53 protein-coding genes (2 of these 53 cut by a window edge) are annotated in these 56219 nt (G+C 68.7%); 40 read left to right on the top strand and 13 right to left on the bottom strand.

Annotated features, from left to right (window positions below; genetic code table 11):
* Positions 1-975: the 5' portion of a helix-turn-helix domain-containing protein gene (locus tag CRT60_RS02675; RefSeq protein ID WP_244592228.1), read on the bottom strand. The gene continues 12 nt to the left of window position 1, outside the view; only the first 975 of its 987 coding nucleotides appear in the window; it begins with the start codon at positions 973-975; the stop codon falls past the left edge of the window.
* A 131-nt stretch (positions 976-1106) separates the two neighbouring features.
* Here CRT60_RS02675 and CRT60_RS02670 point away from each other — a divergent pair, with 131 nt between their 5' ends.
* Entirely contained in the window at positions 1107-1607 is a 501-nt protein-coding gene (locus CRT60_RS02670) for an Lrp/AsnC family transcriptional regulator (RefSeq protein WP_244592227.1), read from the top strand.
* A 612-nt stretch (positions 1608-2219) separates the two neighbouring features.
* Here the strand turns inward: CRT60_RS02670 and CRT60_RS02665 are convergent.
* Positions 2220-2483 (bottom strand): cupin domain-containing protein, encoded by a 264-nt coding sequence (locus CRT60_RS02665; protein ID WP_204561620.1) that lies wholly within the window; start codon positions 2481-2483, stop codon positions 2220-2222.
* Positions 2484-2795: 312 nt separating this feature from the next.
* On the opposite strand from CRT60_RS02665, the gene parS reads away from it, so the two are divergent.
* A complete protein-coding gene (parS, locus tag CRT60_RS02660; protein WP_098734912.1) occupies positions 2796-3275 on the top strand; it encodes a type II RES/Xre toxin-antitoxin system antitoxin in 480 nt (159 codons plus the stop codon).
* Entirely contained in the window at positions 3272-3775 is a 504-nt protein-coding gene (locus CRT60_RS02655) for an RES family NAD+ phosphorylase (protein WP_098734911.1), read from the top strand. The genes parS and CRT60_RS02655 overlap by 4 nt, the downstream gene beginning before the upstream one ends.
* 11 nt (positions 3776-3786) lie before the next feature.
* Here CRT60_RS02655 and CRT60_RS02650 read toward each other — a convergent pair whose 3' ends face one another.
* From CRT60_RS02650 to CRT60_RS02635, 4 genes are read right to left on the bottom strand one after another with little or no spacing between them, the layout of a single operon-like run.
* Complete coding sequence (locus CRT60_RS02650) at positions 3787-5157, bottom strand: FAD/NAD(P)-dependent oxidoreductase (RefSeq protein ID WP_098734910.1); 1371 nt, start codon at positions 5155-5157, stop codon at positions 3787-3789.
* Positions 5154-5462: a (2Fe-2S)-binding protein gene (locus CRT60_RS02645; protein ID WP_098734909.1), complete on the bottom strand. Its 309-nt coding sequence runs from the start codon at positions 5460-5462 to the stop codon at positions 5154-5156. The genes CRT60_RS02650 and CRT60_RS02645 overlap by 4 nt, the downstream gene beginning before the upstream one ends.
* A complete protein-coding gene (locus CRT60_RS02640; RefSeq protein ID WP_098734908.1) occupies positions 5459-7447 on the bottom strand; it encodes a hydantoinase B/oxoprolinase family protein in 1989 nt (662 codons plus the stop codon). The genes CRT60_RS02645 and CRT60_RS02640 overlap by 4 nt, the downstream gene beginning before the upstream one ends.
* Before the next feature lie 5 nt (positions 7448-7452).
* Entirely contained in the window at positions 7453-9513 is a 2061-nt protein-coding gene (locus tag CRT60_RS02635; protein ID WP_098734907.1) for a hydantoinase/oxoprolinase family protein, read from the bottom strand.
* Positions 9514-9761: 248 nt separating this feature from the next.
* On the opposite strand from CRT60_RS02635, the gene CRT60_RS02630 reads away from it, so the two are divergent.
* Entirely contained in the window at positions 9762-10910 is a 1149-nt protein-coding gene (locus tag CRT60_RS02630; RefSeq protein ID WP_098734906.1) for an NAD(P)/FAD-dependent oxidoreductase, read from the top strand.
* Between the two features lie 22 nt (positions 10911-10932).
* On the opposite strand, the gene CRT60_RS02625 is transcribed toward CRT60_RS02630, so the two are convergent.
* Positions 10933-11811: a DMT family transporter gene (locus CRT60_RS02625; protein WP_244592226.1), complete on the bottom strand. Its 879-nt coding sequence runs from the start codon at positions 11809-11811 to the stop codon at positions 10933-10935.
* 151 nt (positions 11812-11962) lie between these two features.
* Positions 11963-12898 carry a GNAT family N-acetyltransferase gene (locus tag CRT60_RS02620; protein WP_244592225.1) on the bottom strand — a complete coding sequence of 312 codons (936 nt, stop codon included), beginning with the start codon at positions 12896-12898 and terminating at the stop codon, positions 11963-11965.
* Positions 12899-13205: 307 nt separating this feature from the next.
* Here CRT60_RS02620 and argE point away from each other — a divergent pair, with 307 nt between their 5' ends.
* The 7 genes from argE to CRT60_RS02585 all read left to right on the top strand — a co-directional run bounded on the left by argE (position 13206) and on the right by CRT60_RS02585 (position 21210).
* Positions 13206-14330: an acetylornithine deacetylase gene (argE, locus tag CRT60_RS02615; protein WP_098734904.1), complete on the top strand. Its 1125-nt coding sequence runs from the start codon at positions 13206-13208 to the stop codon at positions 14328-14330.
* 19 nt (positions 14331-14349) lie between these two features.
* Positions 14350-15273 (top strand): 2-hydroxyacid dehydrogenase, encoded by a 924-nt coding sequence (locus CRT60_RS02610; RefSeq protein WP_098734903.1) that lies wholly within the window; start codon positions 14350-14352, stop codon positions 15271-15273.
* Positions 15274-15330: 57 nt separating this feature from the next.
* Positions 15331-15702, top strand: a complete 372-nt coding sequence (locus tag CRT60_RS02605; RefSeq protein ID WP_098734902.1) for a cupin domain-containing protein — start codon at positions 15331-15333, stop codon at positions 15700-15702.
* 10 nt (positions 15703-15712) lie between these two features.
* A complete protein-coding gene (locus tag CRT60_RS02600) occupies positions 15713-17185 on the top strand; it encodes an aldehyde dehydrogenase family protein (RefSeq protein ID WP_098734901.1) in 1473 nt (490 codons plus the stop codon).
* A 27-nt stretch (positions 17186-17212) separates the two neighbouring features.
* Positions 17213-18256, top strand: coding sequence for a tartrate dehydrogenase (locus CRT60_RS02595; protein WP_098734900.1), 1044 nt, complete (start codon positions 17213-17215; stop codon positions 18254-18256).
* Between the two features lie 42 nt (positions 18257-18298).
* Positions 18299-19756, top strand: a complete 1458-nt coding sequence (locus tag CRT60_RS02590) for an NAD-dependent succinate-semialdehyde dehydrogenase (protein ID WP_098734899.1) — start codon at positions 18299-18301, stop codon at positions 19754-19756.
* A gap of 170 nt (positions 19757-19926) precedes the next feature.
* Complete coding sequence (locus CRT60_RS02585) at positions 19927-21210, top strand: ATP-binding protein (protein ID WP_204561618.1); 1284 nt, start codon at positions 19927-19929, stop codon at positions 21208-21210.
* Between the two features lie 38 nt (positions 21211-21248).
* Here CRT60_RS02585 and CRT60_RS02580 read toward each other — a convergent pair whose 3' ends face one another.
* Both CRT60_RS02580 and CRT60_RS02575 read right to left on the bottom strand, forming a co-directional pair.
* The gene (locus CRT60_RS02580) at positions 21249-22523 is read right to left on the bottom strand and encodes an NAD(P)/FAD-dependent oxidoreductase (protein WP_098734897.1); all 1275 of its coding nucleotides are present in this window, start codon (positions 22521-22523) and stop codon (positions 21249-21251) included.
* 47 nt (positions 22524-22570) lie between these two features.
* Positions 22571-23239 (bottom strand): haloacid dehalogenase type II, encoded by a 669-nt coding sequence (locus CRT60_RS02575; protein WP_098734896.1) that lies wholly within the window; start codon positions 23237-23239, stop codon positions 22571-22573.
* Between the two features lie 373 nt (positions 23240-23612).
* On the opposite strand from CRT60_RS02575, the gene CRT60_RS02570 reads away from it, so the two are divergent.
* The 8 genes from CRT60_RS02570 (at position 23613) to CRT60_RS02535 (ending at position 32428) form a co-directional block, all read left to right on the top strand.
* Positions 23613-24482: a GNAT family N-acetyltransferase gene (locus CRT60_RS02570; protein ID WP_098734895.1), complete on the top strand. Its 870-nt coding sequence runs from the start codon at positions 23613-23615 to the stop codon at positions 24480-24482.
* Positions 24483-24495: 13 nt separating this feature from the next.
* Entirely contained in the window at positions 24496-25872 is a 1377-nt protein-coding gene (locus CRT60_RS02565) for an aspartate aminotransferase family protein (protein ID WP_098734894.1), read from the top strand.
* Positions 25873-26123: 251 nt separating this feature from the next.
* Complete coding sequence (locus tag CRT60_RS02560; RefSeq protein ID WP_098734893.1) at positions 26124-26858, top strand: HAD-IA family hydrolase; 735 nt, start codon at positions 26124-26126, stop codon at positions 26856-26858.
* Between the two features lie 66 nt (positions 26859-26924).
* Positions 26925-28532, top strand: coding sequence for an ABC transporter substrate-binding protein (locus tag CRT60_RS02555; protein ID WP_098734892.1), 1608 nt, complete (start codon positions 26925-26927; stop codon positions 28530-28532).
* A gap of 106 nt (positions 28533-28638) precedes the next feature.
* Complete coding sequence (locus CRT60_RS02550) at positions 28639-29589, top strand: ABC transporter permease (RefSeq protein ID WP_098734891.1); 951 nt, start codon at positions 28639-28641, stop codon at positions 29587-29589.
* A complete protein-coding gene (locus CRT60_RS02545; protein ID WP_098734890.1) occupies positions 29586-30440 on the top strand; it encodes an ABC transporter permease in 855 nt (284 codons plus the stop codon). The genes CRT60_RS02550 and CRT60_RS02545 overlap by 4 nt, the downstream gene beginning before the upstream one ends.
* Positions 30440-32089: an ABC transporter ATP-binding protein gene (locus CRT60_RS02540; RefSeq protein ID WP_098734889.1), complete on the top strand. Its 1650-nt coding sequence runs from the start codon at positions 30440-30442 to the stop codon at positions 32087-32089. Before CRT60_RS02545 ends, CRT60_RS02540 begins: the two co-directional genes overlap by 1 nt.
* Positions 32090-32224: 135 nt before the next feature.
* Positions 32225-32428 (top strand): hypothetical protein, encoded by a 204-nt coding sequence (locus CRT60_RS02535; protein ID WP_098734888.1) that lies wholly within the window; start codon positions 32225-32227, stop codon positions 32426-32428.
* Positions 32429-32487: 59 nt separating this feature from the next.
* Here the strand turns inward: CRT60_RS02535 and CRT60_RS02530 are convergent, their stop codons facing one another.
* The 3 genes from CRT60_RS02530 to CRT60_RS02520 form a co-directional block, all read right to left on the bottom strand.
* Entirely contained in the window at positions 32488-33867 is a 1380-nt protein-coding gene (locus tag CRT60_RS02530) for an aspartate aminotransferase family protein (protein ID WP_098734887.1), read from the bottom strand.
* 41 nt (positions 33868-33908) lie between these two features.
* Positions 33909-35402, bottom strand: a complete 1494-nt coding sequence (locus tag CRT60_RS02525; protein ID WP_098735117.1) for an NAD-dependent succinate-semialdehyde dehydrogenase — start codon at positions 35400-35402, stop codon at positions 33909-33911.
* Between the two features lie 140 nt (positions 35403-35542).
* Positions 35543-36049: an Lrp/AsnC family transcriptional regulator gene (locus CRT60_RS02520; RefSeq protein WP_098734886.1), complete on the bottom strand. Its 507-nt coding sequence runs from the start codon at positions 36047-36049 to the stop codon at positions 35543-35545.
* 90 nt (positions 36050-36139) lie between these two features.
* On the opposite strand from CRT60_RS02520, the gene ehuR reads away from it, so the two are divergent.
* From ehuR to CRT60_RS02415, 21 genes are all read left to right on the top strand, one after another.
* A complete protein-coding gene (ehuR, locus tag CRT60_RS02515) occupies positions 36140-37525 on the top strand; it encodes a MocR-like ectoine utilization transcription factor EhuR (RefSeq protein ID WP_098734885.1) in 1386 nt (461 codons plus the stop codon).
* Positions 37526-37647: 122 nt separating this feature from the next.
* Positions 37648-38433: an ectoine/hydroxyectoine ABC transporter ATP-binding protein EhuA gene (ehuA, locus tag CRT60_RS02510; protein ID WP_098734884.1), complete on the top strand. Its 786-nt coding sequence runs from the start codon at positions 37648-37650 to the stop codon at positions 38431-38433.
* Between the two features lie 74 nt (positions 38434-38507).
* Positions 38508-39167 carry an ectoine/hydroxyectoine ABC transporter permease subunit EhuC gene (ehuC, locus tag CRT60_RS02505; RefSeq protein ID WP_098734883.1) on the top strand — a complete coding sequence of 220 codons (660 nt, stop codon included), beginning with the start codon at positions 38508-38510 and terminating at the stop codon, positions 39165-39167.
* Between the two features lie 11 nt (positions 39168-39178).
* A complete protein-coding gene (gene ehuD / locus CRT60_RS02500; RefSeq protein ID WP_098734882.1) occupies positions 39179-39835 on the top strand; it encodes an ectoine/hydroxyectoine ABC transporter permease subunit EhuD in 657 nt (218 codons plus the stop codon).
* A 56-nt stretch (positions 39836-39891) separates the two neighbouring features.
* Positions 39892-40677: an ectoine utilization protein EutA gene (gene eutA, locus CRT60_RS02495; protein ID WP_098734881.1), complete on the top strand. Its 786-nt coding sequence runs from the start codon at positions 39892-39894 to the stop codon at positions 40675-40677.
* On the top strand, positions 40674-41660 hold the full coding sequence (gene eutB / locus CRT60_RS02490; protein ID WP_098734880.1) for a hydroxyectoine utilization dehydratase EutB: 987 nt from the start codon (positions 40674-40676) through the stop codon (positions 41658-41660). Before eutA ends, eutB begins: the two co-directional genes overlap by 4 nt.
* Positions 41648-42640 (top strand): ectoine utilization protein EutC, encoded by a 993-nt coding sequence (eutC, locus tag CRT60_RS02485; protein WP_098734879.1) that lies wholly within the window; start codon positions 41648-41650, stop codon positions 42638-42640. The genes eutB and eutC overlap by 13 nt, the downstream gene beginning before the upstream one ends.
* Before the next feature lie 44 nt (positions 42641-42684).
* Positions 42685-43884, top strand: a complete 1200-nt coding sequence (gene doeA, locus CRT60_RS02480) for an ectoine hydrolase DoeA (RefSeq protein ID WP_098734878.1) — start codon at positions 42685-42687, stop codon at positions 43882-43884.
* A gap of 2 nt (positions 43885-43886) precedes the next feature.
* Complete coding sequence (gene doeB / locus CRT60_RS02475; protein ID WP_098734877.1) at positions 43887-44906, top strand: N(2)-acetyl-L-2,4-diaminobutanoate deacetylase DoeB; 1020 nt, start codon at positions 43887-43889, stop codon at positions 44904-44906.
* Positions 44907-45043: 137 nt separating this feature from the next.
* Positions 45044-45889, top strand: coding sequence for an ectoine/hydroxyectoine ABC transporter substrate-binding protein EhuB (gene ehuB, locus CRT60_RS02470; RefSeq protein WP_098734876.1), 846 nt, complete (start codon positions 45044-45046; stop codon positions 45887-45889).
* 316 nt (positions 45890-46205) lie between these two features.
* A complete protein-coding gene (locus CRT60_RS02465) occupies positions 46206-47153 on the top strand; it encodes a flavin reductase family protein (RefSeq protein WP_098734875.1) in 948 nt (315 codons plus the stop codon).
* Between the two features lie 36 nt (positions 47154-47189).
* On the top strand, positions 47190-48701 hold the full coding sequence (locus CRT60_RS02460) for an aldehyde dehydrogenase (RefSeq protein ID WP_098734874.1): 1512 nt from the start codon (positions 47190-47192) through the stop codon (positions 48699-48701).
* 45 nt (positions 48702-48746) lie between these two features.
* Entirely contained in the window at positions 48747-49862 is a 1116-nt protein-coding gene (locus tag CRT60_RS02455) for an LLM class flavin-dependent oxidoreductase (RefSeq protein WP_098734873.1), read from the top strand.
* Positions 49863-49864: 2 nt separating this feature from the next.
* Positions 49865-50692, top strand: coding sequence for an alpha/beta fold hydrolase (locus CRT60_RS02450; RefSeq protein WP_098734872.1), 828 nt, complete (start codon positions 49865-49867; stop codon positions 50690-50692).
* Positions 50685-51083: a carboxymuconolactone decarboxylase family protein gene (locus CRT60_RS02445; RefSeq protein ID WP_098734871.1), complete on the top strand. Its 399-nt coding sequence runs from the start codon at positions 50685-50687 to the stop codon at positions 51081-51083. Before CRT60_RS02450 ends, CRT60_RS02445 begins: the two co-directional genes overlap by 8 nt.
* Positions 51080-51394 (top strand): NIPSNAP family protein, encoded by a 315-nt coding sequence (locus CRT60_RS02440; protein WP_098734870.1) that lies wholly within the window; start codon positions 51080-51082, stop codon positions 51392-51394. The genes CRT60_RS02445 and CRT60_RS02440 overlap by 4 nt, the downstream gene beginning before the upstream one ends.
* Before the next feature lie 157 nt (positions 51395-51551).
* Positions 51552-52748: a quaternary amine ABC transporter ATP-binding protein gene (locus CRT60_RS02435; protein ID WP_098734869.1), complete on the top strand. Its 1197-nt coding sequence runs from the start codon at positions 51552-51554 to the stop codon at positions 52746-52748.
* The gene (locus CRT60_RS02430; protein ID WP_098734868.1) at positions 52741-53703 is read left to right on the top strand and encodes an ABC transporter permease; all 963 of its coding nucleotides are present in this window, start codon (positions 52741-52743) and stop codon (positions 53701-53703) included. Before CRT60_RS02435 ends, CRT60_RS02430 begins: the two co-directional genes overlap by 8 nt.
* An 82-nt stretch (positions 53704-53785) precedes the next feature.
* Positions 53786-54823, top strand: coding sequence for a glycine betaine/L-proline ABC transporter substrate-binding protein ProX (gene proX / locus CRT60_RS02425; protein ID WP_098734867.1), 1038 nt, complete (start codon positions 53786-53788; stop codon positions 54821-54823).
* A gap of 98 nt (positions 54824-54921) precedes the next feature.
* Positions 54922-55518, top strand: coding sequence for an amino acid synthesis family protein (locus CRT60_RS02420; protein WP_244592223.1), 597 nt, complete (start codon positions 54922-54924; stop codon positions 55516-55518).
* A gap of 11 nt (positions 55519-55529) precedes the next feature.
* Positions 55530-56219: the 5' portion of a 2-hydroxyacid dehydrogenase gene (locus CRT60_RS02415; protein ID WP_098734866.1), read on the top strand. The gene runs 237 nt beyond the window's last position; only the first 690 of its 927 coding nucleotides appear in the window; the start codon lies at positions 55530-55532; the stop codon falls past the right edge of the window.

Genomic DNA, 56219 nt, shown 5'->3' with positions numbered 1-56219 from the left:
GCCTTCGGCCCGGTCCTGCAAATACCGGCGCGGAGGCTGCCCCATGTGTTTCCTGAACATGGCGGTGAAGGCGCTTGGAGAATCGTACCCCAGTTCCTGGGAGATCGCCTGCACGGTGGCGCCCATCGACATCCGTTGAACGGCGATCACGATGTGGAGCTGCTGGCGCCACCGGCCGAACGACATTCCCGTCTGTTTCTGGATCAGCCGGGCCAGCGTGCGCTCGCTCATGGCGACCGTCGCCGCCCAGTCCCGGATGGTCCTGCGGTCGTCCGGCGCCTCCAGCAACTGGGCGGCGATGCGCTGGATCCTGGGATGGTTGGAAACCGGGAAGTGGAGCGGCTCCGCCTTCATCTGTGCAAGCTCGTCCAGGATGACCTGGACCAGGCGGCTCGTCGGACCCTCCAGGGGATAGAGCGGCGGCAGGTTGGCCAGGTGAAAGATCATCTCGCGCAGCATCGGGCTGATCGAAAATGTCGCGCAGGACTCCGGCAGGGGTGAAATCCCCGGTTTGATGAAGACGCAGTATGACCGGCCCTTGTCCGACATGGAAATGCTGTGGGGAATCTCTCCCGGAATCCACACCGCTCCATTGGATGGGACGATCCGCAGCCCGTCGAGCGTCCGGCACATGACCGAGCCTTCCGCCGCCACCACCAGCTGGCCTTTCCGGTGCCGGTGGATCGGCAGCTCGTCGTCATCCACATTGCGCCGGACAAGGAAGGAGACCAGCGGCCGGGCAAACTCGTCGGGATCCTCAGGGGTGAAGCTGATGCGCAGGCCGGTCGGATCCCACGCCATCGGAAGAGCATCGCCGGCCACCGGGGCTTCCGGCCACTTCGCACCAATCCGCGCACTCTTCGGCAATGTTGCGGCCTCCGTGCTGTTCGAAGCGGACCTCGGTCCGAGTTTGACAGTTTCGCGACATAAAATGGCAATCCTGTAGATTCTGCCATTGGTTGGGCTCGGATACACTCTGCCGTATGCACAGTCGAATGGCGGAAGGGAATGCGCGCTGCACTCAAATAGGTTTGTTCCGCGGAATTTCCTGCCGTTCTTCGCTTCGGTTCCAGGACAGGACGTCAAGACTACAACAGGGAGTCATCATGATGAACACGTTGACGCTCGACCGAACGGACATCAAGATCCTCAACGAGCTGCAAAAGGACGCAAACCTGACGAACGTCGAGCTTGCCGGCAGGATCAATCTCTCTCCCTCGCCCTGCCTCACACGGGTGAAGAAGCTGGAGCAGACCGGCATCATCGACCGGCGGGTCACCCTTCTGAATCCCAAGGTGATGGGGCTGGAAATCAATGCCTATATCCAGGTCAAGCTCGACAAGCAGCCGCAATCGGCCCTGGAGAATTTCCGCGATGCCGTCGAGCGGATTCCGGAGGTGATGGAATGCAACTGGATGACGGGCGACTGCGATTTCCTTCTGCGCGTGATCGTCCGGGATGTCGAGGAGCTGGAACACCTGATCGCCAGCAAACTGTCGAAGATAGAGTTCGTCTCCACCATCAGGTCCAATCTGGTGCTGAAGCAGATCACCTATAAGACCGAACTGCCGATCAGCACATCGCATGCCATAGTCATTCGCTTCTGACACAGGTCGCCTCGAAAGTGTTGCGGCGAGGCGGTGGCCGGGGTCGGCGGCGACAGCGTCCGGCTTCGTGCGCATGCCGTCGACTGGGTGGCATTGAACCCGGGGGTCGAGTAGCAACGGTACGGGAAACCTAGGTAAGCCCCCATGACTGTCTCGGTAGGGTCTACAGCGACCCTATAGGGCGTCTCGGAAAGCCGAATGATACCCTGTCGAGGCGCGAAAAGTGTCTCATCGCCTCGCCTTGCTGGGGTTTACCCCAGCAAGGCACTGAATGCGGATCATGCGATCCAAGTTACTTTGATTTGGGTTTGAAGGAAAAAATCGTCATTTCGCCTCTATAACCTATACTATACTAAACCAATTTAAGTTTTCATGCAAACCGAGAAGCCGGTATCATCGCGATCACTCAACCGTTGCTAGGAGGCCGCGATGTTCAATATGACCTTTATCAAAAAAATTTTCAGAAGGAAGCTGGTGGTGATTGTGGTTATCGATCGTCTCTGACCGCTAGGTAAGGAGCGGCGAGAGATGCCGCTCCTTACCTAAGTTTTCCGTTCCTTTGCTACTCGTCCCCCAACCCGGCCCGCCCTGCCCCTGCCAGGGCCGGACCGCTCAGCCGTCGAGGTCGGTTCGGTCGCCCCGTGTCGTCGGGGACGACACGACGAGAAAATGCACGTCCGCGCCGCTGTCGTTCCGGGCCTGATGGCGGCTTCCCGGCGGAATCTCGATCCCGGACAGCGCCGTGATCAGGTGGCGGGTTCCTTCCAGCTCCATCGTCAGTTCACCGGAGAGCACATAGAAGAACTGGCGCGCCTTGCCATGGACATGCCTGCGCTCCGCCGTGCCGGCCGGCATCCGCTCCTGAATGACCATCATGTCCGGAGACGGGGAAAGGACCCATCCGTCGCAGCGGTCCCCCCAATTGTAATGGTCCGCGTTCTCAACGCTGCGCTTCACGGTCGCCTCCGGCCAACATCGGTTTTCCTCACTCTTCGGCTCGTGCCTGGGCATCTGGCAGACCGGATCGGCGCCCGCCGCGAAGCCCCGTCCAGGGTTTTGGAACACAACGGCTCCATCCTGGGAAGTCCATTTCCGGATCCGGACCGCGCGCTTCCGTCACCGGGGGAGGCCGCTTGAATCCCTTCGCGTCACGTGTCACATTTGGGACGACACGTGACGGAGGATGCCATGAGCACGGCCGGATCTCTCCTGGGACGGGGTGAGACGGGACCCTATCAGCGGGTCACCGACCTGCTCGGCGGTCCGCGGGTGTTCAAGCGCCCGGTGGTGACGCAGCTGGATGCCCACAACGCCATCAAGACCGGCCTGCCGGGCGGCGCGCTCTACCATCTCGTGACCCACCTGCGGGTCCTCAAGCCGGCGAGCATCGAGTCCGCCGTGGGAATGAGCGTGCGCACCTACCAGCGCCGCAAGGGGGCGCCGGACAAGCCGCTCAGCCCCGAGCAGGGCGGCCGGACCTGGAAACTGGCCGAGATCCTGGCCCAGGCCTCCGAGGTCTTCGGCTCGCAGGAGGAGGCCGAGCAGTGGCTGGAGCGTCCGGCCATCGGGCTGGACGGCAACCGTCCGCTGGATCTGCTGGACACCCCCGCCGGGGTCGAAATGGTCGAGGATTACCTGGGGCGGATGGCTTCCGGGGTCTACACGTGACACCCTTGCCGGCGGCGCTGGGCGGCACCGGGCTGGTCGCGTGGCGTCTCGACCCGGAGCCCTTCCGCACGAGCTGGGACAGCGGCGAAGGGGCCTACCGCTTCGGCGGGCGCTGGAACAGCAAGGGGGTCCGCGCCGTCTACTGCTCTCTCGACCCGGCAACCGCGATCCTGGAGGTCGCAGTGCACAAGGGTTTCAAGGCGTTGGACACGGTGCCGCATGTGCTGACGGCGCTGACCGTCACGGACCCCGCCGCCGTCCATGTGGTCACCCCGGCCGATGTGCCCAACCCCAACTGGCTCCGTCCCGGCATCCCCAGCGTCGGCCAGCAGCAGTTCGGCGATGCCCTGCTGAGCGGGCACAAATTCATCCTGATCCCGAGTGCTGTCTCCCCGCACAGCTGGAACCTTCTGTTCGCCGCGTCTGCGGCGGCGGGAGCGTACGGGATGCGCTCGCAGGAACGGTTTGCCCTGGACACGCGGCTGCACCCGCCGCCCTGATCAACCGCCGCTCACTCCTCCTCCAGCAGCGCGCGGACCGGCGCCGGCCGGACGGGGGCTTGCGCACGCAGGCGGCCCACCTCTCCGGCATGCGCAAGCCCGCCGGAGGAGGCGATCAGGTCGGCCGCGGCCAGCTGGCAATAGCGGCCCTGGCAGCGCCCCATCCCGGCACGGCCCAGCGACTTCACCCGGTTGGCCTCCGCCCCGCCATAGGCCGCCGTCTCACGCACCGAACCGGCGGTGATCCCCTCGCAGCGGCACAGCACGGTGTCGTCGGGGATTGCCCGCACCCGATCCGCCGGCCAGGGGAAGGCGCGGGCGATGCCGCGGGCGAAGCGCTCCAGCCGGGCGAGGCGCTTCAGGTCGGCCGCGATGTCCGGAACAGGCAACCCCAGATCGGACAGGCAGGCCGCCGCGGCGAGACGGCCGGCGACCTCCGCCCCGTCGGCCCCCAGCAGGCGCAAGCCGTCGCCGGCCAGATAGACGCCATCCCCGGCCCGGCCCATGCGGTCGGTGCCGGGCAGCCACTGCGCCCAGGTCGCGTCATAGGCGAACCGGCAGCCGGCAAGATCGGCAAGCTGGGTTTCCGCCTTCAGATGCCAGCCCAGACCGGCGGCATCGCAGACCGTCCGCCGGGAGCGTCCGCCGGCATCCGTCCAGCGGACCGCCGCCACCCCGCTATCCGTCGCCTCGATCCCCTCCAGAACGACGCCGGCATGGTAGAGCCGCCCGAGCCGCGCCCGCATCGCCAGCCCTTGCAGAGCGAAGGACGGGCGGACGGCGAGGTCGGGGACGGCAGCGATCTGACCGCGCAGGCCGGCGGTGTCGAGGACCGCGGCGACCTCCGCCCCCGCCTTCAGCAGTTGGGTCGCCAGCAGGGTCAGCAGCGGCCCCGACCCGGCCAGCACGATCCGCCGCCCCATCGCCACGCCCTGGGCCTTCAGCGCGATCTGCATCGCGCCCAGGCTGTAGACTCCGGGAGCCTGCCAGCCCGGCACCGGCGCCAGACGGTCGGTCGCCCCGGTCGCCAGGATCAGCCGGTCGTAGCCGATCCGGCGGCTTCCGCCGTCGCTGACCGCATGCAGCACACCGCCGGCAAGCGCGACGACGGAATGGCGCGGCAGATGGACGATGCGGCCCGCCGCCGCCAGCCCGTCGAAGGCGGCGTGCAGCGCCACCGCCTTGCCGGCCTGCGAGCCATAGAGCGCCTCGGGCGGACGGGTGAAGCCGTCGGGCGGGCGGCGGTAGATCTGCCCGCCGGCCCGCGCGCCTTCGTCGATCACCGTCGGGCGCAGACCGGCCGCCGCCAGCGTTTCCGCCGCCCGAATCCCGGCCGGCCCGGCCCCGACGATCACGACGCGCGGCTGATTCGGTTCCGTCATGGCCAATCCTCCCGCGTCCGGGTCAGCAGCCGCATGCCCTCGGCCACCGGCGTGGAGCAGGCGCGGATGCGTGCCCCCTGCTCCTGCCAGATCCAGCAATCCTGGCAGGCCCCCATCAGGCAGAAGCCGGCGCGCCGCTCCGGCCCGAACTCCGCCTGCCGCAGCGTCGGGGCGTTGGTGAGGATCGCCGTCAGCACCGTATCGCCGGCAAGCGCCACACGCTCCACGCCATCCAGCAGGAAGCGGACCGGGGCGCGCCCCGTCTCGGCCAGCCTGACCAGCCTGCCCCCCGCCGCCCCGCTCATTCCGCCGCCTCGCGGACCAGGGCCTTCGAGGGAGGCATTTCGGGGAAGCGGGCATAGACCTCGGCCAGCGCCGCCTCCACCCCGCCGGCACCATCGCGGCCGGCCATGCGGCTGAAAATCTCCGTCTTGGCGAAGAAGCGCCAGTGGATCGGCAGGCCGGCGAGGGTGCGCGTCAGGAACTCGTAGGCGTCCGGCGTCCATTGCCGCTCGTAGCCCTCGCGCTCCGGTCCGAAATGGAAATGCCCGGCGGGAGCCGGCCGGTTCGCCCGCAGCCGGTCGGTGGCTTGCGTGTCGAGCACGCCGTCGCGGATGACGACGCCATACTCCCGCTCCGCCGCCTCCACCGAGACATAGCCGCGCGCCACGTCCTGAACCACCCGCCAGGACTCGCGCGTGAACGGGTCGCCCCGGCCGCCGCCGCCGGCCGAACGGATGTCCAGCACGTCGCCCGGTTGCAGCACCGCCGTGTCGATATTGCCCAGCCGCCGTTCGCCCGGCGTGCCGGGATTGACCACCATGTCCGACAGCCCGGCCGCCCGGCCGCCCAGCACGCCCCAGGGGCGGAAGAATCCGCGATCACGGTTGCGCGCGGTGATCCGGGTGTCGGGGGAGAAGACGCGGAAGGCCATGTGGGTGGCCAGCCCGCCGCGCCAGCGCCCGGCCCCGCCGCTGTCGGCCGCCAGCCCGTAGCGGACGAACTCCACCGGGGTTTCCATCTCGGTGATCTCGATGGGCGTGTTCTTCAGATAGGCGGCGTCGGCCCCCGACCCGTTGGTGCCGTCGCGGTGCGGCATGCCGCCGCCGCCGCCGACCACCGGGTTCACCGCGGCGATGATGCGGCTGCCGGTCCGCTCGTCGGTGGTCATCACGTTGACGATGCAGTTGTTGCCGGCCGGGGCCGCCGGAAGCCGCTCCGGCACCGCCTGGGAGAAGGCGCCGAAGATCACCGAGCGCAGCCGCGCGCAGGTCAGCGACCGCATCCCCACCGCCGCCGGGAAGGTCGGGTTCAGGACCGTCCCTTCCGGGGTGATGCAGGTGAAGGGCCGGGTCAGACCGGTGTTCAGCAGGATTTTCGGATCGAGGGTGTAGAGGACGTAATAGACGCCGACCAGCAGGATGGTGTGGCGGGGATCGCCGCCCGACGGCACGTTGAGCGAGGATGCCAGCTGCGGGTCCGAACCGGTGAAGTCGAGCACCGCCTCGTCGCCCCTGATCGTCAGGGTCAGCTTCAGGCGGCAGGGGTTGGCGGTGACGGAATCCTCGTCGGCATAGTCGGCGAACTCCCACCGCCCGTCGGGCATCGCCCGCAGGATGTCGCGCGCCTGCGCCTCGGCATGGTCGAGCAGCGCATCGACGCCGTCGAGGAAGGCGGTCTTGCCGAACTTCTCCACCATGGCGAGGATCTTGCGCTCGCCCGTGTTGAGCGCGCCGACCAGCGCCTTGATGTCGCCGATGTTCAGGTCGGGCTTGCGGACATTGGTGGTCATGATCCGCAGGATCTGCTCGTCGAACACCCCTTCGCGGACCAGCTTCATCGGCGGGAAGCGGATGCCTTCCTGGTGGATTTCGGTCAGCGCCCGCGACAGCGAGGCCGGGACGGCGCCGCCCATGTCGGTGTTGTGGATGTGCCCGCCGGTCCAGGCGATGATCTCATCCTCATGGAAGACCGGCTTCCACAAATGGGTGTCGGGGGCGTGGGTCGCCACGAAACCGGAATAGGGATCGTTGGTGAAGGCGACGTCGCCGGGCCGGTAGTCCTCGATCATGTCGATGGCACGGCCATAGGTCAGGCCTGGATACCAGGTCGCCCCCAGCTCCATCGGCACGCCGAAGGTCTCGCCCCGGCGGTTCAGCAGCATGACGGTGAAATCCTCCGTCTCCTTGACGAAGGCGGAGTGGGCGGTGCGCTGGAGCGTGTGGGCCATGTTCTCGGCCGCCGACCGCGCGTGGTTCGCCAGCACCTGAAGCTTCATCCGATCGAACACAGGCGTCACTCCGCAAAGGTCAGGTGGAGGTTGAGATGCGCATCGACACGGGCCGAGGTGCCGGCCGGGATGGCGAAGGTGGTGTCCTCCTGGGCGACGATGGCCGGTCCCTCGAAGCGTGCGCCGGCCTGCAAGTCCGCACGGCGGTACAGCCCGACCGGGGTCACGGCGCCGCCGGTGAAGACCGGCACGCTGCGTTCCGCCGAGGCGGAGTGCGGTTCCTCCGGCGCCGTCGGGAAATGCAGGGCCGGGCCGTTGCCGATGGCGGACAGGCGCAGGTTGACGATCTCGATCCGCCCGTCGGGGTCGTGGAAATCGTAAAGCCGGGTATGCGCCGCATGGAAGGCGTCGGCGATGGCGCCAGGATCGTTGCCATCCAGCCATTCGGGAGTCAGAGCCGTCTCGATCTCGTAGCTCTGGCCGGCATAGCGCATGTCGGCGACGACCCTCAGCTCGGCGGCACCGGTATGGCCTTGCGCCGCCAACCAGTCGCGCCCTTCCCTGCCCATCGCGGCGAAGGCCTCGCGCAGCGCCGGCATCAGGCCGGGGGAAAGGTCGGCGAACAGGGTGCGGACGAAATCGCCGCGCAGGTCGGCGACCAGACCGCCCAGCGCCGACACCACGCCCGGCCAGCGCGGGGCGACAACGCGCGGCATCCCCAGCTCGCGCGCCAGGAACACGCCCAGCATCGGACCGCCGCCACCGAAGGGCATCAGCGCGAAGTCCCGCACATCGACGCCGGCCCGCGCGGCCATCTTCTCGACCTCCGCGAACATTTCCGACACCGCGACGTCGAGGATCGCCTGGGCGGTCGCCTCCACCGAGCGGAACAGCTCATCGGCCAGCCGCTTGACGGCGGCACGGGCGAGGCCGGCGTCCATCCGCAGCTGCCCATAGGCCATCTGGCTGTGGCCGAGCCAGCCGCAGACCACCATCGCGTCGGTCACCGTCGCCCAGTCGCCGCCACGGCCATAGCAGGCCGGACCCGGCGTCGATCCCGCGGATTCCGGCCCGACGCGCAGCACGCCCTGCCCGTCGACGCTGGCAATCGACCCGCCGCCGATGCCGATGGAGCTGACCGAGACCGACGGGATGTGCAGCGGGAACTCGCCGATCATCTCGCCGACGCCGAACTGGGCCTGCCCGTCGATGATGAGCGCGAAATCGGCCGAGGTGCCGCCGATGTCGAGCGTCAGGATGCGCGGCTCGCCCGCCTGCCGGGCCAGCCATGCCGCCCCGTTCACACCGGAGGCGGCACCGGACAGCAGCATGTGGACGCAGGCCCGCTTGCCCTCCGCCGCGTTCATCACGCCGCCGTTGGACTTGGTCAGCAGCGGGCGGGCGGGCACCCCGCGCCCGGCCAGCCGCCCTTCCAGCGCCGAGAGGTAGCCGGAAATCCGGGGATGGACATAGGCGTTCAGGACCGCGGTCGTCGTCCGCTCATACTCGCGGATCACCGGCCAGACCTCGGCGGAGGTGAAGACGAACAGCTCCGGCGCCAGCCGGGCGACCTCCTCCTTCACCGCGGTTTCGTGGGCGTCGTCGCGCCAGGAATGGAGGAAGGAGACGACGATTCCCATCGCCCCCTTGGCCTTGACGGCGGCGACGGCATCGGCGACGACCGCCATGTCCGGGGCCTGCCGTTCCGTCCCGTCGGAGCGCAGCCGGGCGGGAATGCCGAAGACCATGTCGCGGGCGATCAGCTGGTCGGGGCGCGAGCAGAACAGGGAATAGGTGTCCGGCATGCGCAGCCGGGCGAGTTCGATCACATCCTCGAACCCGGCATTGGTCAGCAGCGCCAGCGGCGCGCCCTTGCGCTGGATCACCGTGTTCATGCCCACCGTCGTGCCGTGCACGAAGCGGGTGACGGCGCGCGGGTCCAGCCCCTCGCGCTCCGTCAGCAGGGTCAGGCCGGTCATCAGCTCCGCGCCGGGATCGTCCGGCGTCGTCAGCACCTTCAGCGACGCCACCCGCCCCGACCGGGTGTCCAGCGCGCAGAAATCGATGAATGTCCCGCCGATGTCGACGCCGACCTTCCAATCGGCCTCACCCAAGCCTCCGTCCATCTCCGCTCCTTCCGGCAAATCAGTCTGTTTCCGATCCGGACGGAAAGCTGACATGGCGGGCCGGGGACGATCCAAGAGCCATTGAGCGCAAACACATAAGGCGGGCTTATGCACCGCGCCGCATAAGGCGGCGCTCCCATAGCCCGGCCTTATGGGATCCTGCCGAACCCGTCTTTGACCCGCCCGCCGGTCGTGGGCAGCCTGACCGATGGGGCGGAGCCATGTCCGCCCGCATGTGGGAGAGGTCGATGAGGGTTATCGTGCTGGGCGGCGGGTTGATCGGATCGGCCGCCGCCTTTTTCCTGGCCCGGCGCGGCCTGTCCGTCACGCTGCTGGAGCGCAACCGCGTCGGCACCGGCGCCACGGTGGCGTCCTTCGGCAACATCCGCCGCACCGGGCGCTATCTGCCGCAGCTGCCGCTCGCCCACCGCTCGCGGGCGCTGTGGGGCGAGGCGGAACGGCTGCTGGGGCGGGATGTCGAGTTCCGCGCCACCGGCCATCTGCGGCTGGTGTTCGACGAGGACGGTCTGGCCGACATGCGCCGCTACATCGCCGACGCGCGGCCCTGGGGGCTGGAACTGGACGAACTGTCGCCGCCGGAGATCCGCCGCCGCTTCCCTGGCCTGGGACCGGGCGCCATCGCCGCCTCCTTCTCGCCGCAGGACGGCAGCGGCAACCCCCGCCTGATCGCCCCCGCCTTCGCCGACGCCGCCCGCCGTCTGGGCGCGGAGATCGTCGAGGAGTGCGGGCCGGTGGAGGTGTCGGCCACCGCGTCGGGCTTCGAAGCCGCGACGCATCGGGGCCGCTTCACCGCGGATCGCCTGCTGAACGCCGCCGGGGCCTGGGGGGCGACCATCGCCGCCCGCTTCGGCGAAAGCGTGCCGATGGCGGCCTATGGGCCGCAGATGGGCGTGACCGAACCCCTGCCGCACAGGATCCTGCCGGTGGTCGGCATGTGGTCGCGTGCCGGCGGGGACGGCTATCTTCGTCAGGTGGAGCGCGGCAACATCGTCTTCGGCGGTGGGGCCGAGCGGGTGCCGGTGGCGCTCGATCCCGGCCATGCCAGGGCCGACCCGGCGCGGCTGCCCGGCCAGTTGCGGGCTCTGGTCCGGCTGCTGCCGGCGCTGGCCGACGTCACGGTGATCCGCACCTGGTCGGGCTGCGAGGGTTACGTCGCCGACAAGCTGCCGGTCATGGGGGCGTCGGCGACGACACCCGGACTGTTCCACGCCTTCGGCTTCAGCGGCCACGGCTTCCAGCTCGGCCCCGGCGTCGGCGACGTGATGGCGGAGATCATCGCCACCGGGCACAGCGAAACGCCGCTGCACGACTTCCGCATCGGCCGTTTCCAGACCGCCGCCGCGCAGACCGCCACTGTGCAGGCGGCGCAAGCCTGACGGCGCCGCTCCCGCCCGCTTCTCAGCGGGCGGGCCGCAGCGCTTCGGACCGGGCCGTGAAGCGGCCGGACAGCGGGACCACCAGGGCGGAGGCGGCGATGACGAAGGCGCCGGCAAGGCTGACCGGCGAGGGCAGCAGGCCGAAGATCGCCGCGTCGAGGATCAGCGCCCACAGCATGGCGGTGTAGTCGAAGGGCGCCTGGGTCGACACCGACGCGCGGGCCATCGCTTCCGTCATGGTGATGTGGGCCAGCCCGCCGGAGATGCCCGCCCCGATCAGGCAGGCCAGGGACAGCCCGCTGGGGGTGACCCAGCCGAAAGGCCAGCTCGCCAGACCGCCGAGCGCGCACAGGAGGGCGAAATAGAAGGCGATGGTCCCCGGCGCTTCGGTCGCGGTCAGCGTCTTGATCTGGACCCGCCCCGCCGCGGTCGCGAACGCCATCGCCAGCCCGGCCGCAACCCCGATGAGGGTGCCGCGATCCGGCGTCGGCCCTTCGAAGGCCGGCACCAGCATCAGCACCACGCCGGCGAAGCCGACCAGAGCCGCGCCGATGGCCACCGCGCCCGGCCGTTCGCGCAGGAACAGCATGGCAGCCGGCACCGCGAGCAGCGGAGCCAGGAAGCCCAGCGCGGTCGCGAGCGCCAGCGGCAGATAGGCCAGCGAGACGAAGGAGAGCACCATCGCCATGCCGCCATAGAAATTGCGCTTCAGGTGCCCGACCGGCTGCCGCGTCCGGAGGGCCGACGGGAACTGCCGGCGCCACATCAGGTAGGCGACGATCGGCGGGATCGCGAAGGCGCTGCGAAAGAAAACGATCTGCCCGATCGGAGCCTCGACGGAGGCCAGCCGGACGAACAGCGACATCACGACGAACAGCCCGGCCGACACCAGTCGGAGCATGATCCCGGCGCTGTTGCCGGAGGAGGATGGAACGGGAAAAGGGTTGGGCACGGAGTCAGCGTGAGAGCCGGCGGAGGGTTCCGGCGTCTGTCCCGGCATGATCGGCACATCCTTTTTTGGGAGCTGGCGGCTTTTAACAGCCGGTGGTGGTTCAGCCCAGGGCCTGGGTGGCGAGTGCATAGGTGACGGGACGGTCCGGCGCCCGCGTCGACGGATCGGTCAGCGGCGCACCCAGCGACATGCTCAGCACCGTGTCGTGAATCCTCAGACCAGAGCGGGCGACGAACAGCGGAAACGGCCCTTCGTCCAGATGGGTGTCCAGGCGCAGGAAACGGCCGTCATGGTCGTCCACATGGGGCTGGACCACGGCAATCGCATCCTCGTCCGTCCCGGCGACCGCCGGACCGACGACATGCCCGCGGCCGAAGGGACGGCAGAGCGCGAAGGCGACCAGAGCGCCGTCACGCTCCAGGCCATAGCCGACAGACTGCCGGAACAGCCGCGCCATCAGCCCGGCCCGCGAAATTCCGAAGGCACGTTCGTCCAGCGCCGTCACCGCCGCGAGATCCACCGCCTCCAGCCGCCGCACCGCCTGCGCGGGCGCAGCGTGCTCGCTCCGGCGCGCCTCGCCCTGGCACTGGAACACGGTCCGGTGGCCGATGAAGCCGAGCGAACGGTACAGCGCCAGCGCCGCACGGGTGGCGTTGAGCCGGTAGGTCCGCCCCGCCGACGCCGACAGCACCCGTTTCATCAGCCAGTCGCCGACCCCCAGCGCTTGCAGCCGGGGCGAGGTCATGACCATGCCGATGGTGGCGAAATCGTCGCCGTGGGGAAACCACATCGCCGATGCCAGGACGCGGTCGATCTCGTCCAGCGCGACGAAGCCGTGCCCGACCTCGCGCACGAACTGCCAGTCCTCCGCGCGATGCGGCCAGCCGACCGAGATCGACAGAGCCTGCAGGCGCTCAAGGTCGATGTCGGCGATGTCGGCCACCCGCACGTCGAAGGCGTCGACGGTCAGGGAGCCCGGTAACGCACCGTCCCCCACCCCATCTCCAACTCCGTCTTTTATGTCGCTCTCGCTCAACGCTTTTTCCTCCCCGGATTTTCCATAACGTGAGGCGGTGCTCCCTTGGGTCAACCGGCACGCCTGAACCATCCAGCGCTCCCCGAGATTACCGGAGCAGCCGCCGCACAATTCACCGCAAAGCCCCGGGTCGGCACAACAATCAACCAAATCGCCCATGCATTCGGCACGGAATGGAGTGGCGGCCGGATAAGATCGTACCTGCCACAGCCGCCAGGGCCCGCCCCCCTCTCCCCACACGGCAGCGAACCCGCAACGACTCCCCCGCGCCTCGAAGCGCGCAGCATGAGGACAAGGTGAGGCCGTCATGACCGTGACCGACATCCTGAAGGATCTGATCGCCTTTCCCTCCGTCGTCGGAACCCCCAACGGCGCCATCGTCGACGGCATCCGCGGCATTCTGGAGGCTGCGGGGGTCCGCGTCCGGGTTCTGCCGGGACCGGAGGGCGACCGCTTCAACCTGTTCGCCACCATCGGTCCGGCGATGGTTCCGGGCTATGTCCTGTCCGGTCACATGGATGTGGTGCCGGCCACAGAACCCGAATGGACCGGCGACCCGTTCCGGCTGCGCAGCGACGGCAACCGGCTTTACGGGCGCGGCACCTCGGACATGAAGGGCTTCATCGCGGCGGCGCTGGCGGCCCTGCCGGCCCTGACCGCCGCCCCGCTCGCCCGGCCGATCCATCTGGCCTTGACCTACGACGAGGAGGCCGGCTGCCAGGGCGCGCCGCATCTTCTGCCGCATCTGCCCGACCTGTGCGCACCGCCGCTGGGCGTCATCGTCGGCGAACCGAGCGGCCTGCGCGCCGTCCGCGCCCACAAGGGCAAGGCGTCGGCGCGGCTGACCGTCCGCGGGCGGTCCGGCCATTCCTCCCGCCCCGACCAGGGGCTGAACGCCATCCACGGCATGACCGACGCGCTGACCGCCGCCGTCGCCCAGGCGGGCCGGCTGAGCGAAGGCCCGCTGGATTCGGTCTTCGAGCCGCCCTATTCCTCGCTTCAGGCCGGCACCATCCAGGGCGGGCTGGCGGTGAACGTCATCCCCGACACCTGCACCGCCGAATTCGAGGCCCGCGCCATCGCCGGGGTCGATCCCGTCTCCCTGCTGGAGCCGGTTCGCGAGGCGGCGCTGCGGCTGGAGCAGCGCGGCTTCGCCGTCGACTGGACGCAGACCAGCGCCTATCCCGCCCTGTTCCTGGCCGCCCGTTCGCCGCTGGCCCGCCTGCTGGAGGAGCTGACCGGCCGGGAACCGCAGGCCGCCGTCAGCTATGGCACGGAGGCCGGCCTGTACCAGACCGCCGGCATCGACGCGATCATCTGCGGCCCCGGCGACATCGCGCGGGCCCACCGTCCGGACGAGCACATCCTCGTCGAGGAACTGCACGCCTGCCAGTCGATGATCGAGGCGCTGGGCCAGCGCTGCCGCCTCTGACCATCCCAAAGGGGTTCCAATGACCTTCCTGTTCAATTCCGATGCCGTGCGCGGCGCGATCTTCGCGGACGCCTTCGCCCGCGCGCTGCCGGAACTGCCCTTTTCGATGGACCCGGCCAGCGTCGATCCCGACGCGGTGCGCTACCTGATCACCTGGACGATTCCGGCAAACCTCGCCCGCTACCGCAATCTGGAGATCGTCTTCTCCATCGGCGCCGGGGTCGACCAGTTCACCATGACCGCCCTGCCCGACCATGTGAAGGTCGTGCGCATGGTGGACGACGGCATCGTCCGCATGATGCAGGAATACGCCACACTGGCCGTGCTGACCCTGCATCGCCAGATGCCGGCCTACCGCGCGCAGCAGAGGGAGTGCCTCTGGCGCCCCCTGCCCCAGCCGCAGGCGGCACAGCGCCGGATCGGCGTGCTCGGGCTGGGGGTGCTGGCGCAGGCGGTGCTGGAGCGGCTGAAGCCCTTCGGTTTCCCGCTGTCGGGATGGAGCCGCTCGCCACGCCAGCTGGACGGCGTGACCTGCCGCCATGGCGCGGACGGCCTCGATGCGATGCTGGGCGAAACCGACATCCTGATCGTTCTGTTGCCGCTGACGCCCGACACCCGCGGCTTCCTCGACGCCCGCCTGCTGGCGAAGCTGCCCCGCGGTGCCGCGCTGATCCACACCGGGCGCGGGCCGCAGCTGGACCACGCCGCCCTGCTGGACGCGCTCGACACCGGCCACCTGTCCGCCGCGATGGTCGATGTGACCGAGCCCGAGCCGCTGCCGGCCGACCATCCCTTCTGGACCCATCCGAACATCGTGCTGACCCCGCACATCGCCAGCATCACCCAGCCGGAAAGCGCAGCCCAGGCGGTCATCGCCAACCTGAACCGGCATTTCGCCGGGCAGGACCCGGTCGGTCTGGTCGACCGGCGGCGCGGCTATTGACACGGCTGCCCTATACCCTTCCCGCGGCACGGCCGCGCATCGATCAAGGAGGCTTCCATGTCGCTGCTGAAGACCATCGACACCGCCCCGACCTTCGCCCCGCGTGAATCGACCCCGATGCCGGACCGGCTGATCGCCGGATCGCCCGCCTTCAAGACCTGGGCGCAGGACGCCGACGCCGCCAAGGGCGACACCGTCCGGACCGGCGTCTGGGAAGCCACGCCGGGCGAAACCCGGTCGATCAAGGGCGAGACCTTCGAGTTCTGCCACATCCTGTCCGGCGTGGTCGAAATCATCCCGGACGCCGGCGGGTCAGGGGGCGAGCCGGTGGTCTACCGGGCCGGCGACAGCTTCGTCCTGAAGCCGGGCTTCACCGGCGTGTGGAAGACCGTCGAGACGGTCCGCAAGATCTACGTCATCATCGACTGAGGGTCCGTTCATGAGCCTGTCCTTCGATCCGGACCGCCTGCCGCTGCCGAACGGTCATTTCATCGGTGACCGCCTGATCCCGGCGGAGAACGGACTGCCCCGGCTGCCGATGCACCGCCCATCGGACGGCCGGGCTTATGCCGACTGCCCGGTGGCCTCCGCAGACCTCGTCGACCAGGCGGTCGCGACCGCGCAGGCGGCGCTGAAATCCAGCAACTGGGGCGGCCTGCGCCCACGGGACCGCACCGCCGTGCTCCAGCGCTGGGCCGCCCTGATCGAGGAGGAGGCGGAAACCCTGGCGAAGGTGGAGGCGCTGTCCTCCACCCGGCCGGTCGGCCAGCTGGTGGCCGGCGACGTGGCGGTCACCGCCGAGCAGATCCGCTTCTTCGCCGAATTCGCCGACAAGGAGGGCGGCGACCTCGTCCCCACCGACGACGGCAGCCTCGGCATGGTGATGACCGAGCCCTACGGCGTCGTCGGCGCCATCACGCCCTGGAACTTCCCGCTGTCGATGGCGGGGTGGAAGCTCGCCCCGGCACTGGCCGCCGGCAACGCGGTGGTGCTGAAGCCGTCGGAGATGACGCCCTTCTCCACCGTCCTGCTGGCGCAGCTGGCGGTGAAGGCGGGGGTTCCCGCCGGGCTGATCAACATTGTCCAGGGCGACGGCCCGACCACGGGCGCCGCCATCACCCGCCATCCCGGCATCGCCAAGGTCAGCTTCACCGGATCCACGGCGGCAGGCTCGGCGATCATGGCCGACATCGCCCGCAGCGGCGTCAAGCCGATGACGCTGGAGCTGGGCGGGAAGAGCCCGCAGATCGTCTTCGCCGACGCCGATCTCGACAAGGCGGCGGCGGCCATCGCCACCAGCGTCCTGTCCAATGCCGGACAGGCCTGCGTCGCCGGGTCCCGCCTTCTGGTCGAAGCCGGCGCGGCCGGGCCGCTGGTCGAGCGGATCCTGGGCCATATGCGCGCCGTCCGCCCCGGCCCGACCTGGGACGCGGAGACGCGCTATTCCCCAATCATCTCCGAACGGCAGCGCGCCCGCATCCACGCCATCGTGTCGGCATCGCTGACCGGGCCGGTGGAGTGCCTGACCGGCGGCGGCCCGATGGACGCCGAGGGGTATTTCTACGCGCCGACCCTGCTGGCCGGGGTCGATCAGACCTCCCCCGCCGTGGTGGAGGAGATTTTCGGCCCGGTGCTGACCGTGCAAAGCTTCGACAGCGAGGAGGAGGCGATGGCGTTGGCCGACCATCCCACCTACGGGCTGGCCGCCGGCCTCTACACCCGCGACCTGTCGCGCGCCATCCGCCTGACCCGGCGGCTCCAGGCCGGAACGGTGTGGGTCAACCGCTATGGCCGCTCCCGCGACCACATCCTGCCGACCGGCGGCTACAAGCGCTCCGGCATCGGCAAGGATCTGGGACGCGAGGCCTATCTCGCCAACCGCCGCAGCAAAAGCGTGCTGATCGGCCTGTAATCCAACGAAAAAGACAGGGGACGTTCGATGAAGACCCACAACATTGCGATCATCAGGGGCGACGGCATCGGGCATCCCGTGGTCGACGCGGCCTGGGAGGTGTTGCAGGCCGTGGCGAAGCCGTCGGGCTTCGCGCTGACCGGCACCGAACTGCCCTGGTCCTGCGCCCATTACAAGGAAACCGGCGTGATGATGCCGGCCGACGGCATCGACAGCCTGCGCAAGTACGACGCCATCCTGCTGGGGGCCGTCGGCTGGCCGGCGGAGGTGCCGGACGCGGTGTCGCTGCACGGGCTGCTGCTGCCGATCCGCAAGGCGTTCGACCAGTATGCCAATGTCCGCCCGCACCGGCTGCTGCCGGGGGTGGAGGGTCCGCTGCGCCGCGGCGGCTTCGACATCCTGTGCATCCGCGAGAACACCGAAGGCGAATATGCCGGTGCCGGCGGGCGCATCCATCAGGGGACGCCGCAGGAGGTTGCGGTGGAGACCGGCATCTTCACCCGCATGGGGGTGGAGCGGATCCTGCGCTTCGCCTTCGCCCAGGCCCGCGCCCGGCGCGGCAAGCTGGCCTCCGTCACCAAGTCGAACGCGCAGAAATACTCGATGGTGTTCTGGGACGAGATCACCCGCCAGCTGGCCGCCGAACATCCGGACGTCGAGGTGACGAGCTATCACGTCGACGCCATGGCGGCGCGCATGGTGACGGCGCCGGAGAGCCTGGACGTCGTCGTCGCCTCCAACCTGTTCGGCGACATCCTCACCGATCTGGGCGCTGCGATCCAGGGCGGGCTGGGCTTCGCCGCCTCGGCCAACCTGAACCCCGACCGCAAGGCGCCGTCGATGTTCGAGCCGGTGCACGGTTCCGCCCCCGACATCGCCCATCTCGGCATCGCCAACCCCATCGCCGCCATCTGGTCGGGTGCCATGATGCTGGAGCATCTGGGAGAAAAGGCCGCCGCCGACCGCGTGATGGCCGCACTGGGCGACACCACGGGCCGCGGCATCGGCACGGTACCCGGCAAGGACAGGACGGACGCGATCACCGCCGCCGTGCTGTCGGCCCTGTCGTAACGCCGGTTGCCTGAAAACCCAAGCAACGGAAAACACAAGACCATGATCCATCACCTGACGGACTCCTCCCTGTTCCGCGAACGGGGGCTGATCGGCGGCCGCTGGTGCGACGGAGTTGCCGGCCGGACCATCGGCATCCAGAACCCGGCGACCGGCGGCACCCTCGGCAACGTTCCCGACATGGACGGAACGGATGCCCGCGACGCCATCGCCGCCGCGGCCGAAGCCTACCCCGCCTGGAGGCGGCGCACCCATGCCGACCGTGCGGCGCTGCTGGAGCGCTGGCACGCGTTGATGATCGAGAATCTGGAGGATCTGGCGCGCATCCTGACGCTGGAGCAGGGCAAGCCGCTGGACGAGGCGCGCGGCGAGATCCGCTATGGCGCCTCCTTCGTCAAATGGTTCGCCGAGGAGGCGCGGCGGATCGGCGGGACCACCATCCCCTCCCCCACCCCCGACCGCCGCATCGTCGTGCTGAAGGAGCCGGTCGGGGTCTGCGGCATCATCACGCCGTGGAACTTCCCCAACGCCATGATCACCCGCAAGGTCGCCCCGGCACTGGCCGCCGGCTGCACCGTGGTCATCAAGCCGTCGGACTTCACCCCCTATTCGGCGCTGGCGCTGGGCGTGCTGGCCGAGCGCGCCGGCATCCCGGCCGGCGTTATCAACATCCTGACCGGCCGTCCCGAGGCCATCGGCGAGGAACTCCTGGCGAACGAGACCGTCCGCAAGATCTCCTTCACCGGCTCCACCCGCGTCGGCTCGCTGCTGATGCGCGGGGCCGCCGACGGCATCAAGCGGCTGAGCCTGGAGCTGGGCGGCAACGCGCCCTTCATCGTGTTCGACGACGCCGATCTGGATCAGGCGGTGGAGGGGGTCATCCTCTCCAAGTTCCGCAACGGCGGGCAGACCTGCGTCTGCGCCAACCGCCTCCTGGTGCAGTCGGGCGTCTATGAGGCATTCCGCGACCGGCTGGTCGCCCGCGTCGATGCCATGCGGGTGGGATCGGGGCTGGAACCGGGGGTCGCCATCGGCCCGATGATCAACGCCGCCGCCGTCGCCAAGATCGAGCGCCACATCGCCGACGCGGTGTCGAAGGGGGCCCGTATCGCCTCTTCCGCCGTCGCGGCGGCGGGTGCGCAGTATGTCGCCCCGGTGGTGCTGACCGGCGCCACCACCGACATGCTGCTGGCCCACGAGGAGACCTTCGGCCCGGTGGCCCCGCTGTTCCGCTTCGAAACGGAGGAGGAGGCCATCGCGCTCGCCAACGCGACGCCCTTCGGGCTGGCCGCCTATTTCTACACGCAGAACCTCGCGCGGTCCTGGCGGGTCGGAGAGGCGCTGGAGGCCGGCATGATCGGGCTGAACACCGGCGCGATTTCCACCGAAGTCGCCCCCTTCGGCGGCGTCAAGCAGTCCGGCCTGGGCCGCGAAGGCGCGCAGGTCGGCATCGAGGAGTATCTGGAGATGAAGACCTTCCACATCGGCGGGCTGGGGTGAGCGGCGTCATAGGCCGTTGACGATCCCACAAGGGCGCCCGGCATGCTGGGCGCCTTTTCTCCAATCGGCCAACCGGCTTTTTCCACGACGCCTAATAGCCTTTTCCCGCTATCTCCAATCGCCATTTTCCGCCATCCTGGCGTTGGGCAGAGTGGAACGCGAGCAGGATCATGGCACCCATCCCAAGGCATCTCATACCGAAGGTCGAGCGGGCGCTCACCTCGTCCCGGGTCGTCAACGTCATCGGTCCACGCCAAGCCGGGAAGACCACCCTGGTCCGCGACCTCATCGACTCCGCCGTCTACGTTACGCTCGACGCAGACGATCTGCGCTCTTCACTCGACAGCGACCCTTACGGGCAATTGCAACTGCTATCCAGGGAAGGCGCGGCCAGGCAACTGCCCATAGTCATCGACGAGGTGCAACGGCTGCCGGATGTCACACTGGCGCTGAAGCGCATCGTCGACACCGAAAGCCGCCCCGGACAGTTCCTGCTGACCGGTTCCGCCGACATCTTCACGATTGGCCGGGCCCTGGATTCCCTCGCCGGCCGGGTAATGACGCTGACGCTCCGCCCACTGAGCGGAGCGGAGATCCAGATGAGGACTCCCGCAGCGATCCTCGATGCCGTTGCCAAGGCCCCCGACGACTGTCTGCAACACCTGCCGGCACCCGCCGCCTACAGCCGAGAGGCGGCCATCGATCTTATGCTGCGCGGCGGATTTCCGGAGATCCGCCGCCTCGACACCCCTGATCGCATGGACCGGTATCAGAGTTACCTGGACAGCGTCGTCGAAAAGGACGTCGCCGTTGTAGCGCCGATCCGCAAGCCGGATGTCCTGCGCAGGCTCATCGACCAATTGGCGAACCGCACGGCCAACGAGTTGAACATCGCGTCCCTGTGCAGCGCGCTGGGCGATGTCCGCAAGGAAACCGTCAACGATTACATCGACATCCTGCGCCGCCTGGGCATCGTCCATCTGCTCGGCGCCTGGACCTCCGCAGCGACGAAGCGGGAGGTGAAGCGGCCCAAAATCCACTTCATGGACACCGGGATCGCCACCGCCCTTCGCGGCGAGGACGGGGACAGTTTCGGCCTGCTGGCAAACCCCACGGCGCTTGGCCAGGTGCTGGAGACCTTCGTCTACACCGAGGTCGAAAAAAGCCTGCCGCTGCAATCGAAGCGCTGGACGCTCCATCACTACCGGGACGACAAGCAGCGCGAGGTGGACCTCATCGCCCAGGCTCCCAACCGCGTCCTTGCCCTGTTCGAGATGAAGGCGTCGGCCACCGTCACGAACGGCGACTTCCGCCACGCGGACTGGTTCTTCGGACCCGGCGGCCCGGCCGAAGCGTACAAAGGGTGCTCGTTCGTCGTCTATCTCGGCGACCGCCTCCTGCCCTTCGGCCCCCGCAAGATCGCGCTGCCGCTTTCCATGTTCTGGTCCTTTTAGAACGAGCTTCCGCTTCCCGCCGATCACTGGCCCGCCGATCACTGGATGCGGTCGAGCGCCTTGTAGTACAGCCCGACCAGCGGCAGGAACCAGGGCTTGCCGAAATGGCCGGGGACGGCGGGCCAGGACATATCCTTCAGCGGGTTCCGGTCCTCGCGCCCAAGGATCGCGTCGGCCATGGTCATGCCGAGATGGGTCGACAGCTGCGCCCCGTGGCCGGAATAGCCCATGGCGTACCACAGCCCGTCCTGGTAACCGGCGCGCGGATAGCGGTCGCTGGTCATGTCCACCAGCCCACCCCAGCAATAGTCGATGTCGATGCTGGCGATCTGCGGGAAAATCCTGGCGAGGCCCGCGCGCAGGATCGCCCCGCTCTTGGCGTCGGACTGCTGGTCGGACGTCGCCGAGAAGCGGGCGCGGCCGCCGAAGATCAGCCGCCGGTCGGGCGACAGGCGGAAGTAGTTGCCGATGTTCATCGACGTGACGTAGGTGCGGTTGCCCGGCACCACCGATGCGATCTCGCCGTCGCCGAGCGGGCGGGTGGCGATGATGAAGCTGCCGACCGAGATGATGCGGCGGCGGAAATGGCTGAAATTCGGCGTGGTATAGGCCCCGGTGGCGACCAGCACCTCCTTGGCGGTGACCGTGCCGCGCGGCGTGGTCAGCGTGTGGCGGTCGCCCGTGCGGGCGATGGCGCCGACCGGCGCGTTCTCGACCAGCACCGCGCCATGGCGCCTGGCGGCGTCGGCCAGCCCGACCACGAAGCGGCCCATATGCATCATGGCGCTCTTGCGCGACAGCATCGCACCGAAGAACGGCGAGCCGACCTCGTCCTTCAGCTCTTCGGCGGTCAGCAGGGCGGTGTCGGGATCGACCTCGCGGTGCACCACCTCGAAGTTGCGGGCGATGGCGTCGAAATGCGCCGGCTTGGAGGCCAGCTTCAGCTTGCCGGCGCGGCGGAAGCTGCAGTCGATCCCCTCTTCGGCGATCAGCGCCTCCAGCGTGTCGATGGACTGGTCGAAGGCCCGGTAGAGTGCTATGGCGCGCTCCGTCCCCAGCGCGGTCTTGGCGGCGATGAAGCTGTGGGCCAGACCGTTGTTGAGGTGCCCGCCGTTGCGCCCCGAAGCCCCGCCGCCGACGCGGTCCGCCTCCAGCACGATCACCCGCGCCCCGGCCTTGGCGAGCTGGCGGGCGGCACCCAGGCCGGTGAACCCTCCTCCGACGACGGCGACGTCGTAATGGCCCTCGACGGTTCCCTCGGCTCCGCCCGTGAAGGCCGGGGCGGTGTCGTGCCAGTAGGAGACGAATTTCATGACCTGGGTCCTTGTCGTTGCAGCCCGAACCTCGAAAGTTCCGCCCCTTACAGCCCGACCACGCCGGGCAGGCCGGAAATGTCGGAAATCTCGACATAGCCGTAATAGGGGTTGGCCGGTTCGTGGCCGCGGTTGACCCACACCTTGTTGCGGATCCCCAGATCGTGCGCCGACATCAGGTCGTAGCGGAAGGAGGAGGAACAGTGCAGGATGTCCTCCGGCCCGCAGCCGAGCATGTCGAACATGTATTCGAACGCCTGGAAGCGCGGCTTGTAGGCCTGCGCCTGTTCGGCGGTGTAGACGGCGTGGAAGGGCGCGCCCAGCTTCGCCACGTTCGACGGGATCTGGTCGTTCATCGCGTTCGACAGGATGACCAGCGGGATTTCCCTGGCGACCTTGGCCAGACCGGCCGGCACGTCCGGGTGCGGCCCCCAGGTGGGAACCCGCTCGTACACCATGCGCGCATCCTCGTCGCGGAAGACCACGTTGTTGCGCTTGCAGCTGCGCTCCAGCGAATTGTGCACGACCTCGGCATAGGGCTTCCAGTCGCCCATGATCTCGTCGAGACGGTAGGCGGCGAAGTTCTTGATGAACTCCTTCATCCGTGCTTCGTCGAGGATCGACCCGTACAGGTCGCGCGCCGCTTCGGCCATCTGAAAGTTGATCAGCGTGCCGTGGCAATCGAAGGTGACGTATTTCGGCCGGAACTGGCTCATGGCTGCTTCCTTGGGATGGAACGACGTGGGAGGGGCGAATTGGGCTGGGGCAAATCGGGAATGGGGCGCTGCCGGCCCTGCCCCACGATCCTAACGTCGCCGCGAAGCCGGGCCTGACCGAATTGCCGGGCGCGAAAGCACAAAGTACCGTTTCCGTCCCGGTCCTCGGCATTTGGTTGGGAGGGAAACGGCGCCGGGGCGCCCGGAACGGGGGATGGACGCCCCGCCTGCGGGTTCGCCCGCCATCGTCGCGGCATAAGATGCGGCGGGCTGCCGGAGCAAAGGTGAAAGATGTCGCGGCGGGTGTCGCCTTCAGACAAACGTCCGGGGCGGTTGCGCACACTCTTGGAGGCAGAGGGTGAAAGGACTGCCCATGAACAAGAATACGGTTCCCAAGAGAGCGATCGACTATGCGGCTTTCGAGCCGAAGCATCTGGGCGATGCGCTTGCCCTGTCGCGGCAGGCGCAATGGCCGCACCGGCTGGAAGACTGGTCGCTGCTCCTGTCGCTGAGCCGGGGGCTGGTCGCCGTGGATGCCGGATCGGGCCGGCTGGTCGGCACCGTGCTGACGACGCCCTATGGCGAGGATGCCGCCACCATCAACATGGTCATCGTCGCCGAGGACTGGCGCGGGCAGGGCCTCGGCCGCCGTCTGATGGACGAGGCGATGGCGCTGGCGGACGGCCGCCCCCTGCGCCTCGTCGCCACCAGCGAGGGGTTGCCGCTCTACGAAAAGCTGGGCTTCCGCGAGGTCGGCACCGTCCTCCAGCACCAGGGCGAAGCCGGTCCGGTTGCGCCGGTGGCGGCGGAAGACGTTGCCCCGGCCGGCGCGGAGGATCTTGCGGCCATCGCCGCGCTGGACGGCCAGGCCTTCGGCGCCGACCGCCGCCTGCTGCTGGAGCGCATCGCCGGGGTCGGGTCCTTCACGCTGCTGCGCCGGAACGGCGTCCCCGCCGGCTTCGCCGCTCTGCGCGACTTCGGCCGCGGGCAGGTCGTCGGCCCGGTGGTCGCCCCCGACGCGGACGGCGCCAAGGCCCTGATCGGCCCGATCCTCGCCGCGCATCCGGGAAAATTCCTGCGGGTGGACACCACCGCCGACACCGGTCTCGCCCCATGGCTGGCCGATTGCGGGCTGCGCCCTGTCGGCGGCGGCATCGCCATGCGCCGCCCGGCGCCAGCGGCAGCTCCCGCCTCACCCGCCCCCATTTCGACTTTCGCGCTCGCCAGCCAGGCACTCGGCTGATCCGGAGAGGACCATGCTCAGCAATTCCCTGATCGAACTCGACCGTGCCCATCTGGTCCATCCCGTCGCGTCATATCGCGGCCATGAGAAGGCCGGGGTGCGGGTCATCGCCTCCGGCGCCGGGGCGACGGTCACCGACGCCGCCGGCCGCCAGCTGGTCGACGGTTTCGCCGGCCTGTGGTGCGTCAACGCCGGCTACGGGCAGCAGAGCCTCATCGACGCCGCCACCCGCCAGATGCAGGAACTGCCCTACGCCACCGGCTATTTCGGGCTTGGCAGCGAACCGGCGATCCGGCTGGCCGCGGCACTCGCCGAACGGGCGCCCGGCGACCTGAACCATGTCTATTTCACGCTGGGCGGGTCGGATGCGGTGGACAGCACCATCCGCTTCATCCGTTACTACTGGCTGGCCAAGGGGCAGCCGCAGCGCGACCAGTTCATCTCCATCGAGCAGGGCTATCACGGCTCCTCCACCGTCGGGTCGGGGCTGACCGCGCTGCCTGCCTTCCATGCCGGCTTCGGCGTGCCCTTCGACTGGCAGCACAAGATTCCGTCGCACTACGCCTACCGCAACCCGGTGGGCGGCGATGCCGATGCGATCATCGCCGCCTCGCTCGCCGCCCTCGACGCGAAGATCGCCGAGATCGGCGGACCGGAGCGGGTCGCCGCCTTCTATGCCGAGCCGATCCAGGGGTCGGGCGGCGTGCTGGTGCCGCCCGACGGCTGGATGAAGGCGATGTGCGACCGCTGCCGCAGCCTGGGCATCCTGTTCATCGCCGACGAGGTCATCACCGGCTTCGGCCGCACCGGCCCGCTGTTCGCCTGCACCGACGACGGGGTGGTCCCCGACATGATGACCACGGCGAAGGGCCTGACCTCCGGCTATGTGCCGATGGGTGCCGTCTTCCTGTCGGACGCGGTGTACGATACCATCGCGGACGCCGCTGGCAGCAGCGCGGTCGGCCATGGCTACACCTACTCCGCCCACCCCGTCAGCGCCGCGGTGGGGCTGGCGGCCTTGCACCTGTACGAGGACAGCCTGCTCGCCAACGGCGCCAGGGCCGGGGCGCGGCTGATGGCCGGGCTGCACGCTTTGCGCGATCACCCGCTGGTCGGCGACGTGCGCGGGCGCGGCATGCTGGCCGCCATCGAACTGGTGGTGGACAAGGAGCGCAAGACCCCCCTGCCCGCCGCCGCCGAACCGTCGCGCCGGATTTTCGACCGGGCCTGGTCCAACGGTCTGGTGATCCGCGCCTTCGCCAACGGCGTGCTGGGCTATGCCCCGCCGCTCTGCTGCACCGACGACGACATCGACGCGATCCTGGAGCGGACGGCGCAGACGCTCGACCAGACCCTGGAGGATCCGGACGTGCGCCGGGCGATGCGCTAGACGAAAAAGGGGGTGTCCGCGGAAAAAACCGCGGACCCCTCTGTATCTAGCATTTTCTGCTGTCCAGCACCGAAGATTCGGAGACCCTTACCCACCCCTTGGACCACACTGGAGGGGAAGAAGACCGAATCTTCAGGCCAGTTCAAGAGGGACCAGCTCCAAAGACATCCCGGCGGACGTTGCCGCCGGACCTGAAACGCCCCGCCGGACCGGAACGGTTCCCCTGCGGTCCTTGATGAGGAGATGGTGCGTTGACCAAGAGTCTGCTGAGCTTCAAATATCTGACCTTCGACGTCGTCGGCACCCTGATCGACTTCGAATCCGGCATCAAGGACTGCCTCGCCGCAATCGCGGCGGAGGCCGGCACCGATGTGGACGGCGAGGCGGCGCTGACCCTCTACCGTGAGGCGCGCTATGCCGACGATGCCGACCTGTTCCCCGACGATCTGGTGCGCGTCTATTCGGTGATCGCGCCCAAGCTGGGGCTGCCCGCCGGCACGCAGTACGGCGAACGCCTGCGGGAGTCCGCGGCGGTCTGGGCCGGCTTCCCCGACAGCCGGGAGGCCATGGCGCGTCTGGCCAAGCGCTACAAGCTGATCGCGATGACCAACGCGCGGCGCTGGGCCTTCACCCATTTCTCCCGCGAGCTGGGCGATCCGTTCTTTGCCGGCTTCACCGCCGACGACACCGGCCTCGAAAAGCCCAACCCCGCCTTCTTCCAGCAGGTGTTCGAGTTCGTCGAGCGCGACGGCGGCAGCAAGGACGACATCCTGCACGTCGCGCAGAGCCAGTATCACGACATCGGCGTGTCCCGCCGCCTCGGCATGACCAACTGCTGGATCCAGCGGCGGCACGCCCAGAAGGGCTATGGCGGCACCATCGAGCCCGCCGAGTTCACCGAACCGGATTTCCATTTCCGCTCGATGGCGGAACTGGCCGATGCCGTCGAAGCAGCGGCCGCAGAGCCGAAGACGGCTTCCGCGTAACCGGGCCAAACCGGAGCGCGCTGAAAAAGAAACGAACAAAACAATCCTGAACAGAGTGAGGCAGACATGACCAAGACGCCTGAAAGCTGGACCCGGACTGACGACAGCATGGTCGAAGGCGCCATCCGGCGCGGGGCTACGCGCCGCGACCTGATGAAGATGCTGCTGGCCGGCGGGGTGTCGCTGGCCGCCGCCGACCTCGTTCTGGGCCGCGCCGGCATGGCGCTGGCCGCGACACCGGTGAAGGGCGGCGCGCTGAAGGCTGCCGGCTGGTCGTCCTCGACCGCCGACACGCTGGACCCGGCCAAGGCGTCGCTGTCCACCGACTATGTCCGCTGCTGCGCCTTCTACAACCGCCTGACCACACTGGACCAGACCGGCATCCCGCAGATGGAGCTGGCGGAGAGCGTGGAGTCGGGCGATGCCAAGACCTGGACGGTCAAGCTGCGCAAGGGCGTCACCTTCCACGACGGCAAGTCGCTGACCGCCGACGACGTGGTGTATTCGCTGAAGCGCCACCTCGATCCCGCCGTCGGTTCCAAGGTCGCGAAGATCGCCGCGCAGATGACGGAGTTCAAGGCGGTCGACAAGACCACCGTCGAGATCACGCTGGCCAGCCCCAACGCCGATCTGCCGACGATCCTGGCCACCCACCATTTCATGATCGTGGCCGACGGCACCACCGACTTCTCCAAGGGCAACGGCACCGGCGCCTTCACCTGCAAGAGCTTCGAGCCCGGCGTGCGCTCCATCGGCCTGCGCAACCAGAATTACTGGAAGGGCGGACCGAACGTCGACTCCTTCGAGTTCTTCGCGATCAGCGACGACAATGCCCGCGTCAACGCGCTGCTGTCCGGCGACATCCATCTCGCCGCGTCGATCAACCCGCGCTCCACCCGTCTGGTGGACGGGCAGAAGGGCTTCGCCCTGTCGAAGACGACGTCCGGCAACTACACCGACCTGAACATCCGCCTGGATATGGAGCCCGGCAGCCGCAAGGACTTCGTCGATGGGATGAAGTACATCGTCAACCGCGAGCAGATCGTCAAATCGGCCCTGCGCGGCTTCGGCGAGGTGGGCAACGACCAGCCGGTCTCGCCCGTCAACGCCTACCACAACGCCGCCCTGAAGCCGAAGGCCTATGACCCGGAAAAGGCGAAGGCGCTGTTCAAGAAGGCCGGCGTCCTGGGTCAGTCGATCCCGGTGATCACGTCGGATGCCGCATCGTCGGCCATCGACATGGCGATGGTGATCCAGGCCTCCGCCGCCGAGATCGGCATGAAGCTCGACGTCCAGCGCGTGCCGTCCGACGGCTATTGGAGCAACTACTGGCTGAAGTCGCCGATCCATTTCGGCAACATCAACCCGCGGCCGACGCCGGACATCCTGTTCTCCCTGCTCTACGCCTCCGAAGCGCCGTGGAACGAGAGCAAGTACAAGTCGGAGAAGTTCGACAAGATGATGATCGAAGCGCGCGGCATGCTCGACCAGGCCAAGCGCAAGGAGATCTACAACGACATGCAGGTGATGATCGCCGAAGAGGCGGGCACCATCATCCCCGCCTACATCTCCAACGTGGATGCCATCAGCGACAAGCTGAAGGGCCTCGCCCCCAGCCCGCTGGGCGGCATGATGGGCTACGCTTTCGCCGAGTATGTCTGGCTGGCCGCCTGATACAGTGGGCGGGCGGAACGGGACGGCCGCATGGCCGGCCGTTCCGGCCCGTCGCGGCCCATTCGGGCAACCCCTCCGGGGGCGCCTCGCCTTGCGGAGGCCAAGCATGACATCACGCGTTCCCTCCCTCATCCTTGGTCGGCTGCTCATCGCACTGGTCACGCTGACGATCGTGTCCTTCGCCGTGTTTTTCGCCACCACCCTGCTGCCCGGCGATACGGCGACCATCCTGCTGGGGCAGGCGGCAACGCCGGAAGCCGTCGCCGGCCTGCGCACGGCCATGCATCTGGACGACCCGGCCCTGCTGCGCTTCGTCTACTGGATCGGCGGCCTGTTCCAGGGCGATCTCGGCACCTCCTACGCCAACCATATGCCGGTGGCCACGCTGATCTCCGGCCGGCTCGCCAACACCCTGAAGCTGGCCGGACTGACCACCCTTGTTTCGGTTCCGCTGGCGCTGACGCTGGGCATCACCGCCGCCATGTGGCGGCGCACGCTCTATGACCGCATCGTCACCATCGCCACCATCGGCGTCATCTCGGTGCCGGAATTCGTGCTGGCGACCCTGGCCGTCCTGGTGTTCGCCGTCTACCTGAAATGGCTGCCGGCCCTGTCCTTCACCTACAATGTCGACAGCTTTTCCGGCCTGCTGCGGGCCTACGCCATGCCGGTCATCACCCTGACCTTCGGGGTGTCGGCGCAGATGATCCGCATGACCAGAGCCGCGGTGATCGAGACGCTGAACACGCCCTATGTCGAGATGGCGCTGCTGAAAGGGGCGTCACGGCCGCGGATGGTCCTGCGCCACGCCCTCCCCAACGCGCTGGGGCCGATTTCCAACGCGGTGGCGCTGTCGCTCTCCTACCTGCTGGGCGGCGTGATCATCGTCGAGACGATCTTCAACTATCCGGGGATCGCCAAGCTGATGGTCGATGCGGTGTCCACCCGCGATTTGCCGCTGATCCAGTCCTGCGCGATGATCTTCTGCTTCGGGTACCTGATCCTGATCACCACCGCCGACATCGTCGCCATCCTGTCGAACCCGAGGCTCCGATGAAGACACATTCTTCCACCGGTTCGCTGGCGGCATGGTCGGGCTACCGGATCAACCTGGTCGGTCTCGCCGCCTTCTCCGTCGTTCTGTTCTGGGCGCTGGTCGCCCTGTTCGCCCCCTACATCACGCCCCATTCGGTGGGCGAGATGATCGACCTCGATTATTTCGGCCCGATGCGGCCCGGCCTGTGGCTGGGGTCGGATTATCTCGGCCGCGACATGCTGTCCCGCATCATCTACGGCGCCCGCTACACCGTCGGCATCTCGCTGGCCGCGGTGTCCATCGCCTGCTTCACCGGCGTGGTGCTGGGCATGACCTCGGCGGTGCTGCGCGGGCCGGTGGACATGGTGGTCAGCCGCATCCTCGACGCCATGAACTCCATCCCCAGCAAGCTGTTCGGCCTGATGGTGGTGGCGGCGGTGGGCTCGTCCATCCCCGTGCTGATCCTGACCCTGTCGGTCATCTATGTCCCCGGCGCCTACCGCTTCAGCCGGGCGCTGGCGATCAACATCGACACGATGGATTTCATCATGGTCGCCCGCATCCGGGGCGAAAGGCTGCCCTATCTGATCGCATCGGAGATCCTGCCCAACATCATCGGCCCGGTGCTGGCCGACCTCGGCCTGCGCTTCGTCTTCATCGTCCTTCTGCTGTCGGGCCTGTCCTTCCTGGGGCTGGGCGTCCAGCCGCCCTACGCCGACTGGGGGGCGCTGGTGCGCGAGAACATCGGCGGCCTGCCCTTCGCGGCACCGGCGGTGATCGTGCCGTCGCTGGCCATCGCTACCCTGACCATCAGCGTCAATCTGCTGATCGACAATCTTCCGCAGAAGATCCGGGACCGGAGTGCTTCCTGATGACGAACCTTGTCGAAATCCGCGGCCTGACGGTCGAGGCCACCACCGATTCCGGCCGCTGGATCCAGATCCTGAAGGGCATCGACCTGGACATCGCCGCCGGCGAGACCGTCGCCTTCATCGGCGAAAGCGGCTCCGGCAAGACCACCGCCGCCATGACGCTGCTCGGCTACGCCCGTCCGGGCTGCCGGATTTCCGGCGGAACGGTGAAGGTCGACGGCCATGACATGGTGACGCTGCCGGAAAAGGACCGGGCCGCCCTGCGCGGCACCACCGTGGCCTATGTGCCGCAGAGCGCCGCCGCCGCCTTCAACCCGGCCTCGACCATCATGGAGCAGGTCATCGAGGTGACGCGGATCCACCGCCTGATGCCGCCGGACGAGGCCCGCCGCCGGGCGGTCGCCCTGTTCCGAGCCCTGTCCCTGCCCAATCCCGACAGCATCGGCGACCGTTACCCGCATCAGGTGTCGGGCGGCCAGCTGCAACGGCTGGCGGCGGCGATGGCGCTGATCGGCGATCCCAAGGTGGTGATCTTCGACGAGCCGACCACCGCACTGGACGTCACCACCCAGGTCGAGGTCCTGCGTGCCTTCAAGGCGGTGACCGCCCAGCACCGGATCGCCTGCGTCTATGTCTCCCACGATCTGGCCGTGGTCGCGCAGATCGCCGACCGCATCATGGTGCTGCGCAACGGCGCGGTGCAGGAAACCGGCAGCGTCCACGACATCCTGACGCGCCCGGCCCACCCCTACACCCAGGAACTGCTGCACGCCTTCCACCCCGACACCGGCGGGCGCGAGGCGCAGCCCGTCGCCGACAGCGGCGCTCCCCTGCTGGAGATCAACACGCTGAGCGCCGGCTACGGCCCGCCGCAGTCGAACGGGCAGCCGCTGGTCCTCGCTGTCAAGGGGGTGAGCCTGCAGGTGAAGCGGGGCACCAACCTCGGCATCATCGGGGAGTCCGGCTGCGGGAAATCGACCTTGGCGCGCGCCATCGCCGGGATCCTGCCGGCCTGCAAGGGCGACATCCAGTTCAATGGCAAGGAGCTGTGGCACAACGCCCGCCAGCGCAGCCACGACCAGCTGCGCGACATGCAGATCGTCTTCCAGCACGCCGACACCGCGCTCAACCCGGCCAAGTCCATCGAGGACATCCTCGGCCGTCCGCTGACCTTCTATCACGGCCTGCGCGGCAAGGCCCGCGATGCCCGCGTCGATGCGCTGCTGGACATGGTCCGCCTGCCCCGTGCCCTGCGCCACCGCCGTCCGGCCGAATTGTCGGGCGGCCAGAAGCAGCGGGTGAACTTCGCCCGTGCGCTCGCCGCCGAGCCGAAGCTGATCCTGTGCGACGAAATCACCTCGGCCCTCGACACCGTGGTTGCGGCGGCGGTCATCGACCTGCTGAAGGAACTGCAACGCGAACTTGGCCTGTCCTATGTCTTCATCAGCCACGACCTGTCGGTGATCGAGGCGATCTGCGACGAGATCGTCGTGATGTATCGCGGGCAGACGGTGGAGACCATCATCCCCGCCGACCGGCAGCCGCCGCAGCACCCCTATTCGAAACTGCTGTTCTCGTCGGTTCCGAAGCTGGATCCGACCTGGCTCGACACGCTGAACATCGATGCCGACCGGATGCGGGTGGCCTGACCCGCCGGTTGGCGATCATTCGGCGAGCCGACAGACTGGGCTATTTGTGGGTAGGCGGTCACATACCACCATATGTTCATGTCTCGTTAAGTACGGCGGTCCACCCTACGGCATGATGTCGAGGAGGACGTCCACATGACCTGTTCCCAGCAGAGTGTCGCGGTCGGCGGCTTCACGGCGACCATCACCGACCTCGGAGATCGCCGGGAAATCACCGTCGTGCGTGCCGGGCTCGGTCCCTGGGTCTACCAGGAGACCACCCTGGCGAGCCTCTCGGCCTGCGTCGAGCGGTTCACCGGGCAGCCGGTCTCCCGTCACCACGCCGATCAGCCCTGCTAGAGTGACAGACTCTAGGCCGGTACCGGCGCACTGACGGAGCCCCGTTCAGAGTTCGGCGTTCAGATCTCGGCCGCGACCGCCTTCACCGCCTTGGCCGTCGCCGCCACCACGATGTCGGCCTCCTCCCGCGTCAGGCAGAGCGGCGGTGCGAAGCCGAGGATGTCGCCCTGGGGCATGGCGCGGGCGATGACACCCCGCTCCAGAAGTGCGGCGGACAGGCGCGGCCCGACCTTCGCCTCGGCGGGGAAGAAGCGGCGCTCGTCCCGGTCGGCGACGAACTCCACCGCCGCCAGCATGCCCTCGCCGCGCACCTCGCCGACCATCGGATGCCCGCCCAGCGCGTCGGTCAGCGCCGCGCGGAAATAGCCCCCGGTCTCGCGCGCGTTGGTCACCAGATCCAGCGTGTCGATCAGCTCCAGATTCGCCACCCCGGCGGCGGCGCAGAGCGGATGCGCCGAATAGGTCCAGCCATGGCCGATGGGGCCGAGTTGGTCGGAGCCCTGCTCCAGCACCTTCCACACCCGGTCGCCGACGATCACCCCCGACAGCGGCGCATAGGCGGAGGTCAGCCCCTTGGCGATGGTGATGAGGTCGGGCCTGATGCCGTAATGGTCGGAGCCGAACATGCTGCCGAGCCGGCCGAACCCGGTCACCACCTCGTCGGCGATCAGCAGGATGTCGTGCTTGTCCAGGACGGCCTGGATCTTCTCCCAATAGCCGGCGGGCGGCGGGACGATGCCGCCGGTGCCCAGCACCGGTTCGCCGATGAAGGCGGCGATGGTCTCCGGCCCCTCCGCCTGGATCAGCGCCTCCAGCCGGTCGGCGCAATGCTGGGAGAACTGCTCCTCGCTCATGCTGCGGTCGGCGCGGCGGAAGTAATAGGGGGCTTCGGTGTGCAGCACCGGCGGGCGCGGCAGGTCGAAGGCCTTGTGGAACAGCTCCAGCCCGGTCAGGCTGCCGGTCATCACTCCCGACCCGTGATAGCCGCGCCAGCGCGAGATGATCTTCTTCTTCTCGGGCCGGCCGAGGATGTTGTTGTAATACCAGACCAGCTTGATGTTGGTCTCGTTCGCGTCCGATCCCGACAGGCCGAAATAGACGCGCGACATCCCGGCGGGTGCCCGGTCGATGATCATCCTGGCCAGCCTGATCGACGGTTCGCTGCCATGCCCGACATAGGCGTGATAATAGGCGAGCTTGCCGGCCTGCTCGGCGATGGCGTCGGCGATCTCGCGGCGGCCATAGCCGACATTGACGCAATAGAGGCCGGCGAAGGCGTCCAGGCTGCGCTTGCCGTCACGGTCGGTGATGTAGACGCCGTCGCCGCCGGTGACGACGCGGGTCGGCGTGTCGCCGCGGGCATGCGCCGCCATGTGGGTCGACGGGTGGAAGAAATGGTCGCGGTCCCAGGCGGTCAGCTCGTTGGTCAGGTCGGTCATGGCGTTTTTTCCCGATAAGAAATTCGCTTCAGGCGGCGGGGTCAGGCGGCGTCGAGGCAGACGTATTTCAGCTCGGTGAAGGCCTCCAGCCCATGGCGCGAGCCTTCGCGGCCGAGGCCGGATTGCTTGACCCCGCCGAAGGGGACCGGCGCGCCGGTGATCTTCACCCGGTTGACCGCCACCATGCCGTAGTGCAGCGCCCGCGACAGGCGGAGGATCCGGCCGGCGTCACGGGTCACCAGATAGGCGACGAGGCCGTAGTCGGTGTCGTTGGCACGGACCACCGCTTCCGCCTCGTCATCGAAGGGCAGGATCGCGGCGACCGGGCCGAAGGTCTCCTCGCGCAGGATCAACGAGTCCGGCGCCACGTCGGCCAGCACGGTCGGACGGTAGAACAGCGGGCCGGCGGGATGGACCTCGCCGCCGGTCAGGCAGCGGGCGCCGCGGTCGAGCGCGTCGCGCACATGGCGGGCGCATTTGTCGACGGCCCGCCCGTTCATCAGCGGGCCGATCTGCACCTCCGGTTCCAGCCCCGGCCCGACGCGCAGCGCGGCACTGCGGGCGGTGAAGGCGGCGCAGAAGCTGTCGTAGAGCGGACGCTGCACATAGATGCGGTTGGCGGCGAGGCAGTCCTGGCCGGAGGTGGCGAACTTGGCGTCGATGGCGATGTCCACCGCCCGTTGCAGATCGGCGTCGGCGAAGACCAGCAGCGGCGCATGGCCGCCCAGCTCCATCGCCAGCCGCTTCATGGTCGGGGCGCAGCGCGCGGCGATGCGGCTGCCGATTTCGGTGGAACCGGTGAAGCTCATGGCGCGGACGCGGGCGTCGTCGCACAGCGCGCCGACCAGCGGCTCCGGATCGCCGGTCAGGACGTTGAACACGCCGGCGGGGATGCCTGCCCGCTCCGCCAGTTCCGCCAGCGCCAGCGCCGACAGCGGCGTCTCGGACGACGCATGGGCCACCACGGTGCAGCCGGCGGCCAGCGCCGCCGCCGCCTTGCGCGTCAGCATCGCCGACGGGAAGTTCCACGGCGTCGCCATGCCGACCACGCCCAGCGCCTCCCGCCGCAGCAGCATTTCGGCGCCGGGCAAATGGCTGGCGATGCTCTCGACACCCACCCGCTTGGCTTCCTCCGCGTACCATTCGACGAAGGAGGCGGCGTAGTCGATTTCTCCCCGCGATTCGGCGAGCGGCTTGCCCTGCTCCAGCGTCATCAGCAGGGCCAGATCCTCGCGGGCGGCGGTGATGCGGTCGAACCAGTCGCGCAGCCGGGCGGCGCGGTCCTGCGGCAGCCGGGCGCTCCAGGCCGGGAAGGCGGCGGCGGCTGCTGTGACGGCGGCGGTCGCCTGGGTGGCGTCCAGCGCCGCGACCTGGGCGAGGGTCCGCCCGCTGGCCGGATCGGTCACCGCAAAGGTGGCACCGTCCGGTGCCGCGGTCCAGCGTCCGCCGACATAGGCGAGTTCGCGCAGCAGCCGGCGGTCGCTCAGGCGGCCGACGGCGTCGTGACGGTCCAGGCGGGACAGCTGCGCGGTCATGGACACCTCCGGAATAAGGGGGGCGCCGAAGCGCCGGTGTTCCGGAGTCTAGCGGGGGTGCGGCGGAGACTGTGTCCGAACTGGGCCTGTGTGGCGGAGAGTGTCTCTTTCCCAAGCTGGGCAGGAAGAGAAAGTCTCTATCAGCTTGCGACGGACCCGCCCGGCTCCTCCATCAACGCCTCCAGCGGCATCGCCGCATCGTCCTTCACCGTCCGCGTGACGATGTAGGTGAAATAGCGGTCGATCCCGGCGTCGCCGTCCAACAGCCGGTCGATGAGCCGCTGATAGGCATCGACGTCGCGCGCCACCACCCGCAGGACATAATCGACCCCGCCGCCGACCGACCAGCAGGAGACGATGCCGGGCTCGGCCCTGACCGCCCGTTCGAAGCGGTCGAAATCGGCCTGCCGGTGGCTGCCCAGCGTCACCTCGACCAGCGCCATCGCGAAGGGCGTCACCTGCCGCAGCGCCAGCCGCGCGTGATAGCCGGTGACGATGCCGCCCTCCTCCAGCCGGCGCAGCCGCACCCAGCACGGCGTCGGCGACAGCCCCACCCTGTCGGCCAGAGCCAGCTTGGTGATGCGGCCGTCCCGCTGGATTTCCGAAAGGATGCGCAGGTCGATGGAATCGAGCTTCAGGTCGGGCATGGAGCGGCGTGCCTTTTGGAAAATGACGACCCGACGATGTCCGCGCTTTCCGCCATTGTCAAATGTGGTGATTTCCAGCAGAAATGTTGCATGACAAAGTGGCACCCCGATGCATCGGCTTTGAGCAGGCCCGTCTATCTCTCGCTGGCCGATCAGGTGCAGCGGGCGATTGCGCAAGGCCAACTGGCGGTCGGCGACCAGCTGCCCACCCACCGGCAGCTCGCCGACGAATTGGGCATTTCCGTCCAGACCGTCAGCCGCGCCTACGAGGAGCTGATCCGGCGCGGCCTGATCAGCGGGGAGACCGGGCGCGGCACCTTCATCCGCGCCGTCCAGACCGAGGTCGACCCGCCCTATATCCCGCAACGCACCGACGAGGTGATCGACCTGTCGATCCTGAAGCCGGTGTGCGAGCCCCTGCATGTGGAGGCGATGCGGGGGGCGCTGGTGGAGCTTGCCGCCAGCCTGCCGCCGGCCGTGGTGCTGTCCTTCCGGCCCAACACCCTGTTCGCCCGCCACCGGGCGACGGCGGTGTCCTGGCTGCGCCACTGCGGGGTGGAGACGGGGGCTGCCAACGTCACCCTGACCAACGGCGCCACCGCCGGCATGACCATCGCCCTGATGGCCGCCGCCCCTCCCGGATCGACCGTGGTGACGGAGGAGGTCGGGCACCACACCCTGCTGCCGCTCGCCTCCTATCTCGGCATCAAGCTGCGCGGCGTCGCCATCGACGAGGACGGGATCCGGCCCGACGCCCTCGATGCCGCCTGCCGGGACGGCACGGCCAAGGCCCTGTTCGTCATGCCGAACCCGATCAACGCCACCGCGACCCACATGGGCGAGGACCGGCGGCGGGAGATCGCGCGCCTGGCCCAGCGGCACAATCTCTCCATCGTGGAGAACGACCCGCTCGGGCCGCTGCTGAGCGAACGGCGCCCGCCGCTGGCGGCCCTGGCGCCGGAACGGACCCTCTACGTCACCAGCTTCACCAAGACGGTGATGCCGGGCCTGCGCACCGGCTATCTGGTGGTTCCGGACCGGCTGCTCGCCGCCGTCACCAACCGCCATCTGGTGACCAACTGGATCGCAACGCCCATCGTCGCCGAGATCGCCACCCGCTGGGTCGAGAGCGGATTCGCGATGGAGATGGTGGAGTGGCAGCGCAAGGCCCTTCACCGCCGCCACGCGCTGGCCGCCGAAATCCTGAAGGGCATCCCCCACCGCAGCCATGCCGAGGGGCTGCATCTGTGGCTGCCGCTGGGGGAAGGGCGGCCGGAGGCGACCTTCGTGTCGCATGCCCGCCATCAGGGGGTGGCGCTGGCGCCGGGATCGGCCTTCGCCATCGGTCCCGGCACGCGCCCCGACGCGCTGCGCGTCTCCATCGGCTCCACCACCGAGGCGGAGTTGCACGCCGGCCTGCGGGTGATCGTCAATCTGCTGAACAGCGACCCGGAGCCGGTTCTGCTCGCCATGTGACCGTCCCAAGCCTACCTCCTCCGGAATTGTCATGATTTGATTTTCCGGATTGACATGATTTAAGCGGTCCCGCATCGTTTGCGCACATCCACGGTCGCCAACCATTGCAAGGGAAGACCGGTGTGACCGACGCAATCATCGACATCGACCGGGTCACGAAGCGCTACGGCTCGCACACCGTGCTGCAGGACCTGTGTTTTTCAGTCCGGCCGGGTGAGAAGCTGGCGCTGATCGGCCCGTCCGGCTCCGGCAAGACGACGATCCTGCGGACGCTGATGACGCTGGAAACCATCGAAAGCGGCACCATCCGCATCGATGGCGAGCATCTGTTCCAGATGGAACGCAACGGCAGTCTGGTCCCCGCCGACGAGGCGCACCTGCACCGGATGCGGACCAGGATCGGCATGGTGTTCCAGCTGTTCAACCTGTTCCCGCACAAATGCGTGCTGGACAACGTCACGCTGGCGCCGATGCTGACCAAGGGCGTCAGGAAGGCGGATGCCGAACGCCGGGCAATGGAGTTGCTGGACCTCGTCGGCCTCGCCGACAAGGCCCGCGCCATGCCGGCCCAGCTGTCCGGCGGCCAGAAGCAGCGGGTGGCCATCGCCCGCGCCCTGGCACTGCAACCGAGGATCATGCTGTTCGACGAAGTGACCTCCGCCCTCGACCCCGAACTGGTGGAAGAGGTGCTGAACGTCATGCGGATGCTGGGGTCGACCACCGACATGACCATGTTGCTGGTGACCCACGAAATGAGCTTCGCCCACGATTTCGCCGACCGTGTGCTGTTCTTCGACCGCGGCCGCATCGTGGAGGAAGGGCCGCCCGACGTGCTCTTCACCAACCCGACGCACGAGCGGACCCAGGCCTTCCTGAAAAAGATCATCGCTGCCGGACAGCGCATCTGAGCGCATCCGGCGGCCCGGCGCATCCGGCTGCGTCCATTTCCGCTTTTCCCCCGAACGCAGGAGATCTCGGCTTCATGGCTGATTGGGCCGGCTATCTGGGCTTGATGCTGGACGGCGCGCTGGTGACGGCGAAGCTGACCGTGCTCGGCTGCGCGCTGGCCCTGCCGGCAGCATTCCTCGCCGGGCTGGGCCGGCTGTCGCGCCACGCCACGGTGCGCGCCGTGTCGGTCGCCTATATCGAGTTCTTTCGCGGCACGTCGATCTTCGTCCAGCTGTTCTGGGCCTATTTCGTCCTGCCGCTGATGGGCGTGACGCTGACGCCGTTGCAGGCCGGCGTGCTGGCGCTCGGGCTGAATGTCGGCGCCTATGGAGCGGAGGTGGTGCGGTCGGCGGTGCAGTCCATCGGCCGCGAACAGCACGAGGCCTGCGTCGCCCTGAACCTGACGCGCTGGCAGAGCCTGCGCCACGTGCTGCTGCCCCAGGCGGCTGTGGTGATGGTGCCGACCTTCTGCAACAACGCCATCGAACTGCTGAAGGCGACCTCGGTCGTCTCGCTGATCTCGCTCAGCGACCTCACCTTCCAGGCGCAGGTCGTCCGCTCGCAGACCGGCAGCACCGCGCTGCCCTTCCTGACCGTGCTGGTCATCTACTTCGCCTATGCCAGCCTGATCTCGGCCGGCATGAAGGCCCTGGAGCGCCGCATGACCCGCGGCCTCGACGGGCTGCGCACTTAAGGAAACCGGCCATGGAATGGGATTGGGAGTTCGTCCGCGAGATCATGCCGATGCTGCTGGACGGCCTGCGCATCACGCTGCTGGCCACGCTGCTCGGCTCCATCCTGGCCGCCGCCGCCGGGCTGGGCTTCGCCCTGCTGCGCCGCTCGAAAAGCCGGCCGGTGGCGCGCATCACCGGCTTCGTGGTGGAGTTCATCCGCGGCACGCCGCTGCTGGTGCAGCTGTATTTCCTGTTCTACGTGCTGCCGGAACTGGGCCTGCTGCTGTCGCCGCTGACCGCCGGGGTGGTGGGCCTGGGCCTCCATTACGCCACCTACACGTCGGAGGTCTTCCGCGCCGGCATCGACAACACGCCGCGCGGCCAGTGGGAGGCGGCGAAGGCCTGCAACCTCACGCCCTACCAGACCTGGCGCCACATCATCCTGCCCCAGGCGATCCCGCCGATGATCCCGGCGCTGGCGAACTACTTCGTCGCGATGTTCAAGGAAACCCCGCTGCTCTCCGCCATCACGGTGATCGAGTTGATGAGCGAGGCCCGCGGCGTCGCCAACAGCAATTACCGCTATCTGGAACCGATGACGATGGTCGGCGTCCTGTTCCTGTGCATCAGCCTGATCGCCGTGCCCGCCCTGCACCTGCTGGAACGCCGGTTCCGGCCACCCCGCTGATTGCCGACGCGCTGATTGCCGACGCGCTGACACGCCGACCCCGGAGTTTCCGAGCCATGTCCTCCCTCCCCATCCTGCGCTCGCCCACCGCGCTGGCCTTCGACGAGCGCCCGGTCGAAAAGCGCGTCGGTCTTGTCGTGCTGGCGACCGACCACACGACCGAGCCGGACTTCCGCCGCATGGTCGCCGGCGACCGCATCGGCGTCTACACCGCGCGCATCGCCTACGCCAACCCGACGACGCCGGAGAATCTGCGCCGCATGCAACCGCGCCTCGCCGAAGGGGCGGCGCTGATCCTGCCCGACGAGCCGCTCGACGCCATCTGCTATTCCTGCACCTCGGCCAGCGTCGTGATGGGCGACGACGCCATCGAGCAGGCCATCGCCTCGGCCAAGCCGGGTATTCCCGTCATCACGCCACCGGCCGCCGCCCGCCACGGCCTGACGGCGTTCGGCGCCCAGCGTATCGCCGTGCTGACCCCCTACACCGAACAGACCAGCCGGCCGATGGCCGCCTATTTCGGCGTGCATGGCTTCGACATCGCGCGCTTCACCTGCTTCGGGCTGGACGACGACCGCGAGATGGCGCGCATCGCGCCGGCCAGTCTGGTCCGCGCCGCCATAGAGGCGACGCCGCCGGATGCCGAGGCGCTGTTCATCTCCTGCACCGCCCTGCGCTCGGCCGGCGTCGCCGCCGAGATCGAGGCCGCCATCGGCCGCCCCGTCGTCACCAGCAACCAGGCCACCGCCTGGGCCACGCTGCGCCTGTGCGGCGACCACCGGCCCCGTCCCGAAGGTGGGCGGCTGATGACCCTGCCGCTGCCGGGGAAGGCCTGGTCATGACAGAGCGCAGCATCGGCCTGGAGGACGTCTTCCGCGCCCGCGCGCGGCTGGCCGGGCGGATCGTCGCGACGCCGACCGTCGCCTCGCCCAGCCTGACCGCCCGCTGCGGCGTCCCGGTCTTCCTGAAGCTGGAGACCCGCCAGACCACCGGCAGCTTCAAGCTGCGCGGCGCCACCAACGCGCTGTCGGCCCTGCCGCGCGAGGCACTGGCGACGGGGGTCGCGGCGGCCTCCACCGGCAATCATGGCCGGGCGCTCGCCCATGCCGCCGCACAGGCCGGCGTCCGCTGCATCGTCTGCATGTCGGCGCTGGTCCCAGCCAACAAGGTCGAGGGCATCCGTGCGCTGGGGGCGGAGATCCGCATCGTCGGCCGTTCCCAGGACGACGCGCAGGTCGAGGTCGACCGGCTGGTCCGCGAGGAGGGCTTCGCCACCGTCCCGCCCTTCGACCATGCCGAGGTCATCGCCGGACAGGGCACGCTGGGGCTGGAGATCGTCGAGGCGGTGCCCGACGCCGAGCTGCTGCTGGTGCCGCTGTCGGGCGGCGGCCTGATCGGCGGCGTGGCGCTGGCGGCCAAGGCCCTGCGGCCAGGCCTGCGGGTGATCGGCGTGTCGATGGAACGCGGCGCGGCGATGCATGCCAGCCTGAAGGCCGGACGCCCGGTCCAGGTCGAGGAGCTGGAGACGCTGGCGGATTCGCTCGGCGGCGGCATCGGGCTCGCCAACCGCCACACCCACCGGCTCGCCGCCAGCCTGCTCGACGACGTGGTCCTGCTGACCGAGGCGGAGATCGCCGCCGGCATCGAACACGCCTATTCCGCCGAGCAGGAGATCGTCGAAGGAGCCGGCGCCGTCGGTATCGCCGCTCTGCTCGCCGGCAAGGTGACGCCGCGCGGGCCCACAATCGCGCTGCTGTCCGGCCGCAACATCGCCATGGACCTGCACCGCCGCATCATCACCGGAGGCCTGCCATGCCCCGCATGACCATCCTGACCGAGGCGGAACTGCGGCGGATCGTTCCGCTCGACCGCGATGCGACGTCTTGCGTCGAGGACGCCTTCCTGGCGCTGGCCACCCGCCCGGTGGCGATGCCGCCGATCCTGCGGCTCGACATCCCGGAATATCGCGGAGAAGTCGACGTCAAGACCGCCTATGTCCCCGGCCTCGACGGCTTCGCCATCAAGATCAGCCCCGGCTTCTTCGGCAACCCGGCGCTCGGCCTGCCCAGCGTCAACGGGCTGATGGTGCTGCTGAGCAGCCGGACCGGTCTGGTCGAAGCCCTGCTTCTCGACAACGGCTATCTGACCGATGTGCGGACCGCGGCGGCGGGTGCGGTCGCCGCCAAACACCTGTCGCGTCCCGACAGCGCCGTCGCCGCAATCTTCGGCGCCGGGGTGCAGGCGGCGTTGCAGCTGGAGGCGCTGACCCTGGTCCGCCCGATCCGCGAGGCCCGAATCTGGGCGCGCCAGTCCGAGCGCGCCGCCGCCACCGCCGCCCGCCTGTCGGAGCGGCTGGGCTTCCCGGTGCATGCCGCGACGGAGGGCAGGGCTGCGGTCGCCGGTGCCGACATCGTCGTCACCACCACCCCGGCCGACCGGCCGATCCTGATGGCGGACTGGCTCGAACCCGGCCAGCACGTCACCGCCATGGGGTCGGACGCCGAACACAAGAACGAACTCGATCCCGCTATCCTGTCCCGTGCCGACCTCTATGTCGCCGACCGCCTGACGCAGACCCGCCGGCTGGGCGAACTGCACCACGCAATTGCCGCCGGCACGGTTGCCGCCGACCGCGACTTCCCGGAACTGGGCGCCGTCATCGCCGGGCAGGCTGCGGGCCGCGGGTCCACCGATGCCATCACCGTCTGCGACCTCACCGGAACCGGGGTGCAGGACACCGCCATCGCCACGCTGGCGCGCGGCCGGGCCCTGGCGGCCGGTGCCGGCACCGTCTTCGACGCCTGATCCTTCTTTTCCCATGCCCCTCCTCTTACGAGAGAGACCCCGACATGCAGGAACCGACGCTGAACTTCAGCCGGGCCGAATATGCCGCCCGGCTCGACAAGACCCGTGCCGCCATGGACAAGGCCGGAATCGAGCTGCTGATCGTCACCGATCCGTCGAACATGGCCTGGCTGACCGGCTATGACGGCTGGTCCTTCTACGTCCACCAATGCGTGATCGTGCCGCCGCACGGCGAGCCGCTCTGGTACGGACGCGGCCAGGACGCCAACGGCGCCAAGCGCACCGCCTATCTCGCCCATGACAGCATCGTCGGCTATCCCGACCATTACGTGCAGTCGACCGAACGCCATCCGATGGACCTGCTGTCGACGATCCTGGCGGATCGCGGCTGGGGCGGGCTCACCATCGGCGTCGAGATGGACAATTACTGGTTCACCGCCGCCGCCTACCAATCGCTGACCACCCACCTGCCCAACGCCCGCTTCAGGAACGCGACGGCGCTGGTCAACTGGCAGCGCGCGGTGAAGAGCCCGCAGGAACTCGACTACATGCGCAAGGCCGCCCGCATCGTCGAGGCGATGCACGCCCGCATCGTCGAGCGCGTCGAGCCGGGCATGCGCAAATGCGACCTCGTGGCCGAGATCTACGACGCCGGCATCCGGGGCATTGGTGGCATCGGGGGGGTGGAGGGCTTCGGCGGCGATTATCCGGCCATCGTCCCGCTTCTGCCGTCGGGGGCCGACGCCTCGGCCCCGCACCTGACCTGGGACGACCGGCCGATGAAGCTGGGCGAAGGCACCTTCTTCGAGATCGCCGGCTGCTACAAACGCTATCACTGCCCGCTGTCGCGCACCGTCTTCCTCGGCACGCCGACGCAAGCCTTCCTCGATGCCGAAAAGGCGACGCTGGAGGGAATGGAGGCCGGGCTTGCCGCCGCCAAACCAGGCAACAGCTGCGAGGACATTGCCAACGCCTTCTTCGCCGTGCTGAAGCGCTACGGCATCACCAAGGACAACCGCACCGGCTACCCCATCGGTCTCAGCTATCCGCCGGACTGGGGCGAGCGCACCATGAGCCTGCGCCCCGGCGACCGCACCGAACTCCAGCCCGGAATGACCTTCCACTTCATGACCGGCCTTTGGCTGGAGGATATGGGGCTGGAGATCACCGAGAGCATCGCCATCACCGACACCGGCGTCGAATGCCTGGCCGATGTGCCGCGCAAGCTGTTCGTGAAGTCCTGACCATGGCGCCCGTTGCACTTGCCCCCTCCCCCATAACCCCGACGGTCGATTTCGACCGCGACGGCGTGCAGCACGGCTTCCTGCGCCTGCCCTACAGCCGCGACGATTCGGCCTGGGGGTCCGTGATGATCCCGCTCACCGTGGTGCGCAACGGCAGCGGGCCGACCGCCCTGCTGACCGGAGCCAACCATGGCGACGAGTATGAGGGCGCCGTCGCTCTGTTCGACCTCGCCCAGACCCTCACCGCCGACCGGATCGCCGGCCGCGTCATCATCGTTCCGGCGATGAATTACCCGGCCTTCCAGGCCGGCACCCGAACCTCGCCCATCGACAAGGGCAACCTGAACCGCAGCTTTCCCGGCCGCCCCGACGGCACGGTGACGCAGAAGATCGCCGATTACTTCGCCCGCGAACTCCTGCCGCAGGCCGATCTGGTGATGGACATCCATTCCGGCGGCCGGACGCTCGACTTCGTGCCCTTCGCCGCCGCCCACATCCTGCCCGACAAGGACCAGGAGGCGCGCTGCTTCGCCGCCGTGGCCGCCTTCGCCGCGCCCTTTTCCATGCGCATGCTGGAGATCGACGCGGTCGGCATGTACGACACGGCGGCGGAGGAGCTGGGCAAGACCTTCGTCACCACCGAACTCGGCGGCGGCGGCACCGGCCGGGCGGAGACCATCGCCATCGCCAAGCGCGGCGTCCGCAACGTCCTGCGCCACGCCGGGATCCTGACGGACGGCCTGCCAGCGGATGGGCGGGCGGAAGCGAGCCGCTGGCTCGACATGCCGTCGGGCGACTGTTTCCGCTTCGCCGAGGACAGCGGCTTGATCGAGGCCTGCGTCGATCTGGGCCAGCCGGTGCGGGCAGGCGACCTGCTCGCCCGCATCCACCCCATCGGCCGCACCGGGCTGGCGCCGGCCGAATACCGAGCGGCGCTGGACGGCATCCTGGCGGCCCGGCATTTCCCCGGCCTGGTCAAGGCCGGCGACTGCATCGCGGTGGTCGGTACGGTCGAGAGCTGACCGCCGCCCGTTGGAACCCGCCTCGGCAGAAGGCGGGCATGTGAAGAACGGTATCGACACCGACCGGACAGGGGCCGGCGCGCCGACGGGAGCGCCGGCCGGGCACTCACCGAATCACGGAAAAAGGGACGGCCGACATGAAACACCTCAAGATCGCCAAAGGCTTCGGCATCGCCGCCGCACTCCTCACGCTCGCCGCGCCGGCCTTTGCCGCCGACACGCTGGAGACGCTGCGCGAACAGGGATTCGCCCGCATCGGCATCGCCAACGAACCGCCCTACACCGCCGTCAAGCCGGACGGCACCGTGTCGGGCGCCGCCCCCGACGTCGCCCGCGCGGTGATGAAGAAGCTTGGGGTCAACGACGTCGTCGCCTCGATCTCCGAATATGGCGCGATGATTCCGGGCCTCCAGGCCCGCCGCTTCGACGCCGTCACCGCCGGCCTGTTCATGAAGCCGGAGCGCTGCAAGGCCGTTGCCTATTCCGAGCCGATCCTCTGCGACGCCGAATCCTTCGCCTTGAAGAAGGGCAACCCGCTGAAGCTGACCTCCTACGAGGACATCGCCAAGAACCCGAACGCCAAAATCGGCGCTCCCGGCGGCGGCACCGAGGAGAAGCTGGCGTTGCAGGCCGGCGTGCCGCGCGACCGCGTGATCGTGGTGCCGGACCCGCAGAGCGGCATGAAGATGCTGCAGGACGGCCGCATCGACGTCTATTCGCTGCCGGTCCTGTCGATCCACGATCTGGTCGGCAAGGCCAACGACCCGAACATCGAGGTGGTCGCCCCGGTCAAGGGCGCCCCGGTCTATTGCGACGGCGCCGCCTTCCGCAAGCAGGACACGGCACTGCGCGACGCCTTCGACAAGGTGCTGGCCGAAATGAAGGCGTCCGGCGAGTTCGCAAAGATCATCGAGCCCTACGGCTTCTCCGCCGAAGCCGCCAAGCAGACCTCCCGCGAGAAGCTCTGCGCCGCGTCCAACTGATCGGGCCGGGCAAGCGGCGGCGCATGGATTGAAGTCCGACGTTGGCCTGAACTGGGGCGGGGCAGGACATCTGCCTCGCCCCAGCTGCATTTTCCTCTGCCCGGAGCCCCTGTCCGTCAGCCATCGTCACCGCCGCAGCAGGACCCGTTCCTTGGAATCGATGGGACAAAATGTCGCACATTCCTCTATACAGGAGGAAGATGGCGGTGTCCGCCCAGGGTAGCCTCGTCTTCGTAATAGAAGGGAGGCAGACGTGACATTCTCTTCGAATGACCCACCGCCCATCAATCAAAGAGACCTTCGAAACGCCTTCGGCATGTTCCCGACCGGGGTTACGGTCGTCACCGTGCTCGACGAAGACGGAAATCCCCGCGGGATAACGGCGAATTCCTTCACATCCGTTTCGCTCGATCCGCCGCTGGTCCTTGTCTGCATCGGAAACCGATCCTTCAGCTTTCCGATCTTTTGCAGCACTTCGTCCTTCGCCGTTAACCTGCTGCACGCGGGACAGGCCGATGTCTCCAGCCTTTTCGCCTCCCGTTCGCCCGAGAAATTCCAGTCGACCGCCTTCGGCCCGAAACACACCGGCGCGCCGGTCCTGACCGATTGCCTCACCTGGTTCGATTGCACGGTGCATGACCGCGTGATGGCCGGCGACCATCTGGTTCTCATCGGCCGCGTGCAGGCCTTCGGCGCCAGCGGGAGCCCAGGCGGGACGGCAGTCGGGACAGCTCCGCTCGGCTTCTGCCGGGGCCGGTACGCGACGGTGCACGAAGCCCCGAACGCCGGCGGGGAGATGCCGCACGGCATGCAGGTCGGCTACCTCGTCGAAGCGGACGACGGCATCCTGCTGCAATCCGACGGGGCGGGCGGCTGGCGCCTGCCGGGCGGCCGCAGCCGCAAGGCCGAACGGGCGCTGCCCCTGGCGGACGGGAGCACGCTGCCGCTGCGGCCGGACGACAGCTTCCTTTATTCGGTCTTCGACGTCGCCGGGCAGGACGCCGGCTGTCTGGTCTATCGCACCCGCCTCGCCGCCGATGCGGCGACCATGACCCTGCCGCCCGGCCTCCGCGTCTTCGCGCTCGACGCCCTGCCCTTCGAGGCCATGCCGACGCGCGAAACCCGCGCGATGCTGCGCCGCTATGTCCGGGAACGGCAAGCGGACCGCTTCGGCATCTACATCGACTCCAGCGACGGCGGGCGGCTGGCGATGGTTGACGGCCGCCCCTCCCCCTGGCCCGTCGCCTTCGCCGAAAACGGCTGATCCCCCCACCGCCCCTTCACAAAATACGAGACCGCGATGCACACCACCTGCAGGTCGCTCGAAGGCACCCGCCGCGCCCTCTATATCGGCGGACGGTTCGTCGAACCGAAAAGCGGCCGCTACATCCCGAGCTACGACCCCACCACCGCCGAGCCCTGGTACGAGCTGGCCGACGCCGGTGCCGAGGATGTCGATGCCGCCGTCGCCGCGGCGCGGGCCGCCTTCACCGATCCGGCGTGGCGGCGGATGACCCAGAGCGACCGCGGCAAGCTGGTGCGCCGCCTGGCCGAGCTGATCCTCGCCAACGCCGAGGAGCTGGCGTTGATGGAGACCCGCGACAACGGCAAGCTGATCAAGGAGATGCGCGCCCAGATGCGCGCCATCCCCGACAGCTACGTCTATTTCGCCGGGATGGCCGACAAACTCCAGGGCGACACCATCCCGGTGAACAAGCTGGACATGCTGAACTTCAACCTGCGCGAACCGCTGGGCGTCGTCGGCATGATCACGCCGTGGAACTCGCCGCTGATGCTGCTGACCGGCACGCTGGCGCCCTGCCTCGCCATCGGCAACACGGTGGTGATCAAGCCGTCGGAACACGCCACCGCCTCCACCCTGGCGCTGGCCGAGCTGGTCACCGAGGCCGGTTTCCCGGACGGCGTCGTCAATGTGGTGACCGGCGGCGGCGCCACCGCCGGAGAGGCGCTGACCCGCCACCCCGGTATCGCCAAGATCGTCTTCACCGGCAGCACCCAGACCGGCAGCCGCATCGCCGCCACCGCCGCCGCCAACCTCGTGCCCTGCCAGATGGAGTTGGGCGGCAAGTCGCCCCATGTGGTGTTCGGCGACGTGGACATCGAGCGGGCGGTGAACGGCGTGGTCGCCGGGGTCTTCGCCGCAGCCGGGCAAACCTGCGTCGCCGGATCGCGCTGCTTCGTCGAGGCCGCCATCTACGACCGCTTCGTCGAGGCGCTGGTCGCCCGCACCGGGCGCATCACCGTCAACCACCCGATGGAGGAGAGCACCGACATCGGCCCGCTCGCCCTGTCGGCGCAGCTCGCCAAGGTCGAGGACTATGTCGCCTCGGGCCAGCGCGACGGCGCCCGGCTGGCCGCCGGCGGCCGGCGGCCCCAGGCGGCGGGGCTGGAGAAGGGCTGGTATTTCGAGCCGACGGTGCTGGCCGACGCGCGCAACGACATGGGCTTCATGCAGGACGAGATCTTCGGCCCGGTCGTCGGCGTGGTGCCCTTCGCCTCGGAGGACGAGATGATCGCCATGGCGAACGACACCCGCTATGGCCTCGCGTCGGGCATCTGGACCAGCGACATCGACCGCGCCATGCGCTTCGCCACCCGGATCGACGCCGGTACCGTCTGGATCAACACCTACCGCGCCGCCGCCTACATGTCGTCGAACGGCGGCTTCAAGCAGAGCGGCTACGGCCGGCGCGGCGGCTTCGACGTGATGCGCGAGTTTTCGCGGTCGAAGAACGTCGTCATCGATTATTCCGGCGCCATGCAGGACCCCTTCGTCATCCGGCTGCGCTGATCCGCCCCGACCGGGCTTCTCCTCCCCCGAGAAAAGGACAAGGACATGAAGTTCGCCGTCGCGCTTTCCATGGAGCGCTTCTCACCCAGCACGCCGATGAGCGACGTGACCGGCAGCATGCTGGAGCTGGTGAAGATGGCCGACCAGGGCGGTTTCGAGACCCTGTGGACCGCCGAGCACCACACCATCGAGTGCACGATCTCCCCCAACCCCTTCACCATCCTGACCTGGCTCGGCCAGCACACCGAGCGCATCCGGCTCGGCACCGCCACCATCGTCGCCCCCTACTGGAGCCCGATCCGGCTGGCCGGCGAGGCGGCGCTGTGCGACCACCTGACCGGCGGCCGGCTGGAGTTCGGCATCGCCCGCGGCGCCTACCAGTACGAGTTCGACCGCATGGCCGGCGGCATGCCCCAGCAGGAGGGCGTCGCCTACATGAAGGAGCTGGTGCCGGCGGTGCAGAAGCTGTGGGCCGGCGACTACGCCCATGACGGCCATTACTGGAAGTTCCCGCTGGCGACCTCGGTGCCCAAGCCGTTGCAGGCGCCGCACCCGCGCATCTGGGTGGCGGCCCGCGACCCCGGCACCTTCGACTGGGCCGTCGGCATCGGCGCCAGCATCCTGTCGACGCCGCTGGCCGCCCCGGCAGCCGAGATCGCCGTGCTGGGCGAGAAGTTCCGCAAGGCGGTGGCCGACCATCCGGAGGTGCCGCGCCCGCGCTTCATGATGCAGCGACGCACCTGCTGCTACGAGCGGCCGGAGGAGGCCGAGCTGGCGGTGCGGCACAGCATCGACTACGGCCGCAGCTTCGAGAACCTGTTCCAGAACATCGGGACGGTGACCAACGGCTTCCCGACCGCGGTGTCCTACGAAAGCGTCGCCGGCCGCGACAACTACAAGCCGGAGAACGTCCTGAAGAACCTGATGTTCGGCACGCCGGACGAGGTGATCGAAAAGCTGCTGGACTATGAGGCGGCCGGCGTCGACCAGTTCTCGCTCGGCCTGTCCTTCAACCTGCCGGTCGAACTCCAGCGCAAGACGCTCGATCTGTTCACCCGCGAGGTGCTGCCGGTCTTCGCCGAACGCGAGCGCGACCGCCGGTTCGAGGAGGAGCGCCGCCTTGCTGCCGTGCCGCCTCGCATGGCTGCGGCGGGGCGCTGACCATGGCCGACTCCCGTCACTTCACGGTCGGGCCGGTGACGCTGAACTACCGGCTCGACGGCCGGGGGCCGGAGCCGCTGGTCTGCATCCACGGCGTCGGCTCCTATCTGGAGGCCTGGAGCGGTGTGGCGGAGCGGCTCGCCGACCGCTTCACCATCCTGACCTTCGACCTGCGCGGCCATGGCGGCTCCACCCGGATCAAGGGCCGCTACGAGATCGACGATTTCGTCGGCGAGACGCTGGCGCTGGCCGACCATGTGGGATTCGGCCGCTTCAACCTGGCGGGATTCTCGCTGGGCGGGCTGATCGCCCAGCGCCTGACCCTGACCCATCCGGAGCGCGTCAAGCGGCTGGTGCTGCTGTCCACCGTCGCCGGCCGCAATCCGGAAGAGCGGCGGCGGGTGCTCGACCGTCTGGCAGCCTTGCAGGCTGGAGAGCCGGGCGCGCACTACGACGCCTCGCTGTCGCGCTGGCTGACCGAGGGTTTCCAGGAGCGGAACCCGGAGCTGATCCGGGTCTTGCGCGAACGCAACGCCGGGAACGACCCCGACTGCTACGCCGCCGCCTACCGCGTTCTGGCGGAAACCGATTTCGGCGGTTTCCTCGACCAGATCCGCTGCCCGACCCTGATCGCCACCGGGGAGGAGGACATCGGCTCCAACCCGCGCATGGCGCACACCATGCACGACAGCATCCCCGGTTCGGCTCTGCACATCCTGCCCGGCCTGCGCCATTCGATCCTGATCGAGGCGCCGGACGCGGTGGCGGGGCTGATGGGGCGCTTCCTGACGTCCGCCGAGCAGCCGAAGGAGGGCGCAAGCCATGGATGAACCCCTGCAACGGGCGGGCGAACGCGTCCGGCGCGACGTGCTCGGCGACGCCTATGTCGACCGCGCGATGGCGGCGGCCGACGACTTCTCCCGGCCCTTCCAGCAGATGGTCAACGAATATTGCTGGGGGCAGTGCTGGGCCGACGACGCGCTCGACCGCCGCCAGCGCAGCCTGCTCAACCTCGGCATGATCGCGGCGCTGGGCCGCATGCACGAGTTCGAGCTGCACCTGCGCGGCGCCATCCGCAACGGCCTCTCCGATGCCGAGCTGCAGGCGGCGCTGATCCAGATCGCGGTCTATTGCGGCATTCCCGCCGGGGTCGAGTGCTTCCGCATCGCCCGCAAAATCCGCCAGGAGATCGCCGGGGACGGCACGGGAGACACGCCATGATCGTCGAGGAACGCATCTACCGCATCCGTTCGGGCAAGCTGCGCGAGTATCTGGCGCTGGTGCAGGGCGAGGGGCTGGCGATCCAGCAACCGATCCTCGGCAACCTGATCGGCTACTTCGTCAGCGAGATCGGCCCGCTCAACCATGTCGTCCACATGTGGGGCTATGCCGATTTCGAGGACCGCACCGCCCGCCGCCAGCAGCTTTCCGAGGATCCGCGCTGGCAGGCCTTCATCCCGAAGCTGGCGGCGCTGATCGAGACGGCGGAAAACCGCATCCTGCTGCCGACCGCCTTCTCGCCCCTGAAATGACGAACCGGCAGCGTCATGCTCCGTTTCGCAGGAACGATAGGGCTACTTTTCCTTTGTTTCGTAGGAAGACAGGAAGACGCGCAAGTCTTCCTAATGGGCACAAGTAAAAATCTTAAAGACAGGGAAAGCCCACCGAACACAACGATGGGAGACGGTTGTGACAGAACGACTGAGGGTAGAGAATCTCTATAAAGTTTTCTCCAAATCTCCCGATCCGGCCCTGCGGATGTTGGCCGCAGGTGCAAAAAAATCCGAAGTTCTGGCAAAAACCGGAGCGGTAGTAGGGTTGAACGACGTTTCACTGTCGGTACCGAGCGGCGCCATCTATATGGTGATGGGGCTGTCGGGATCGGGCAAATCCACCCTGGCGCGCTGCATCAACCGGTTGAACGAACCGAGCGCCGGCCGGATCCTGCTGGACGGCCGCGACATCGTCGCCGCCGGCGAGGCGGAGCTGCGCGACATCCGTCGCAAGCGCATCTCCATGGTGTTCCAGCATTTCGCCCTGCTGCCCAACCGCACCGTCGCCGAGAACACCGAGTTCGGCCTGAAGCTCCAGGGGGTTTCCCCCCAGGCCCGGCGGCGCCGGGCGGAGGAGGTGTTGTCGATCGTCGGGCTGGCGCGCTGGGGCAACCATTACCCGCACGAGTTGAGCGGCGGCATGCGCCAGCGGGTCGGATTGGCCCGCGCGCTCGCCACCGATGCCGACGTGCTGATCATGGACGAAGCGTTCAGCGCGCTCGACCCGCTGATCCGCACCGAGATGCAGGACGAGCTGCTGCGCCTCCAGCGCACGCTGAAGAAGACCATCCTGTTCATCACCCACGATTTCCAGGAGGCGCTGAAGCTCGGCACGCGGATCGCCATCATGGCCGACGGCGAGCTGGTCCGCGAAGGCACCCCCCAGTCGATCGTGCTTGAGCCGGGCAGCGACTATGTCGCCGCCTTCACCCGCGAGGTCGACCGCTCGCGCCTGTTCGACGCCCGCTGGGCGATGACCCCGGTGCAGCCCGTCCCGCTGGCCGCCGGCCTGTGCCTCGCCGAGACGGGCGACGGCGGCGGGCTGGTGCTCGACGACGGCGGCCATGTCGTCGGCGCGCTCGACGCCGAGACGCTGCGGGGCCTGCGCGAAACAGCAGGCCGCGGGAATAACAGCCTCGGCGCCCTGCGCAAGGACTTCGTCACGGTGCGCGAGTGCGACAGCCTTCTCGACGCCGCCCGCGCCCACCGGGCCGGACGGCCGATGGCGGTGGTCGACGAGGAGGGCCGGCTGACCGGCACGCTCGCCGCCGACCGCATCCTGGCGGGCATCGCCTCCGCCCCTCCTCACCCAGCGGGAGGCCTGCATGCTTGACGCAAACGACCTCAACGTCTTCCCGGTCGACGCCTGGATCCAGGACGGCGTCGCGTGGATCGCGCTGAACCTGCGCCCGCTCTTCCTCGCCATCAAATGGCCGGTCGAGTATGTCCTGAACCTCAACATCTTCCTGCTCCAGGAGATCCCCTTCCTCGCCATCGTGGCGGTGGCGGTGCTGCTGGCCTGGCGGCTGGCCAGCATCGGGGTGGCCTGCTTCAGCGCCGTCGCCCTGGTCGCCATCGCCGCGCTGGGCGTCTGGTCGGAGGCGATGACCACGCTGTCGCTGATCACCACCGCCATCGTCATCTGCGCGGCCGTCGGCATCCCGATAGGCATCGGCTGCGCCCGCAGCGACCGGATGTGGGGCGTCGTCCGCCCGATCCTCGACATCATGCAGACGACCCCGACCTTCGTGTATCTGGTGCCGGTGGTGATGCTGTTCGGCGTCGGCACGGTGCCGGGCGAGGTGGCGGTGGTGACGGCGGCGGCCCCGCCGCTGATCCGCTTCACCAACCTCGGCATCCGCATGGTCGAGACCGAGATGGTCGAGGCCGGCCTCGCCTTCGGCGCCACCAGGCGGCAGCTGCTGTGGGAGGTCCAGCTTCCGCTGGCCGTGCCGACCATCCTCGGCGGGCTGAACCAGACGGTGCTGACCGCCATGGTGATGTCGGTGGTCGTCGCCATGATCGGCGCCGAAGGGCTCGGGCTGGTGGTGCTCCAGGGCCTCGGGCGGCTCGACGTCGGCCGCGCCGCGGTGGGCGGCATCGCCATCGTCCTGCTGGCGATGATGCTCGACCGCATCACCCAGAAGATGGCCCAGCCCGGCGGCCCCGGCGGACGCCCGCTGCTCCGCAGCCTGCGCGCCCTCGTCCGCTCCGGCCGTCCGGCCGACGGCAAGACGGCCGCCGGCCCGGCCACCTCCAAGCCGGCGATCTCCAGTCCGGACCAGTGATCCAGACCTCGGGACCGCAAGCCCCGCACCGCACGCCCCGCTTCCCCCGAATCCCGTCCCGACCCCGTTCGAGGAAACCGCCATGCCCTTCTTCACAAAGTCGGTCGCCAAGTCCCTCTCCGTCGCCGCCTTCCTCGCCGCGGCCTGCGTCCAGCCGTCCCTGGCCGCCGACCAGCCCGGCAAGGGCAAGACCATCCGCTATGCCCAGTCGGACAGCCTGGGCGCCAACTACGTCACCGCCCAGATCGTCACCGCCGCCTTCAAGGAACTGGGATATTCGGTCAAGCTCAGCACGCTGAGCACGACCCTGTTCTTCCAGGCGGCGGCGCAGGGCGACCTCGACATCGCCACCGACATCAACTTCCCGCAGCGCGAGCCCGCCTTCCGCAAGGTGGAGCAGCAGGCGACCATCGTCGGCGGCGGCCTGATCAAGGAGGGCGGGGTCAACGGCTACCTGATCGACAAGAAGACGGCCGACGCCCACCACATCACCTCGCTGGAGCAGATGAAGGACCCGAAGATCGCCGCGCTGTTCGGCAAGGGCGGCAAGGCGGATCTGGTCAACTGCGATCCCGGCTGGAGCTGCGGCGACGTGGTCGACTTCCAGCTCGACAAATTCGGCCTGAAGGACACGGTGACCTCGGTGCGCGGCAAGTACGAGCCGCTGATGGTGGAGGCGGTCGCCCGCGTCCGCCGCGGCGAGCCCGCCTTCTTCTATGCCTGGAGCCCGTCCTGGGTCACCAACACGCTGGTCCCCGGCAAGGACGTGGTCTGGCTGCCCACCCCGTTCGACGCCCTGCCCCCGTCGGTGCCCAACAAGGGTACGGCCCTGGTCAGCGGCGTGTCGGGCTGCGCCGGCGGCGCCGATCCCTGCCGGATGGCCATGGCCTCCTGGAACTGGAACACCGTCGCCAACCGGGACTTCATCGCCGCCAACCCGGCGGTGAAGGCGCTCGTCGAAAACATCGGCTTCCCGTTGCAGATTTGGGCCGCCTGGGAGCGCAGCATCAGCGAGAAGGGCGCCAGCGAAAGCCATATCCGGGCACTCGCCCAGGAGTGGCTTTCCGCCAACAAGCCGACCTTCGAGCAGTGGGTCGCCAGCGCCAGGGCGGCGAGCTGACCCGGCATCCAACGCTCCCCAGTTTCCACCCCCCGAAGCCGCCGGCCGCTCCCGGTCCGGCCGGCTCCGGGACCGGACATCAGAGAATCGGACAGGACATGATGGACATCGGACTGCGCAAGATCTCCACCTTCATCGAGGAGACCATCGTCGAGGGCGGCAAGCCGGCCGAACGGCCGATCACCTCGGTCGTCGTCGCCGCCGTGCTGCGCAACCCCTGGGCCGGCCAGGGCTTCGTCGAGAATCTGCGGCCGGAGATCCTGCGGGTGGCCCCGGTGCTGGGGGCCGAGATGACGCGGCGGCTGGTCGCCCTGATGCCGGCCGCGCGCATCGAGGCCTATGGCAAGGCCGCGTCGGTCGGCGTCAACGGCGAGATCGAGCACGCCTCCGCCCTGATCCACACGCTGCGCTTCGGCAATATGTTCCGCGAAGCGGCGCAGGGCACCGCCTTCCTCAGCTTCACCAACACCCGCAACGCTCCGGGCGCCCTGCTCGCCCTGCCGATGATCCACAAGACGGAGACCGGCAAGCGGGCGCATTTCCTGACCGCCAATTTCCAGGTTCCCGACTCCCCCGGTCCCGACGAGCTGCTGGTCGCCATCGGCGCGTCGGACGGCAGCCGGGCCCATCCGCGCATCGGCGACCGCTTCCTCGACATGGAGGAGATGGACGCGGAAAAAGCCGGCGCCCGGTGAGGAGCCGCCCGATGACGCTGCTGTTCTGCTCGGGCATCGACAATGCCGGCCTGTGGCGGGATGCCCTGCGCCGCCGCCTTCCCGACGTGACGCTGCGGGTCTGGCCGGAGGTCGGCGACCCGGACGACATCGACATGGCGCTGGTGTGGCAGCCGCCGCCCGGCATCTTCGCCGGCCTGCCCAACCTGCGGCTGGTGATGTCGCTCGGCGCCGGGGTCGAGACGCTGCTGGCCGACCCGTCGCTTCCCGACGTGCCGCTCGTCCGCATGGTGGCGGACAGCCTGAGCGACGACATGGCCGGCTTCGTCGCCCTGCAAGTGCTGCGCTGGCATCGCCATTCCGACGAATTCGACGCCGCGCAGGCGGCGGGGGTCTGGCGGTGGCTGCCCTACCGGCCGGCCCGCGAGGTCACGATCGGGCTGCTCGGGCTGGGGGAGCTGGGACAAGCCGCGGCCGCCGTCCTGGGGGCGCTGGGATACCGCGTCCTCGGCTGGAGCCGGTCGCCGAAGCATTTGAACGGCGTGGAGTGCTTCGCCGGCCCCGACGGGCTGGAGGCGATGCTGCCGCGGTGCGACCAGCTGGTCTGCCTGTTGCCGCTGACCGCCGACACCCGCGGCATCCTGGACCGGCGCCTGTTCGCCCGACTGCCGGCAGGGGCCGTGCTGATCAATGCCGGGCGCGGCGACCATCTGGTCGAGGCG

It is taken from the genome of Azospirillum palustre (assembly GCF_002573965.1).
Taxonomy (GTDB): domain Bacteria; phylum Pseudomonadota; class Alphaproteobacteria; order Azospirillales; family Azospirillaceae; genus Azospirillum; species Azospirillum palustre.
The sequence above is the reverse complement of the archived record's forward strand: the minus strand, read 5'-3'. Positions and strand labels throughout refer to the sequence as shown.

What these genes read in the sequence shown, in the direction of transcription:
- CRT60_RS02430 (WP_098734868.1), top strand. Translation starts at nt 52,741, where the DNA reads ATGCTTGACGCAAACGACCTCAACGTCTTCCCGGTCGACGCCTGGATC.
- CRT60_RS02665 (WP_204561620.1), bottom strand. Translation starts at nt 2,483, where the DNA reads ATGATGGTCATTCAGGAGCGGATGCCGGCCGGCACGGCGGAGCGCAGG.
- doeB (WP_098734877.1), top strand. Translation starts at nt 43,887, where the DNA reads ATGGCGCCCGTTGCACTTGCCCCCTCCCCCATAACCCCGACGGTCGAT.
- CRT60_RS02455 (WP_098734873.1), top strand. Translation starts at nt 48,747, where the DNA reads ATGAAGTTCGCCGTCGCGCTTTCCATGGAGCGCTTCTCACCCAGCACG.
- ehuC (WP_098734883.1), top strand. Translation starts at nt 38,508, where the DNA reads ATGGCTGATTGGGCCGGCTATCTGGGCTTGATGCTGGACGGCGCGCTG.
- CRT60_RS02540 (WP_098734889.1), top strand. Translation starts at nt 30,440, where the DNA reads ATGACGAACCTTGTCGAAATCCGCGGCCTGACGGTCGAGGCCACCACC.
- CRT60_RS02585 (WP_204561618.1), top strand. Translation starts at nt 19,927, where the DNA reads ATGGCACCCATCCCAAGGCATCTCATACCGAAGGTCGAGCGGGCGCTC.
- ehuD (WP_098734882.1), top strand. Translation starts at nt 39,179, where the DNA reads ATGGAATGGGATTGGGAGTTCGTCCGCGAGATCATGCCGATGCTGCTG.
- CRT60_RS02600 (WP_098734901.1), top strand. Translation starts at nt 15,713, where the DNA reads ATGAGCCTGTCCTTCGATCCGGACCGCCTGCCGCTGCCGAACGGTCAT.
- CRT60_RS02450 (WP_098734872.1), top strand. Translation starts at nt 49,865, where the DNA reads ATGGCCGACTCCCGTCACTTCACGGTCGGGCCGGTGACGCTGAACTAC.
- CRT60_RS02590 (WP_098734899.1), top strand. Translation starts at nt 18,299, where the DNA reads ATGATCCATCACCTGACGGACTCCTCCCTGTTCCGCGAACGGGGGCTG.
- CRT60_RS02525 (WP_098735117.1), bottom strand. Translation starts at nt 35,402, where the DNA reads ATGACCGCGCAGCTGTCCCGCCTGGACCGTCACGACGCCGTCGGCCGC.
- CRT60_RS02465 (WP_098734875.1), top strand. Translation starts at nt 46,206, where the DNA reads ATGTTCCCGACCGGGGTTACGGTCGTCACCGTGCTCGACGAAGACGGA.
- CRT60_RS02520 (WP_098734886.1), bottom strand. Translation starts at nt 36,049, where the DNA reads ATGCCCGACCTGAAGCTCGATTCCATCGACCTGCGCATCCTTTCGGAA.
- CRT60_RS02545 (WP_098734890.1), top strand. Translation starts at nt 29,586, where the DNA reads ATGAAGACACATTCTTCCACCGGTTCGCTGGCGGCATGGTCGGGCTAC.
- CRT60_RS02530 (WP_098734887.1), bottom strand. Translation starts at nt 33,867, where the DNA reads ATGACCGACCTGACCAACGAGCTGACCGCCTGGGACCGCGACCATTTC.
- CRT60_RS02610 (WP_098734903.1), top strand. Translation starts at nt 14,350, where the DNA reads ATGACCTTCCTGTTCAATTCCGATGCCGTGCGCGGCGCGATCTTCGCG.
- CRT60_RS02625 (WP_244592226.1), bottom strand. Translation starts at nt 11,811, where the DNA reads ATGCTCCGACTGGTGTCGGCCGGGCTGTTCGTCGTGATGTCGCTGTTC.
- CRT60_RS02565 (WP_098734894.1), top strand. Translation starts at nt 24,496, where the DNA reads ATGCTCAGCAATTCCCTGATCGAACTCGACCGTGCCCATCTGGTCCAT.
- CRT60_RS02445 (WP_098734871.1), top strand. Translation starts at nt 50,685, where the DNA reads ATGGATGAACCCCTGCAACGGGCGGGCGAACGCGTCCGGCGCGACGTG.
- CRT60_RS02535 (WP_098734888.1), top strand. Translation starts at nt 32,225, where the DNA reads ATGACCTGTTCCCAGCAGAGTGTCGCGGTCGGCGGCTTCACGGCGACC.
- ehuR (WP_098734885.1), top strand. Translation starts at nt 36,140, where the DNA reads ATGACAAAGTGGCACCCCGATGCATCGGCTTTGAGCAGGCCCGTCTAT.
- CRT60_RS02550 (WP_098734891.1), top strand. Translation starts at nt 28,639, where the DNA reads ATGACATCACGCGTTCCCTCCCTCATCCTTGGTCGGCTGCTCATCGCA.
- CRT60_RS02460 (WP_098734874.1), top strand. Translation starts at nt 47,190, where the DNA reads ATGCACACCACCTGCAGGTCGCTCGAAGGCACCCGCCGCGCCCTCTAT.
- eutA (WP_098734881.1), top strand. Translation starts at nt 39,892, where the DNA reads ATGTCCTCCCTCCCCATCCTGCGCTCGCCCACCGCGCTGGCCTTCGAC.
- CRT60_RS02670 (WP_244592227.1), top strand. Translation starts at nt 1,107, where the DNA reads ATGATGAACACGTTGACGCTCGACCGAACGGACATCAAGATCCTCAAC.
- CRT60_RS02575 (WP_098734896.1), bottom strand. Translation starts at nt 23,239, where the DNA reads ATGAGCCAGTTCCGGCCGAAATACGTCACCTTCGATTGCCACGGCACG.
- ehuB (WP_098734876.1), top strand. Translation starts at nt 45,044, where the DNA reads ATGAAACACCTCAAGATCGCCAAAGGCTTCGGCATCGCCGCCGCACTC.
- eutB (WP_098734880.1), top strand. Translation starts at nt 40,674, where the DNA reads ATGACAGAGCGCAGCATCGGCCTGGAGGACGTCTTCCGCGCCCGCGCG.
- argE (WP_098734904.1), top strand. Translation starts at nt 13,206, where the DNA reads ATGACCGTGACCGACATCCTGAAGGATCTGATCGCCTTTCCCTCCGTC.
- CRT60_RS02605 (WP_098734902.1), top strand. Translation starts at nt 15,331, where the DNA reads ATGTCGCTGCTGAAGACCATCGACACCGCCCCGACCTTCGCCCCGCGT.
- parS (WP_098734912.1), top strand. Translation starts at nt 2,796, where the DNA reads ATGAGCACGGCCGGATCTCTCCTGGGACGGGGTGAGACGGGACCCTAT.
- doeA (WP_098734878.1), top strand. Translation starts at nt 42,685, where the DNA reads ATGCAGGAACCGACGCTGAACTTCAGCCGGGCCGAATATGCCGCCCGG.
- CRT60_RS02650 (WP_098734910.1), bottom strand. Translation starts at nt 5,157, where the DNA reads ATGACGGAACCGAATCAGCCGCGCGTCGTGATCGTCGGGGCCGGGCCG.
- CRT60_RS02440 (WP_098734870.1), top strand. Translation starts at nt 51,080, where the DNA reads ATGATCGTCGAGGAACGCATCTACCGCATCCGTTCGGGCAAGCTGCGC.
- CRT60_RS02580 (WP_098734897.1), bottom strand. Translation starts at nt 22,523, where the DNA reads ATGAAATTCGTCTCCTACTGGCACGACACCGCCCCGGCCTTCACGGGC.
- CRT60_RS02630 (WP_098734906.1), top strand. Translation starts at nt 9,762, where the DNA reads ATGAGGGTTATCGTGCTGGGCGGCGGGTTGATCGGATCGGCCGCCGCC.
- CRT60_RS02420 (WP_244592223.1), top strand. Translation starts at nt 54,922, where the DNA reads ATGATGGACATCGGACTGCGCAAGATCTCCACCTTCATCGAGGAGACC.
- proX (WP_098734867.1), top strand. Translation starts at nt 53,786, where the DNA reads ATGCCCTTCTTCACAAAGTCGGTCGCCAAGTCCCTCTCCGTCGCCGCC.
- CRT60_RS02570 (WP_098734895.1), top strand. Translation starts at nt 23,613, where the DNA reads ATGAACAAGAATACGGTTCCCAAGAGAGCGATCGACTATGCGGCTTTC.
- CRT60_RS02645 (WP_098734909.1), bottom strand. Translation starts at nt 5,462, where the DNA reads ATGAGCGGGGCGGCGGGGGGCAGGCTGGTCAGGCTGGCCGAGACGGGG.
- eutC (WP_098734879.1), top strand. Translation starts at nt 41,648, where the DNA reads ATGCCCCGCATGACCATCCTGACCGAGGCGGAACTGCGGCGGATCGTT.
- CRT60_RS02595 (WP_098734900.1), top strand. Translation starts at nt 17,213, where the DNA reads ATGAAGACCCACAACATTGCGATCATCAGGGGCGACGGCATCGGGCAT.
- CRT60_RS02555 (WP_098734892.1), top strand. Translation starts at nt 26,925, where the DNA reads ATGACCAAGACGCCTGAAAGCTGGACCCGGACTGACGACAGCATGGTC.
- CRT60_RS02635 (WP_098734907.1), bottom strand. Translation starts at nt 9,513, where the DNA reads ATGGACGGAGGCTTGGGTGAGGCCGATTGGAAGGTCGGCGTCGACATC.